The 56,848-nt window shown below is 37.1% G+C and carries 67 protein-coding genes, 2 tRNA genes, 1 other RNA gene and 1 pseudogene (2 of these 71 only partly in view); 16 read left to right on the top strand and 55 right to left on the bottom strand.

Annotated features, from left to right (window positions below; translation table 11 throughout):
* From PT287_RS08340 to PT287_RS08210, 27 genes are all read right to left on the bottom strand, one after another.
* Positions 1-1,069, bottom strand: partial view of a phage portal protein gene (locus tag PT287_RS08340; protein ID WP_277134153.1) — the 5' portion only. It extends 164 nt beyond the left edge of the window; the window shows 1,069 of its 1,233 coding nt (coding positions 1-1,069); the start codon lies at positions 1,067-1,069; its stop codon lies beyond the left edge, outside the window.
* Positions 1,060-2,307: a PBSX family phage terminase large subunit gene (locus PT287_RS08335; RefSeq protein WP_277134152.1), complete on the bottom strand. Its 1,248-nt coding sequence runs from the start codon at positions 2,305-2,307 to the stop codon at positions 1,060-1,062. The genes PT287_RS08340 and PT287_RS08335 overlap by 10 nt, the downstream gene beginning before the upstream one ends.
* A complete protein-coding gene (locus PT287_RS08330; protein ID WP_277134150.1) occupies positions 2,300-2,734 on the bottom strand; it encodes a terminase small subunit in 435 nt (144 codons plus the stop codon). The genes PT287_RS08335 and PT287_RS08330 overlap by 8 nt, the downstream gene beginning before the upstream one ends.
* Positions 2,735-2,858: 124 nt before the next feature.
* Entirely contained in the window at positions 2,859-3,464 is a 606-nt protein-coding gene (locus PT287_RS08325) for a hypothetical protein (RefSeq protein WP_277134148.1), read from the bottom strand.
* A gap of 76 nt (positions 3,465-3,540) precedes the next feature.
* Complete coding sequence (locus tag PT287_RS08320) at positions 3,541-3,801, bottom strand: hypothetical protein (RefSeq protein ID WP_277134146.1); 261 nt, start codon at positions 3,799-3,801, stop codon at positions 3,541-3,543.
* A gap of 47 nt (positions 3,802-3,848) precedes the next feature.
* Positions 3,849-4,412, bottom strand: a complete 564-nt coding sequence (locus tag PT287_RS08315) for a hypothetical protein (protein WP_277134144.1) — start codon at positions 4,410-4,412, stop codon at positions 3,849-3,851.
* 141 nt (positions 4,413-4,553) lie between these two features.
* Complete coding sequence (locus PT287_RS08310) at positions 4,554-5,000, bottom strand: hypothetical protein (protein ID WP_277134142.1); 447 nt, start codon at positions 4,998-5,000, stop codon at positions 4,554-4,556.
* Positions 5,001-5,027: 27 nt separating this feature from the next.
* A complete protein-coding gene (locus PT287_RS08305; RefSeq protein WP_277134140.1) occupies positions 5,028-5,957 on the bottom strand; it encodes a hypothetical protein in 930 nt (309 codons plus the stop codon).
* Positions 5,958-6,329: 372 nt separating this feature from the next.
* A complete protein-coding gene (locus PT287_RS08300; RefSeq protein WP_277134138.1) occupies positions 6,330-6,827 on the bottom strand; it encodes an ArpU family phage packaging/lysis transcriptional regulator in 498 nt (165 codons plus the stop codon).
* Positions 6,828-6,843: 16 nt separating this feature from the next.
* Positions 6,844-7,341, bottom strand: a complete 498-nt coding sequence (locus PT287_RS08295; protein WP_277134136.1) for a hypothetical protein — start codon at positions 7,339-7,341, stop codon at positions 6,844-6,846.
* A 158-nt stretch (positions 7,342-7,499) separates the two neighbouring features.
* Positions 7,500-7,715 (bottom strand): hypothetical protein, encoded by a 216-nt coding sequence (locus tag PT287_RS08290; protein ID WP_277134135.1) that lies wholly within the window; start codon positions 7,713-7,715, stop codon positions 7,500-7,502.
* Positions 7,705-8,085, bottom strand: coding sequence for a VRR-NUC domain-containing protein (locus PT287_RS08285; RefSeq protein WP_277134133.1), 381 nt, complete (start codon positions 8,083-8,085; stop codon positions 7,705-7,707). Before PT287_RS08285 ends, PT287_RS08290 begins: the two co-directional genes overlap by 11 nt.
* The gene (locus PT287_RS08280; RefSeq protein WP_277134131.1) at positions 8,078-8,482 is read right to left on the bottom strand and encodes a hypothetical protein; all 405 of its coding nucleotides are present in this window, start codon (positions 8,480-8,482) and stop codon (positions 8,078-8,080) included. Before PT287_RS08280 ends, PT287_RS08285 begins: the two co-directional genes overlap by 8 nt.
* Positions 8,472-8,720 carry a hypothetical protein gene (locus tag PT287_RS08275; protein ID WP_277134129.1) on the bottom strand — a complete coding sequence of 83 codons (249 nt, stop codon included), beginning with the start codon at positions 8,718-8,720 and terminating at the stop codon, positions 8,472-8,474. The genes PT287_RS08280 and PT287_RS08275 overlap by 11 nt, the downstream gene beginning before the upstream one ends.
* Before the next feature lie 11 nt (positions 8,721-8,731).
* Entirely contained in the window at positions 8,732-8,890 is a 159-nt protein-coding gene (locus tag PT287_RS08270) for a hypothetical protein (RefSeq protein ID WP_277134127.1), read from the bottom strand.
* Between the two features lie 365 nt (positions 8,891-9,255).
* Entirely contained in the window at positions 9,256-11,613 is a 2,358-nt protein-coding gene (locus PT287_RS08265) for a phage/plasmid primase, P4 family (RefSeq protein WP_277134125.1), read from the bottom strand.
* Positions 11,614-11,616: 3 nt separating this feature from the next.
* The gene (locus PT287_RS08260; protein ID WP_277134124.1) at positions 11,617-12,153 is read right to left on the bottom strand and encodes a DUF669 domain-containing protein; all 537 of its coding nucleotides are present in this window, start codon (positions 12,151-12,153) and stop codon (positions 11,617-11,619) included.
* A 10-nt stretch (positions 12,154-12,163) separates the two neighbouring features.
* The gene (locus PT287_RS08255; RefSeq protein ID WP_277134122.1) at positions 12,164-13,510 is read right to left on the bottom strand and encodes a DEAD/DEAH box helicase family protein; all 1,347 of its coding nucleotides are present in this window, start codon (positions 13,508-13,510) and stop codon (positions 12,164-12,166) included.
* Complete coding sequence (locus PT287_RS08250; protein ID WP_277134120.1) at positions 13,503-14,165, bottom strand: AAA family ATPase; 663 nt, start codon at positions 14,163-14,165, stop codon at positions 13,503-13,505. Before PT287_RS08250 ends, PT287_RS08255 begins: the two co-directional genes overlap by 8 nt.
* Positions 14,152-14,424, bottom strand: a complete 273-nt coding sequence (locus tag PT287_RS08245; RefSeq protein WP_277134118.1) for a hypothetical protein — start codon at positions 14,422-14,424, stop codon at positions 14,152-14,154. The genes PT287_RS08250 and PT287_RS08245 overlap by 14 nt, the downstream gene beginning before the upstream one ends.
* Positions 14,424-14,771, bottom strand: a complete 348-nt coding sequence (locus tag PT287_RS08240) for a hypothetical protein (protein WP_277134116.1) — start codon at positions 14,769-14,771, stop codon at positions 14,424-14,426. Before PT287_RS08240 ends, PT287_RS08245 begins: the two co-directional genes overlap by 1 nt.
* A 134-nt stretch (positions 14,772-14,905) precedes the next feature.
* A complete protein-coding gene (locus tag PT287_RS08235) occupies positions 14,906-15,133 on the bottom strand; it encodes a hypothetical protein (RefSeq protein WP_277134114.1) in 228 nt (75 codons plus the stop codon).
* 16 nt (positions 15,134-15,149) lie between these two features.
* Complete coding sequence (locus PT287_RS08230) at positions 15,150-15,449, bottom strand: DUF771 domain-containing protein (protein WP_277134112.1); 300 nt, start codon at positions 15,447-15,449, stop codon at positions 15,150-15,152.
* A gap of 17 nt (positions 15,450-15,466) precedes the next feature.
* The gene (locus PT287_RS08225) at positions 15,467-15,643 is read right to left on the bottom strand and encodes a hypothetical protein (protein WP_277134110.1); all 177 of its coding nucleotides are present in this window, start codon (positions 15,641-15,643) and stop codon (positions 15,467-15,469) included.
* Complete coding sequence (locus PT287_RS08220) at positions 15,636-15,779, bottom strand: hypothetical protein (protein WP_277134108.1); 144 nt, start codon at positions 15,777-15,779, stop codon at positions 15,636-15,638. The genes PT287_RS08225 and PT287_RS08220 overlap by 8 nt, the downstream gene beginning before the upstream one ends.
* 2 nt (positions 15,780-15,781) lie before the next feature.
* Positions 15,782-16,507, bottom strand: a complete 726-nt coding sequence (locus PT287_RS08215) for a phage antirepressor KilAC domain-containing protein (RefSeq protein WP_277134106.1) — start codon at positions 16,505-16,507, stop codon at positions 15,782-15,784.
* Between the two features lie 15 nt (positions 16,508-16,522).
* On the bottom strand, positions 16,523-16,732 hold the full coding sequence (locus tag PT287_RS08210; RefSeq protein WP_277134104.1) for a hypothetical protein: 210 nt from the start codon (positions 16,730-16,732) through the stop codon (positions 16,523-16,525).
* Positions 16,733-17,491: 759 nt separating this feature from the next.
* On the opposite strand from PT287_RS08210, the gene PT287_RS08205 reads away from it, so the two are divergent.
* Positions 17,492-17,833 (top strand): helix-turn-helix transcriptional regulator, encoded by a 342-nt coding sequence (locus tag PT287_RS08205; protein ID WP_277134102.1) that lies wholly within the window; start codon positions 17,492-17,494, stop codon positions 17,831-17,833.
* Positions 17,834-17,837: 4 nt separating this feature from the next.
* On the top strand, positions 17,838-18,245 hold the full coding sequence (locus PT287_RS08200; RefSeq protein WP_277134100.1) for a hypothetical protein: 408 nt from the start codon (positions 17,838-17,840) through the stop codon (positions 18,243-18,245).
* A gap of 44 nt (positions 18,246-18,289) precedes the next feature.
* Here the strand turns inward: PT287_RS08200 and PT287_RS08195 are convergent, their stop codons facing one another.
* On the bottom strand, positions 18,290-19,060 hold the full coding sequence (locus PT287_RS08195) for an FxLYD domain-containing protein (RefSeq protein WP_277134098.1): 771 nt from the start codon (positions 19,058-19,060) through the stop codon (positions 18,290-18,292).
* Between the two features lie 137 nt (positions 19,061-19,197).
* Between PT287_RS08195 and PT287_RS08190 the strand changes: the two genes are divergently transcribed.
* From PT287_RS08190 to PT287_RS08180, 3 genes are all read left to right on the top strand, one after another.
* Positions 19,198-19,500 carry an LITAF-like zinc ribbon domain-containing protein gene (locus PT287_RS08190; protein WP_277134097.1) on the top strand — a complete coding sequence of 101 codons (303 nt, stop codon included), beginning with the start codon at positions 19,198-19,200 and terminating at the stop codon, positions 19,498-19,500.
* Between the two features lie 322 nt (positions 19,501-19,822).
* A complete protein-coding gene (locus PT287_RS08185) occupies positions 19,823-20,797 on the top strand; it encodes an Abi family protein (RefSeq protein WP_277134094.1) in 975 nt (324 codons plus the stop codon).
* A 118-nt stretch (positions 20,798-20,915) separates the two neighbouring features.
* Positions 20,916-22,010 carry a site-specific integrase gene (locus tag PT287_RS08180; protein ID WP_277134093.1) on the top strand — a complete coding sequence of 365 codons (1,095 nt, stop codon included), beginning with the start codon at positions 20,916-20,918 and terminating at the stop codon, positions 22,008-22,010.
* A gap of 87 nt (positions 22,011-22,097) precedes the next feature.
* Here the strand turns inward: PT287_RS08180 and PT287_RS08175 are convergent.
* A tRNA-Gln gene (locus PT287_RS08175) sits at positions 22,098-22,169 on the bottom strand.
* Between the two features lie 9 nt (positions 22,170-22,178).
* Positions 22,179-22,250: transfer RNA gene (locus PT287_RS08170), tRNA-Glu, on the bottom strand.
* Between the two features lie 99 nt (positions 22,251-22,349).
* Between PT287_RS08170 and PT287_RS08165 the strand changes: the two genes are divergently transcribed.
* Complete coding sequence (locus PT287_RS08165; protein ID WP_277134091.1) at positions 22,350-23,360, top strand: serine hydrolase domain-containing protein; 1,011 nt, start codon at positions 22,350-22,352, stop codon at positions 23,358-23,360.
* Positions 23,361-23,444: 84 nt separating this feature from the next.
* Here PT287_RS08165 and PT287_RS08160 read toward each other — a convergent pair whose 3' ends face one another.
* The 5 genes from PT287_RS08160 to PT287_RS08140 form a co-directional block, all read right to left on the bottom strand.
* Positions 23,445-23,630, bottom strand: a complete 186-nt coding sequence (locus tag PT287_RS08160) for a hypothetical protein (RefSeq protein ID WP_277134089.1) — start codon at positions 23,628-23,630, stop codon at positions 23,445-23,447.
* 223 nt (positions 23,631-23,853) lie between these two features.
* Positions 23,854-25,245 (bottom strand): MFS transporter, encoded by a 1,392-nt coding sequence (locus tag PT287_RS08155; RefSeq protein WP_277134087.1) that lies wholly within the window; start codon positions 25,243-25,245, stop codon positions 23,854-23,856.
* Positions 25,246-25,347: 102 nt separating this feature from the next.
* Positions 25,348-25,878: an ECF transporter S component gene (locus tag PT287_RS08150; RefSeq protein WP_277134085.1), complete on the bottom strand. Its 531-nt coding sequence runs from the start codon at positions 25,876-25,878 to the stop codon at positions 25,348-25,350.
* A 108-nt stretch (positions 25,879-25,986) separates the two neighbouring features.
* Positions 25,987-27,330, bottom strand: a complete 1,344-nt coding sequence (locus PT287_RS08145) for a glucose-6-phosphate isomerase (RefSeq protein WP_277134083.1) — start codon at positions 27,328-27,330, stop codon at positions 25,987-25,989.
* Positions 27,331-27,412: 82 nt separating this feature from the next.
* Positions 27,413-28,036: a VanZ family protein gene (locus tag PT287_RS08140; protein ID WP_277134082.1), complete on the bottom strand. Its 624-nt coding sequence runs from the start codon at positions 28,034-28,036 to the stop codon at positions 27,413-27,415.
* A 142-nt stretch (positions 28,037-28,178) separates the two neighbouring features.
* Between PT287_RS08140 and PT287_RS08135 the strand changes: the two genes are divergently transcribed.
* Together PT287_RS08135 and PT287_RS08130 are read left to right on the top strand one after the other, a co-directional pair.
* Entirely contained in the window at positions 28,179-30,371 is a 2,193-nt protein-coding gene (locus PT287_RS08135) for an LTA synthase family protein (RefSeq protein ID WP_277134080.1), read from the top strand.
* A 38-nt stretch (positions 30,372-30,409) separates the two neighbouring features.
* Positions 30,410-31,270: an SPFH domain-containing protein gene (locus tag PT287_RS08130; RefSeq protein ID WP_277134078.1), complete on the top strand. Its 861-nt coding sequence runs from the start codon at positions 30,410-30,412 to the stop codon at positions 31,268-31,270.
* 48 nt (positions 31,271-31,318) lie between these two features.
* On the opposite strand, the gene PT287_RS08125 is transcribed toward PT287_RS08130, so the two are convergent.
* From PT287_RS08125 to PT287_RS08055, 15 genes are all read right to left on the bottom strand, one after another.
* The gene (locus PT287_RS08125) at positions 31,319-32,770 is read right to left on the bottom strand and encodes a HAMP domain-containing sensor histidine kinase (RefSeq protein ID WP_277134076.1); all 1,452 of its coding nucleotides are present in this window, start codon (positions 32,768-32,770) and stop codon (positions 31,319-31,321) included.
* Positions 32,767-33,498 (bottom strand): response regulator transcription factor, encoded by a 732-nt coding sequence (locus PT287_RS08120; protein ID WP_277134074.1) that lies wholly within the window; start codon positions 33,496-33,498, stop codon positions 32,767-32,769. Before PT287_RS08120 ends, PT287_RS08125 begins: the two co-directional genes overlap by 4 nt.
* Entirely contained in the window at positions 33,495-33,890 is a 396-nt protein-coding gene (locus tag PT287_RS08115) for a hypothetical protein (protein WP_277134072.1), read from the bottom strand. Before PT287_RS08115 ends, PT287_RS08120 begins: the two co-directional genes overlap by 4 nt.
* 27 nt (positions 33,891-33,917) lie before the next feature.
* Complete coding sequence (manA, locus tag PT287_RS08110) at positions 33,918-34,886, bottom strand: mannose-6-phosphate isomerase, class I (protein ID WP_277134070.1); 969 nt, start codon at positions 34,884-34,886, stop codon at positions 33,918-33,920.
* 782 nt (positions 34,887-35,668) lie between these two features.
* Positions 35,669-36,036: a transfer-messenger RNA gene (gene ssrA, locus PT287_RS08105) on the bottom strand.
* A 59-nt stretch (positions 36,037-36,095) separates the two neighbouring features.
* Complete coding sequence (locus tag PT287_RS08100) at positions 36,096-37,280, bottom strand: acetate kinase (protein ID WP_277134068.1); 1,185 nt, start codon at positions 37,278-37,280, stop codon at positions 36,096-36,098.
* A gap of 42 nt (positions 37,281-37,322) precedes the next feature.
* Entirely contained in the window at positions 37,323-38,327 is a 1,005-nt protein-coding gene (locus PT287_RS08095; protein WP_277134067.1) for a class I SAM-dependent methyltransferase, read from the bottom strand.
* Between the two features lie 60 nt (positions 38,328-38,387).
* Complete coding sequence (locus tag PT287_RS08090; RefSeq protein WP_277134065.1) at positions 38,388-38,546, bottom strand: hypothetical protein; 159 nt, start codon at positions 38,544-38,546, stop codon at positions 38,388-38,390.
* Positions 38,512-39,015 (bottom strand): ComGF family competence protein, encoded by a 504-nt coding sequence (locus tag PT287_RS08085; protein ID WP_277134063.1) that lies wholly within the window; start codon positions 39,013-39,015, stop codon positions 38,512-38,514. The genes PT287_RS08090 and PT287_RS08085 overlap by 35 nt, the downstream gene beginning before the upstream one ends.
* Complete coding sequence (locus PT287_RS08080; protein WP_277134061.1) at positions 38,999-39,277, bottom strand: hypothetical protein; 279 nt, start codon at positions 39,275-39,277, stop codon at positions 38,999-39,001. Before PT287_RS08080 ends, PT287_RS08085 begins: the two co-directional genes overlap by 17 nt.
* Entirely contained in the window at positions 39,267-39,704 is a 438-nt protein-coding gene (locus PT287_RS08075) for a prepilin-type N-terminal cleavage/methylation domain-containing protein (RefSeq protein ID WP_277134060.1), read from the bottom strand. The genes PT287_RS08080 and PT287_RS08075 overlap by 11 nt, the downstream gene beginning before the upstream one ends.
* Positions 39,679-40,026, bottom strand: coding sequence for a competence type IV pilus major pilin ComGC (gene comGC, locus PT287_RS08070; protein WP_277134058.1), 348 nt, complete (start codon positions 40,024-40,026; stop codon positions 39,679-39,681). Before comGC ends, PT287_RS08075 begins: the two co-directional genes overlap by 26 nt.
* A gap of 10 nt (positions 40,027-40,036) precedes the next feature.
* Positions 40,037-41,029 carry a type II secretion system F family protein gene (locus PT287_RS08065; RefSeq protein ID WP_277134178.1) on the bottom strand — a complete coding sequence of 331 codons (993 nt, stop codon included), beginning with the start codon at positions 41,027-41,029 and terminating at the stop codon, positions 40,037-40,039.
* Positions 41,007-41,981 (bottom strand): competence type IV pilus ATPase ComGA, encoded by a 975-nt coding sequence (gene comGA, locus PT287_RS08060; RefSeq protein WP_277134056.1) that lies wholly within the window; start codon positions 41,979-41,981, stop codon positions 41,007-41,009. The genes PT287_RS08065 and comGA overlap by 23 nt, the downstream gene beginning before the upstream one ends.
* Before the next feature lie 115 nt (positions 41,982-42,096).
* Entirely contained in the window at positions 42,097-42,825 is a 729-nt protein-coding gene (locus tag PT287_RS08055) for a YebC/PmpR family DNA-binding transcriptional regulator (protein WP_277134054.1), read from the bottom strand.
* Between the two features lie 216 nt (positions 42,826-43,041).
* Here PT287_RS08055 and PT287_RS08050 point away from each other — a divergent pair, with 216 nt between their 5' ends.
* The 4 genes from PT287_RS08050 (at position 43,042) to PT287_RS08035 (ending at position 49,159) form a co-directional block, all read left to right on the top strand.
* A complete protein-coding gene (locus tag PT287_RS08050) occupies positions 43,042-44,694 on the top strand; it encodes an amino acid permease (protein WP_277134052.1) in 1,653 nt (550 codons plus the stop codon).
* A 126-nt stretch (positions 44,695-44,820) separates the two neighbouring features.
* Positions 44,821-45,633 carry a Cof-type HAD-IIB family hydrolase gene (locus PT287_RS08045; RefSeq protein ID WP_277134050.1) on the top strand — a complete coding sequence of 271 codons (813 nt, stop codon included), beginning with the start codon at positions 44,821-44,823 and terminating at the stop codon, positions 45,631-45,633.
* 28 nt (positions 45,634-45,661) lie between these two features.
* Entirely contained in the window at positions 45,662-46,363 is a 702-nt protein-coding gene (locus tag PT287_RS08040) for an ABC transporter ATP-binding protein (protein WP_277134049.1), read from the top strand.
* 15 nt (positions 46,364-46,378) lie between these two features.
* Positions 46,379-49,159, top strand: a complete 2,781-nt coding sequence (locus tag PT287_RS08035) for an FtsX-like permease family protein (RefSeq protein ID WP_277134047.1) — start codon at positions 46,379-46,381, stop codon at positions 49,157-49,159.
* A gap of 40 nt (positions 49,160-49,199) precedes the next feature.
* Here the strand turns inward: PT287_RS08035 and PT287_RS08030 are convergent, their stop codons facing one another.
* Positions 49,200-49,754 (bottom strand): GrpB family protein, encoded by a 555-nt coding sequence (locus PT287_RS08030; RefSeq protein ID WP_277134045.1) that lies wholly within the window; start codon positions 49,752-49,754, stop codon positions 49,200-49,202.
* Positions 49,755-49,936: 182 nt separating this feature from the next.
* On the opposite strand from PT287_RS08030, the gene PT287_RS08025 reads away from it, so the two are divergent.
* Genes PT287_RS08025 through PT287_RS08010 form a run of 4 tightly spaced genes read left to right on the top strand, consistent with a single transcriptional unit; the run spans position 49,937 to position 52,602 of the window.
* Positions 49,937-50,701, top strand: coding sequence for an ABC transporter ATP-binding protein (locus tag PT287_RS08025; RefSeq protein ID WP_277134044.1), 765 nt, complete (start codon positions 49,937-49,939; stop codon positions 50,699-50,701).
* A gap of 1 nt (position 50,702) precedes the next feature.
* Positions 50,703-51,434 (top strand): ABC transporter permease, encoded by a 732-nt coding sequence (locus PT287_RS08020; protein ID WP_277134042.1) that lies wholly within the window; start codon positions 50,703-50,705, stop codon positions 51,432-51,434.
* Positions 51,434-52,153 carry an antibiotic transporter permease gene (locus PT287_RS08015; RefSeq protein ID WP_277134040.1) on the top strand — a complete coding sequence of 240 codons (720 nt, stop codon included), beginning with the start codon at positions 51,434-51,436 and terminating at the stop codon, positions 52,151-52,153. The genes PT287_RS08020 and PT287_RS08015 overlap by 1 nt, the downstream gene beginning before the upstream one ends.
* 2 nt (positions 52,154-52,155) lie before the next feature.
* Positions 52,156-52,602: a GNAT family N-acetyltransferase gene (locus tag PT287_RS08010; protein ID WP_277134039.1), complete on the top strand. Its 447-nt coding sequence runs from the start codon at positions 52,156-52,158 to the stop codon at positions 52,600-52,602.
* Positions 52,603-52,843: 241 nt separating this feature from the next.
* On the opposite strand, the gene PT287_RS08005 is transcribed toward PT287_RS08010, so the two are convergent.
* The 4 genes and pseudogenes from PT287_RS08005 to PT287_RS07990 all read right to left on the bottom strand — a co-directional run.
* A complete protein-coding gene (locus PT287_RS08005) occupies positions 52,844-53,647 on the bottom strand; it encodes an ABC transporter ATP-binding protein (RefSeq protein ID WP_277134038.1) in 804 nt (267 codons plus the stop codon).
* The gene (locus tag PT287_RS08000; RefSeq protein ID WP_277134036.1) at positions 53,625-54,542 is read right to left on the bottom strand and encodes an ABC transporter permease; all 918 of its coding nucleotides are present in this window, start codon (positions 54,540-54,542) and stop codon (positions 53,625-53,627) included. Before PT287_RS08000 ends, PT287_RS08005 begins: the two co-directional genes overlap by 23 nt.
* Before the next feature lie 27 nt (positions 54,543-54,569).
* Positions 54,570-55,538 (bottom strand): annotated as a pseudogene (locus PT287_RS07995) (ABC transporter substrate-binding protein).
* Between the two features lie 787 nt (positions 55,539-56,325).
* On the bottom strand, positions 56,326-56,848 hold the 3' portion of the coding sequence (locus tag PT287_RS07990) for a lysophospholipid acyltransferase family protein (protein ID WP_277134035.1). Its footprint extends 338 nt past the window's final position; 523 of the gene's 861 nt are visible here — the last part of the coding sequence; its start codon lies off the right edge, out of view; its stop codon occupies positions 56,326-56,328.

The raw sequence follows: 56,848 nt of genomic DNA, 5'->3' as shown, positions 1-56,848 counted from the left end.
TGGTGTAATTTGCCAGCTGAGCAATTGTTTGCGCTTGTGTTAAATCATCTTCAACCTGTGTTCTCGTCCATGTCTGCGTGATTTTGCGCCCTTCTGAATTAGATAACTGCAAATAGTTCATGATTGCCCTGACTAATTCGTTAATTGCATCCCGGAAGTGTGTCTCAGTGTTTGCTGCCTTCATCTCCAAGTGTGAATACAGCATCTTAATTGCTACACCCGAAGCATTAGTTGATTCAAACTTACTAGGGTCAACACCCTGGCCATATAGAAAAATGTCTTCACGTGTAATCTTCAGTGCATCATCTCTTGCCTCTGTTGGTATGTCAATCGTTAACTTATCAACGCCAGATTTGTCGCCAGTTCCGATATTTTCTAACTTGATAGCTTTATTAGTCTTCATAGTACTTGTAAGCTTATCTAGTGGTTCTTCACCATAGTTAGTCAGTACCAGAATAACTTCTTGCACATCATCTAAGTCATTGATAAAGCCGTTATAAATATCGTCATAGGCATCAATCAGGCCTTTATATTTTAAAAGGTCTGGCTGCTCAAACTTATTTTTAGGAAACGCAATAAACGGAACACGACCCAAGTCATGCTTATACACATTACTTTGACCAGTTTCATAGCCAGCTGTCATGTCATAGCTAGTAAAGCAGTTATATGGCTCCAATTCATACTTATCAGTACCATTCGTTTGTTTAAAAGCTTGGCACTCTTTATCTGTCCAATATTCATGAACATTAAAATATTCACCTTTTTCTTCATCAAACTGTCGGTAACTGCGAAGAACTGCCAGTAATTTACGATTAAGCTCAGTTGACCAAATTGGCGTTATCTGACTTGGCTCAATCACGCCATATCTGAAATTACCGTCTTCATCAAGCCAATAATGTGGCCAAGCTATTCCTGCATTTGCTGCATCAATTACTAACTGATTGAGCGTCAAATTGAAGTTATCGCCCTGAGTCTTGTAATAACGTAACGATTTTTCATAATTGTTAGTAAAATTCGCTATTTCTTTTGATTTAGCTTTTAGCAATTCCTGCATCGCTTTTATTTCCATGGCACGAAACCTCCCTTCACCATTTGTCTACGCATTCCATACCTAACTGCATCAATTGTATGGTCATCGCCATCAGGGTAATTTTCAATCAAGTTACCCATGCCATCACGTTCGTATTCATAGCCCTTAAATTCTCTAGCAGCATTCGGACAAGTAACTGGATCAATCACAATCTCACTCAGTCCTTGCAACCATTTATAAGTAAACTCACGGCTGCCTTTGCCTTTCGGCGCACCAACAACGTTAAGCCCTAACCGACGCAATTCAGCAATCGTATTCGGCTCTGCGGCATCAGCTGAAATTAATCCATGACCAACTCCAGTCTGCTTAATCCTTTCAGTAGCTTCATTGTTCATTAACCTACGCTGATAGATTTCATTAAAAATAAATATCCTGCGCCTGTTTGGCTCATAAGCAATATCAACATAAGCAGTCGGATCATTGGTAAAACCGAAGTCCATGCCGTGATAAATACTTTCAAAATTATTACGCTCTTGCTGAGTAATCTTACGAATAGTGAGATTATCAAAGACTTCTGCACCGGTACCTGTAACTTCACCCAAGTACTCATGCTGGTAGGCTTTAAGATTGTCGTGCTTTAACTGTTCCGCATCAGCAATAAACTCTTTACCAAGCCATTCTTGCGGGACTGAGCGGTAATCAGACGAATGTACTAATGTATCTTTTCGTAAACTTTGCTGTTCTGTTGCTTCGTTGACCCAATTACGCTGACTAGCTGGTGGGTTATAGCTGCTAAACGTAACAATACCGCTGCCACCTCTGTTAAGTGACTGATTAATGTTACGTATTTCTTCCATGCCCTTGAAGTCCGATATTTCTTCAAAGTGCTTAAATTTGGTATAGCCATGTCTAAACTTCTGCGACTTAATCTTCTGCGGTTTGTCGGCACCTTTGAATCTAATCTGCTGTCCTGTTGGCAAGTAAGTTAACTGCATTGGACTGGTTGAGCTTGCCCAGTAATCAGCAACGCCTAGCTTGTCAATCGCCCACAGATATTGGTCAAATACCGAATCACGTAGCGTTGCAGCAACCTTACGAATAACCACTGCATTGGCTTCTGAGTCTTGCATCATGCCCAGGATAATTACGAGCGAAACAAAAGAGGACTTAGTGCTTCCACGTCCTCCTTTTAGCCAATAATTAGCATAGTGATGGTGCTTTACATCTTGATAGACACTAAAAAAGGATGGTGCAATCAAGCTAGATAATCTAACCATCTTCTTCACTATCCTTTGGAATATCATCAATAATCTGTACTGGACTCGCAATTCTAGCATTCACATCATGCTTCTCTGTCCACATTGCTGACCGCTTGCCGAGCAATTCAGCTGCTTTAATTCTATCCCTGGCACCGACTTTAACATCTTTGTAAATGCCGTTAGCAGTTGCTACATCTTCTGTTTGCTCGCCTCGCATAACAGATGACAAATACTCAAGTATCTCTTGCTGATCAGCAACTTTGCTATCAGATATTTCCTTCATTCGTTTCTCTAAGTAATTAGCAATTTCAACTTTTTTCAGGTTTTCTTGTCCAATTGAGTAAGCTGTCCGTTTCGAATAACCCGCTTTAATAGCGGCTTCCGTAGCATTACCAGATTTAATGTATTCATTTGCAAACTTTTGTTGTTTTACTGTTAAACTCAAGCATTATCACCTTCTTTCTGCATAAAAAAAGACGGATATCGTGTCCGCCTTGTATTATTTTCCTAAGTGCTTAATTATTAAAATTAATATTATTACAATAACAATTAATGGTAATAAAAGTGAATCAAGTATTCCTAACATGACGTAATTCTTCCTCTATTTCAGATAAATAACCATTTATTTCATCCTTAATATCATTCCAATCATTAAATTTTAATTTCAAGATTACTTGTGGCGAAACATTATAACCAGAAAAATCAGATTTTAGACTACTAATTATTTCAGAAAAATATGCCATTTCCATTAATCCACTATCATCTTCAGATTGGTTATGTGTGTAAATGTAATGCATCATTAGCGAAGCAATTTCAATTGTTTTACTTGACCCATATAAAATTGTGTTTTTTATTAAGTCATTTATATTATCTTCATCTTTTATAAACTCTGTAAAGCTATCTATATTAAGTATAGCGTCTGTCCACTGAGAAAAAGTTTTTTCTAGTTTAGTCCCACTAATATCCCTAAAATAAGATTCTATTTGTAATTGATGTGAGCTTTTAAATTCATTGCTTTGCTCTATGTTTTTTGCCATAATCTTGGGAATTTGCTTTATCAAATAATATCCTAAAATAATTAGAACTATTGCAATAACCGCTATCCAATATGGCATGCTTTTGATTGGAATAACCTTTAAAATTAAATTGCTTAAAAAATCAATTAATCCATTCATATTTCATTCACCTCACTGCAATAATACAAAAATCTAGCTAATAAAGCTAGATTTTTTGAGATGAATAAAATTAGTTTTAAGCAGGTTCATACGTCTTTTCAAATATGTCGGGTTTGCATGGATAAAATTCGCCGTTCACGCCTTTAATAATATAGTCTCCTACATTAGCATTCATCATACCTTCAAGTGTTTCAATCTTTAGCACTGGATGATTATGATCTTTATAACTGACTCTCACTGGGTCAAGCCCTAGTTCATCACTTAAAGCCAATATTGATTTGTCTGTGTCTAAAAATCGAATTGCATCAACTACTACTGGTTTCTTTCTGTATTTCATATTAATTACCTCCAAACAAAAAGACGGCTGATTAAAGTCGTCTATGATTATTTATTGACTTTCTTTTTCTCATATATATAAATAACTACAAGTATAACCAATGGAATAGCAATGATTATCCAAAAGCTTTGTACTCTATATTGAGGCATAAAATTACGCAATTCCATACAGAACTGTGAAAATGTATAAAAAACAACTACAAGACTTATATATATTTTATATTCATCATTATTTGAAAATATAAAACTTAACGCAGACATTATTGCCGACAATAATGAGCAAAATAAAGAAACAAACTTAATATCGGATAAAGGATATAAAAGTACAATTGCAGATGCCAAATTTACAATAATCGCTGTAAATCCAAAATATATAATTATTCTTAGTTCAGAAGCATAAGGACTTTTACTTATAATTTTTTTTGCTCTTTTTGCTGATTTATTACCTGATGTTTTTAACTTAGGATTAAATAGTAACTTTAGTATCGCTGAATTTATAGATGTCTGTTCATCTAAGGAATTTTTTAATGCAATGAAAAAAGACACAATAATACCTATAGTTGTAAAATATCCTATCCATTCTCTTATTAAAAGAAATAAATCATGATTCATTATTATAAATATATTCTCCATTAACAAATTTATATATTACTAATTAAGCTAATGTAAATACAAATAAGCTATACTCTATTAAATTATTTTTCCAGCTGAACTACATTAAACTTTAATAAGTAACTACCTTAATAAATTAAGTTACATTTTTTCTAACGCTTTAAGTAGTATACGAAGTATTTTAAATTGTTCTGCTAAAGAAAAACACAGGAATCCACCTAAGAAAGAAATAATTGTTTTTCCCAGCATGCTATTATCAGTAGCTTGAAACAATACTAGTGCAAGCAAGGCTAGAATCGAGGTAACAAAGAAGCCAAACATTGTTATTAGCAATCTATCTAACAATTTCTTGTCGGTACCTAACTCTTTAAGACTTTTCATTAACTTAGAATCTGGGAGAGCTGGTATAAGAGAAAAACTAGCAAACAAAAAACTCGTCGCTATTGATGCCATTGATAAAATTCCTGAAATAACATCTGTATAATTATTAATTTTTTTAGGAGTTATTTGACATGCAAACAGAATAATTACAATTAACAGACCAAATAAAATTGATCCTTTATTTCTTTTTATTCTTGATTTCCACATTAGTTTGCCCTCCTAACTTTTATAAAATCATTTATATTTAGAGCAAAGCGTATAATTTTGATGATATGCTAGTTCTAAAAAATCAAACATATTCTTTTCAGTTATTAAATTATCAAATTCGATTTGACCATGATAAACCAACTTATGTTGAATTAAATCTAATGGTTCAAATACACCATCATTATCTATGCCATCAATATTTAGTTTTTCAATACCTAATTTCTCACTGTTAGTAAACAAGAATTTGGCTTTATTGACCATACTTCTCACATCCATTTTACTATTATTTTTAGATTGTAAAACTGTAGTGACAGAAGTTGCCCCTATATCACTAGCATACTTGATATCTTTTAATTCATCACGATCAGTATTTTCTATTTCGGAGAAATTATTTACTTGAGCAATTTTAAAAGAAAAAGAAGACATTAATTTTAATTTGTCTAATTTTTCTATTGCATCTTCTTCTAATATAACTGCAAATGTAATTCCCCTTACTTTACAGAATCTTAACAGAAATGATTTAAATAAAGCTTGATTAAGTCCGCCTGAAGTTCGAGAAAAAGCACAAATATGTGTATTCACGTCATATAAAAATTGTGTATCGATGACCCTTCCCTGATTATCTTTAATATCTAACTCATGGTTTCTCTCTTCAATATTTTTATCCAAATCTCCTATTTTTATTGGACTAGTAGGATCTAATCTACTTATAGATATTAACCAGGCAAATTTTTGATTATCAGTTTCATCAACATACGCCTTATTCATAGCACAAATATAATAGTCATTATCTCGTATAGCTACAGTTTGAATTTTTTCAGATTGCTTAGACTGTAAATATAAATAAGTTTCCTTAAGTTTGTCATCAATTTTTTGAATGATATTTTCTTTACCTTCAATATGATAAAAATTTACAGTTTTAGGCTTTGTGTGCTTTTTTATTTCTACTTCTGCCAATTAAACTTGCCTCCTAAATATATATATAAACTTACAGATATTATAAACCAAAAGAGATTAAGCAGGCACTTAATCTTCTTTGTAAGTTTATTTATATATTTAGGATAATTTAGTTTACCGTCATCACGGACGATAGCGGTTATAGGAATCGAACCTATATAAGAGACCGTCACCGCTAACCAATATACAGGAGGAAATGCTCCGTTAAAACTGGTGTCGAAAAATTTTAGAGATTGAAAGGTTTCGAACCGCTCTCAGCTAAATATAATTCTGTCAATGAAGCTATGAAGTCTTACGATGAGGCTTCTAATATTACAAAGCGGGTTCTTGGACCTACTGTCTAATCTTTCGACAATACTAATATAGCACCTGTTAACCCCGACCTGACCCCGATTCTGCACCGATATTGCACCGATTTATAATTTTCAGGTCTGGTATATCTACATCATAAATAACCTTCCAAGTTTCAATCGTATCGGCAAATTGACAACAGGCATAACGCTTTAAATCACCATAACGAGAATCACTATATTTTACCTTGTCAGCCACTTGCCAATCTTTTAGTTCATCTATATATAATGCTTTTAAAATCGTTCTGAAGGGCTGATTTTGACTATCTGAGCAATGATCTATTGCTTGATAAACAGCTCTACATTTATCCTGCATATCAAAAATTTGAGCCATTCTTATTTCAGCACTATTTCGACCATGAACTGCTATACCTGTTGGATTAAGCTGTGGACTTTTCAAGTCAGTACGATGTAACCCAGCCTTAATTAAATAATTAGGGAAAGTATACTTAAAAAAGATACGTACTCGATTGGCTGTTTCTTTTTGATTAATATTCAAGCCTAAATCTAAATTCTCCACATGCTCAATCCTTTCGTCACTTTACAAAAATTTCTGTATCATTGCCGTTTATCATGTACTTGCCACCGATTGGAATATCACACCAGTGGAATTTCTTAACCATAATTTCGCCATGTGTCCTGCGTTTAGCAGATTCAGTTGAACGTGCTTTGATTCCCCAATAGGCAAGATTCGACAGACTAGATAAATAGACGCTTTGATATTGGCAAATAAATGGCTGTTTAAGCTTCAAATGATAGTGGTCAATTATCAGATTAACTGTCTGTCGTGCATGTCCAGTTATGCTTGCTGTTTCGCCAATCGAATAGCCATCTTTAATCAACTGAACAATCTGATCGTCATAATAATGCGGTTTATATTTATACGGGCAGACTTTTCTAGGATTGCGTTGCTTACGAACTTTAACACCTGTCACGCGATGCAATTCAATCATTAACGGCTCACTATCAGGAATAGCCAAGGTGCCGTATTTAGCTTCAATTTTATGAATTAGGTCATAAGGTATCGCAGTCATAATTAGTCACCGAAATAATATTGGAAGCATTGACTAACACTGGACCGAGAGCCTGGTCGGTTAGCCTAATAAATTTATTCGGTAATCACGAATAAATATTATCCATTGTTTCCTTAACGTGATAAGATGTCCTACCGTCATTCAAGCGGACTATTGAATTAGTTTTCGTTAGAGTCACCTCCAGTTAAAGAACGACCACACATCGGACAAAATTTAAATGGAAAATTAAAGATATAAACCGTATTTTTCTTATGTGCATAAACTGTTCCTTTAGTTCCATCAATTACTAATTTAACGTTTTGCTGTCTACCGCTAATAGTTGGCTCAGCCATTATATTTTTATTACCTTGGCAATATTTACACTTAGTATCCATAACCAATCAAATCTCCTTTCACGATTGCAATTGCTTCTTCAGGACTGCGAGCAATACCATGACAAATTCCGCGGTCAGTAAGCATTTTATGAAATCTAATTTGATCAGGTCTAGGCTTGCCCATTGCATTTTTAACTTCAATGAAAAACGGTTTATTCAAATTGTCATACCCGAATAAATCAGGAAATCCTTTTGGCAGTCCGGTATCAAACCAACGCCCATTCTTCATTAAAACCTTGCCAACATTTGCACGGAAAGTAAGAAACCCACAGAACGAAAACAACTTACGAATATTGTTCTGTATGTCATGTTCTGTCGTTGCTTTAGTGATAATGCCTTGCTCATAAGCCTGCTTAATAACATCAATCATCAGCTGGCACCTTCTCGCAATCTTGTAGACCATATTTTTCGATTTCAGAATCGGTGAATTTAAATGAGTCATTAGGTATACATTCGATATTCGTAATAATCATTGTAGAATCATTGCATTGACCTATTTGATACCAAGAACTTGGGTAAGTATGCGGTACTTTTACATACCATTTCTTTTCAGGTACAGATTTGAACTGCTTCCATAACCAATCAACACCGCCCATTGCTTCAATATAATATTTAAAATCATCATCTAATTGATCACTAACAATGTTATCTAAAGTACGGTAACTTATTGGCTCAGGTTTTTCACTAGGTCCAAAATATGGATATTCATTTTTAAAATATAAACAAACGCCATTCCTACTAAATATTCTTTTTTCTTCAGTCATCATTATCGTCCTCATCACTAACTATTTCTAACTTAGTTTGTCCGTCAGCTTCTTCTGAATCATTGATTAATTCCTGTTGTCTAGCTTCAAGGTTGACTTTCAGGCCCATACCTTGTGCTATTTCATTTAATTCATCTAATGAAATCTCCTTAGCCGAAGCAGTAAGCGAAATCGTTACTGTTCCGTCCTTAGTTTTAAAGTCCTTAATATCGCCATTAAATTCCATTGTTTTACCGTTCATGTTATTAATCCTTATCTATAATCGATTGAAATAATTACTTGTTCTTTCTTATCATTAAAATTAGTTTTCTTTGTGAATTTAACATTTCTAATTGCCAACCCCTTATCTGTCTCTAATTCTTCAATAGACAGCAGCTGCTTAAGCATTGTTCCAAATCTAGTTAATGCCATTAGTCGATCTCCTTAATTTAAAAAATGCCGTTTTTTTGATTTAACAGAGCGATTTTAGGTGTCTTAATTTAAAAATCGCCCGTTTTTTGATTTAAGAAATGTGTGCATAGTTGTGAAGGGTTGGTGTAGGGTAGCAAAAACCCTACACGCCTTACAGCCACAAGAAATTACGCTCCATTTTGTGTAGGGTTTTGCCATTTTTCCCTTCTTTTATATATATTTTTATTTATTTTTTATTTTTAGTATTAATAGAAAAAAGTATACATACCCTACACACATATTTATAAAACCGCATGATTATTGGCTTTAGCTGATGTAGGGTTTACTCTCAACCATACACAAACCATGCACCAACCCTACACACATTAATAAATTGTTCCTTGCATTGTCTTTTTGTTCCATACAAATCTTGAATCTTGCTTTAATCTGATACCTAAATATTCCATACCAGTTCTTTTTCTACTTTTCTGGAATCTATTACTCATCTCTCTACCGAATTTCGTATTGCTCATTCTTGAGTAATTATTCGTACCTTTGGCCCACTCAACATAGGCTTCAAATAGTGTCGTTGATTTTTCGTGATAATCGTCGTTAGTTTCGCATTGCTCCTGGATAAATGCTGCTAAGACATCCATCTCACTGCGATATTCTGCTGAAGCGTCAATCACAGCCTGCGGTTGTTTTAATCCTCCAACTAAATAGAGAATTGTCCCTTCAACCATCCAGTTCAAAATCCCCCGGCTCTCTGCTCTCAACTTACTTTCAAGGTTCGGGTCGACCTGATTTTTTGGCACTGTATAATCAAATGGAATTAACGCAAGCCGGCGCCAGATACCCATATCAGTACCACGAATAATCGGCTTATGATTCGTGGCCATCCAAATCGTGAACTTGGGTTTGAATTCGAACACATCACCGAAGTTAAATCTGGCAGTAATCGTGTCACCACCAGTCATTTGCTTAACTAGCCCCTCATTTAAGCGATTGCCCTCGTTAGCTTCGGAAGTGATAACCATTCTGGCAGTTTGCAGCCTAGCCAATTCTGGCGTTGGTCCTGAATTAATCTGTTTACTCATAATTGCTGATACATCCATCGTTTTGACATAGCTGCCCAAAATGTATTGGATTGTATTCAGAAACACTGATTTACCGTTGCGCCCATTACCAAATAGAATGAACATAATTTGCTCCCTGGTAGTTCCGATTAACGAATACCCCAGGGCTTTTTGTACGTAATACATCAGAGCCTTGTCGCCTTGGAATATCTGGTCTAAAAAATCAATCCATTCAGGGCAGTCGATGTTGTCCGTAAACTCAACACTGGTGATATGGCTGAACATTAATTCGGGCTGATGGTCATGCAATTTGCCGTCCCGTAGATCAACATAACCTGACGGTGTATTCAGATAATAATCATCATGGTCCCAGTCTTCATGAGTAACAGTTAAGCGATGCTTGAGCATGGTTGTTAAATCACTATGGCCTTTACTAAGCCGTTCATGATGCTTGAATTTTTGCCATTCACGCAAGATTGATTTTTGGACTTTGTCATCAGTGCCAGCTGGAATCTGTGGTCGTTCCTTTTTCAGTGAGTCGACTGCCACATCAATTGCCTTGCCTAACATACCCGAACTATCTGATCGCCAAACATTGTTATCGTAGTAGAACCATTTTTTATCACCAGTTAAGTAGCGGAAACGGTCGTGACCATACATATCGATAAAACGGTCGGCCATGCCCATATCGTCAAGGCTGCGTTGCTGTTTTGGTTTAACTGATTTTTTGTTCCAGGCAAACCGTGAGTCGTTAGTGTTAACCGTTTCTGAGCCACCATAAACATTTGTACAATCATCAATTGCTTTCTGCAGCGTAATTGCACCATAGGTACTAGCACCAGTTTTACGATCCCATTTATCTCTAATTAATGAGCTGTTTCGGAAAATGGTATCCATTTTCTTAAAATCACGGCCTGTCCAGAAGGCTAAATCATTGGCGAATGCCATGTCAGCTTCGGAATGAGATAGATAGAACTTATCCCAGCCGCCATTCATAAAAAGTGTAAATCGTTCGCCAGAACGGCTATTTGATTCAGCCTTAGAAATAATCTCGCTGACTGATAAATCGACTGAGCCGCTGGAATTAGTAAGCTGTGGACTTACTTTATCTAGACCAAAAATCGTTTCATACAGTACCTGCATGTCTTTATCAGATAGAGTCTGAATAATCGGATTAGGCTTACCAATCGTATTGCCAGTAAGCGCGAAGAATCGTCCTGATTGGTACATTTCAAAGTGACCCTTGCGCCGATGTTTACCCGGAATTTCACCTTTAAAAATAGCATGAATACCCTTGCCAGATTGGCTGACTTCCATGTAAGTATCATGAGTTAGTTTCTGAAACTTAACAATCAGATTATTTTCATCACGATTGCCTTGTTCCCAGGTTTCTAAATCGTCCTCAATATCATCAATGTCTAAGCCCACATAGCCACCAGTAAAGTAGAATGCTAGACCTTTGGCTCTGGAAATATTAGATAACGATTGATAAGCAGTTTCAAAATCTGACCAGGTTGTTGGATCATTTGATTTACCGTTAGCGCCATCAAACGGATTAATCGGTATCTTGGTATTTTTATGACGGGCTTCCACATAACGTAATTCGAAGTCGCCCCACTGTTTTAAGTCCCGAAGTTCTTTCGGGATATTTGCGTAATTAAATTCCATAGGCTAAAACGGTAAGTTATTATCATCAATGTCAACTGTGTCACCACTACTTGCAAATGGATCCTTAGGTGCGCCCTTTAGCGGAAACTTAGTCGGCTGCCAAGAATTAGTAAACGTACTATTTTGCTTACTCTTGGTACCTTGATATTCATGGTCACCCAGATTGATGTAAATACGAACTGTTTTACCAACTAACATTTGCATGAAATCATCTTCGGATTTAATTTCAGTACCGTCTGGAATGTCATAAGCCTTAGCAATATTTTGTAAGTCACTTTGTTTAAATTGACCTGAGTCATTGCCGTTTTCGTCCTTAGCAGTCCAAACGTTAGCCCAGTAATGTCGCCCATGACCTTTGCCATTGGTATCTGGTAGTGCCTTATCAAGGTCCTTTCTAACGATAAAATTAAACCTCATACACTGATAACCACTTTTTGAAGCGTCCATCTTTACTTCATACGTCATCATTTCGTAATTCCCTTTAGGGAATAAGTTATTAGTATCTTCTGCTTTTTTATGATCTACGTTTAAAAATGACATAATAATCTCCTTATTTTAATAATCCTTTTTGCTTGGCAATATGCCAGAGCCAACCTGCTTTATAACCCTTAGCTTTGCGATATTCTTTCAATTCTTCCATCGTGTTAAGTTCACTGACTTTCTTAGTCAGAATATAATTAACCTTAAAGGCTTCCTCTCGTTTAATCCGTTCCAGCTTTTCTTGTTTTTCGATTTCAATCTTCCTGGCCCGTTCAATTTCTTCAGAAAAATCATAATCGCAGTACGGACATCTGACTGAACCAGCCTTAATGACTGCATAGCATTGTGGACATTCCTTAATCATGACTGTGTTTTCCTGCATCTGCCGTTTACTATGCCCTTGCAAGCTCCACTCCCGGTCATCGTCTGGTAAACCAAACTCCGCGAAATTACTTACTTGGTCAATAATTACAGCCTTTTTATTCGGCTGATACCGCATCGCTCGCATTGATTGCTGCAAATACAACACCAGCGATTTTGTCGGCCTCAGCATCACTACACAGCTGCAATCTGGAACATCAAAACCTTCAGAAACTAAATCAACATTGCATAACACCTTGATTTTTCCAGTCTTAAAGTCAGCCATGATCTGCTCTCTCTTAATTGTGGGTGTCTTAGAATCAACGTGAATTGCTGAAATACCAGCCTTGTTAAATTCTTCAGCCACTTGTTTTGAAAAATTAATGCTGAAACTATAAACAATCGTTTTTCTATCCTGGGCAAATTTCTGCCAGGATTTAACAATGTCACCATGAATGACTGACTTTTCAAATTTCTCAACCGATTTACTGGTATAGTCGCCTGTTGAGCCAATCTTTAATTTATCCAAATTACCTAACGGCTTGCCATACATCACATACGGTGCTAAGTGCTTGTGTTTAATTAGCCAGTCAACTGACGGACCTTCAACCGTATCTGAATAAATATCATTGAAGCCTTGTCCAGATAATCGCCACGGTGTTGCCGTGAAGCCCAATCTTGGCACCTTAGAGAAGTAATCAAAGATTGCTTGATAACTCTTAGCCCGACTATGATGGCCCTCGTCAACGATAATCAGCGTCGGTCTTAGCAGTATTTTTAAACGGTTCTTTATTCGCATAACTGTATCAATCGTGCAATGTGATATATCAACACCCTGTTTTATGAAGGTTTGCTTAATCTGCTGGACTAACTCTTTTCGATGAACGAAGAATAGCACCTGTCCGCCTTTTTTAACGGTCAGCCTAGCGATTTCAGCAATTACGATAGATTTACCAGAACCAGGCGGTGAAACAATCAGCACGCCATTATTGCCCTTTGCCAGCGAGTTACGAGTATCGATTATCAGTTGTGATTGATAATCGTACGGCTTAACCATTGAAAAACTCTTCTGCCTTACAACCGGGGCGATTGTCCAAGCGGTTCTTGGCATAGGTGCCAGGATCTGACTGCATAATCAAACCTCGTTCACCTGTTTTCGGTTTCTGCGTCATTCTAGCAACCACATCACAGTTACCCATTAAGAAATCTCTCGGATCAGGTCTAAAATCAGGCGCATATTGCTCGAATTCTTGACCGTTAGTATCAGTTACCTTGTCACGCTTTTCCCAAGCGGTAACTAAGATATTTAAATCCCAGGTAAACACCTTAGAAATAAATCTGATAGTGTAATTGTTAATCTCACCATAGTCAGACATCTTATTGTCTAGTCCGTTCTTAGTTTCCCTAGCTTTCTCGGCAAACCATAATTTCTGAAAATTGGACATGTTGTCAATAATCAAATTGTCATATTTGCTTGGGTCAAACTCGCTAACAAAATCCTGCAGGTCCTCAATTGGCTTATCTGGGTCAATGACCCAAATGTCTTTCTTACCCTGCCAGAACTTAATCCGGTAAAATGATTGGTCTAGCGATAACATGTAAGTCTTGCCCTCCATAAAGCTGCTAAGAGTCGTTTTGCCAACACCTGGTATGCCATACACTAGATACCGATATTTCTTCGTTTTCTGCTTTTCCCAATTAATCGTCGGCATCGTCTGGCACCTCCTGTCCCATCGCTAACTGCGTAACTTCCTTGATTGCTTGCTCAAACATTGCCTTCACGACATTCTGCCTGAATGCTTCACTAGGTGATGCCGTGAAATTGCCATCAAGACTTGGCTTTTGCTTTTCCAGCCAACGTTTAGCTAAAGCATAGGTTTTGTTTTTCTTTAAAGCTTCAGTTACTAATTCATCTTTCCAATATTCAATTGAAGTTTCAGTGGTGTCCAGCCATTCTTTAAAATCAGTCATCACAAATCCCCCATGTACGTAACTTCAAACATTGATTCTGCTTGGTCCTTATACCAATCTTCATCGTCATCTTCCATTAACATGTCGCTCAGTAATTCCTTAGGGTCATTTTCATAACCTGCTTGAGCCATAAATTCTTTGGTTGTATCAGTTTTCATTGCAATGTAAAGTTGATCAACCAAGAATTCTTGAAAGGTTTCATAATCGCATTGCTCGCCGACAGTACAAAGCTTGTCGTTCCAATCAGTAACTTCATAAATGTTCTGTCCAGCATTTCGTGCCGTCATTTCATCTTCTCGTAGCCATCTTGCAGCTAATCGCTGACCTGCTGCATCTTTTACTTCCATGTGCTATAATTCTCCTGAATAGTTTCTGCAATCACTGGTACTGATTGCAGATTTATATCCGTCAAAGCAGTTACTAGCGATAATTAGGTTCTCGTAGTACTGCTTTTTTGCTAGCCTTTCTTTTAGTTTCTTCATCATTTTTCGTCACGCTTTAAAAAGTAAACCGCACTGATAAACAAACCAATTGCAACAACCAGCAAAATTGCACCCACATCTTCTAAGAAGCGTGTAAAATTCGTTAGCCATAATCTGTTCGCGTCGTAGAAAGCAAACTCGATAATGCCCATTATCAGTAATGCCATCAGTGCTTTAACTGCATCTTCTTTATCCTGCTTTACTTTAGGATTTTGGTTAAAATTCATAATTGTTACCTCTTTTCTAATTGGCATTCCAGTCAATTTCCTTTCTGTGTTCTTCCATCCATTTCGCCGCTGACTTTTCAAAAATGGTAAATCCATGACCAGGTCCAGGATGAATATCCTGGCACCAATCAGGCTCAAACTTGTACAAGATATTCGCTTTAACCCAATCCTTGCCATGCGGCTTACAGTATTTCTTGGCAAATTCATCAATACCGATTGTTCTGCCAGTTAATGAATCTTCAGGAACCAGATGGAATTCTTTAGCAAATTCGATAAATTCTGCCTTGCGTTCTTCTTTAGTCACTGGGATTTGCATGTTGCTTCACTTCCTTTCTAATCTTCAACATCGAATTTGTCTTTAATCATAAAATCACTAATTTCTTTAGAGGTTAGTGATTTCTTAATTGGATGATATAGCCTATCAATTATTGAACTCACTACACGCCAATCTTGTTCAGAAAGTCCACTTAATGCTTCAGCAATTTGTTGTACTTTTTCTTTTTTAATCATTATCTTTCCTTTCTTCAACAAGTCTATTGGCAAAACTAACTAAATCATTGTATGAAGTCCAAAACTCTTTACGCTCTGACTTAGTCATTCTGTCTAATGTTCCATCTGTTAAAACTTCGCCTAAGCACTTACTCATATCTACACCAGCTCCAACTGTTCACTACCCAACAACTTATTGATGAAGTATTTTTGCCCTTCACCAGTAACCATTGTTGTGTATGTAACATATGTACTACCATCAGGATTACTCGAAGCTTTTTCTCTAACCTTGAACCAACCATGATCAATTGCCCGTTGTGTCGGTGTATTCCACAATCTGCCGCGCTTCTTTATCAGATAGCCATGCTCTCTTAGCCAGGCAAACAGTCTATTCTGTCCAATATTTACGCCATTACCGCGTAAGATTTTAGCTAACTGACCAATTAAAATAGTCGCTTTACTTGTTGATACGGCGTCAGCAAAAATTGCCTTAGGCTTCATCTTTTCGTTTTCAATTCGAAGATGATTATTTTCATCTTGCAGGATTGCATACCCACGTTTGACGATTTCGGCTGGGTCGTTCCACTTCTTCTCAACTTCAATTAGGTATTTGCGATACTGCTTTCCCTTTTCCGTTCGGCTTAATAAACAAAGTTGTTTGGCCATGTCAATTGTTAAGGCATAATCTTGTAACTTACGTTTAGCGCCATTATTAACAACCGTATCTATAAATACGCTTGTAAAATCTACGTCTTCTTCAAAATCTTTGAAGTTTTGAGATACCCATAAACTAAATCGAGCTTTGATTTCCAATCCTTTATGCAAGTCCCTGGCACTAACTAATTGTTGGTCTCCTTCAACCTGTACTTTTATTAATTCCTGCATTATATTTCCTTCTTTCTAAATCTCTATTCCTAATAAATCAGCTGCAGCATGTCTAATTTCATTAGCACGCTTAGTATTTTCGCCAGCAATTGCTCTACTAAATTGAAATTCATTAGTATCGCAATATTTAGCTACTTTTCGTTGGGTAAGATGCCGATGACGGATTGCATCTTGAAATTTTTCTTTAATTTCTTCAGAACTTTTAATTAAAGCTTCTTCAACCATTTCTTTCACTTCCTTTCATTTCATCAAGTTCTTGACTACTAATTATTTCTTCGGTTATAATAAAAGCGCTTCAACATATGACACATAAAGATGTTGGCATATTCCGTAAGGAGGTGATAACATCTTGTCAGAGTTTTTGGAGTAATGTGTATTTCTGTAGATTGAAAAATATGAGCTAACAAAAGACTTGTTATTGAGAGGATTGAAGCCAACTGGTTATTGTCTGATTGAATTGATTTAGCATTTTTAGTAATTAGTGAAAATAAATTAAAGACTATCTTGCCCAATCTAGTATGTTATGTATTTTTTTCTGCGTCTTGGCCGACAAGGTTAAAAGTACATAATCGCTAGCTTGAGATAACCCTTGAAAAATCTTTAAGGAGTTTTCCATGTAAGTAAATTGATGCTGATGCACTGCTGGAACAATAACCAGTCAAATGGGGCGGGCTCTGCAACCTAGAAATTTAAAAAATATTGGAATCTTATCCCTTAGCAAGGGGATATTTTTTTGCCCTCCTTTCAGTATTTTTAATCAAGTTCTTGACTATTTTTAGACTAAGGTCTAATATGTAGTCATGACAAATAAGCAAAGAAACAGTGCTATATCAATCTTCACTCGCCAAAGTTACTGAATTGATAGGCTAGTTTTTTCTTGCTCAATTACTTGATGACTTAATAATACCACCATAGTCTAAAAATGCAACAATAAAATTTTACTTTGGTCTAATTATTTTAGTCAATAGTCGGAGGAATACTATTGTGGCACTACTTGACACTGTAAAAATAATGGCAAAAAAACATGGTTACAGTCTTACAGAATTAAATGAAAAGGCTGGCCTTGGCAAAAATACAATCTATAGTTGGAAAACAAAAACACCTTCTACAGAAAATCTGCAAAAGGTTGCTAAAGTTCTTCACACGTCCACAGACTACCTACTAGGCAATACTGATGACCCCTCGCCTGTTTCTAAGGATCATCATGCTGTAGACATCGAAAATGATGAATTACTATCATATCGTGGTCGTCCTATTCCAGAAGATTATCTAAATATCATTAAAAATTTAATGGACTCGGATATTCAGCACGGCAGAAAGAGGTAGATAAGTGAATGATTTAATACAATATTTACTAAATTTTGCCCTTGATCAAGGCTTCGGCGTCGCTCAACTCTGTGAAGACGAGGACTATAGGTCTTTAGCTGATAAATCTAAACAGCTGATTATCATTAATATAAATTGGAGAAATAAAACTGAACTACCTTTTATTATTGGACATGAAATCGGACATTTAATAGATGGTGATTATGGCTTATCACATTATTGTGGTACTACTCTTACATCTAAAGAGCGTCACGCTGATCTCTATTCGCTTAATTTGATTTTTGATTACGCTACTAGACAATACGATTGCTATGAAGAACCTAGCCAATTTATGCAGGCTTATGGTATTCCTACTAGAATGTACGATGCTGTGGTTGATTTATTTCGGAATAATGATGATCTATTGTTTTAGAAAGCAAAAAAATACAGATCAATAGTGATCTGTATTGAAATCTTTTATTCTACGAAGTCTTTAACTATTTTATATTTACTAAAATCTTTCTCAGTTTCAAATTCTAATTGATTAGTTTGTTTCTTACTCCAATTGTCGATACTAATTGGTTGAGTATCCACTACAACTCCTTCATTGTTTAGCAGTTTAACATTAATTGAAAAAGTCTTAAAACTATAATCAGTAGTGTTCTTTACATTTGCATCGTAAGTTTTTAAGCCATCTTCGTTTTTAGACAATTTAAACTTAATATGCTTAATTAATGTAGAAATTTGTTGATCCCTTTTAGTTTTATTTTCAACACTAGATCCATTTCGTGTAATTTCAGTCCAATAACTATCATATTTAGAATCAAAAGATAATTTATGAATTTTATTGATTTTAATTAAAACATCTGTACGCTTATTGTAACTATTGCTCCATTTTACAGGAAAACTTGAATCACTATAACTACTAATTGCAGCTTTTTGCTGATGCAAAGCATTTATATACTCCAAAGCTTCTTCATGCAAATTGTCATTCTTAAACTTCTTGTTTTTATAATCTTCAACTGAATCCAACTCTTCATTAACCATTTTGGTATATTCAGATCGTTTTATGTTGGAAGTATCTTTGATTGTATCTGTATAGTTCCACCTATTTTGTAAGCCTTGTTCTAATGCAGAAATAAAATCTGAATCATAATATTTAACAGCTTTTTTCTTACTACTACAGCCTGCAACAACCAGCATCATTGGTATAAGAAGCATAATAGCAAAGTATTTAATTTTTTTCATTTCTATCTCCTTAATATAAATATTGCGCTTTCATTAATTAATTGTATTAAATTAAGAATAAAAATAAAAGACCAATTTGTCCATAATGCCAGTGACGATAAACCTAGGACAAAATATTTTATAAGGAGCAATATATTATGGGACTGATAAAGCCAAGTAAAGATGGGAAGCCTAGTTTTTTAGAAAATTTAGTAACGGCAAGTGAAGCTATAGATGAACTTCATTCAGCATTTCAGAAAAAAATTCGTTGCCCTAAATGTAGGTCTACAAATGTATCTGCTTTAGGTCAACATAAAAAAAGCTTTTCTGTTGGTAAGGCAGCAGCCGGTACTGCTCTTACTGGAGGAATTGGTGTATTAGCTGGCTTTGCTGGTAAAAAAACTAAAAAGGTAGACATGATTTGTATGGATTGTGGTCACCAGTTTCGTTATAAAAAATAAAACAAAAAAATCGATTAATAGTCCGTCTGGAAAACATAACTATTAATCGATTGGATAAAGTATTTTTAATTTTTTTGAGCATATTGTTTTTTATTTCATTTTTAACATTTACACAAGATATTGTATTTAATAATTTAAGTTTATTGATTTATCAATATTTAAGTTTGTCAACCTATACTATATCTTGTGATTGAATTTTTAAGTTAACCTGCTATAATACAAGCATAGATCAAGTTTGGAGGGCCTTAGGGTTCCGAACTAGCATAACCTCATGTTTGCATTATTGTATAACGTGAGGTTTTTGTTTTTTTAAGAGGAAAGTATGACAAATAATAAGCCATTTAAAACATTTAGACAGCAAATGAAAATTCTTAGAAATCGCGGATTAACTGTCGAATCTAACGATAAAAGAGCTTTAGAAGAGCATGGATATTATTCAATTATTAATGGCTATAAACAATTATTCTTGCAAAAAGATTCAACTGGAAAACCTGTCGAACCGGAGAAATATATTCCAAATGCTACCTTTAAGGAAATCAAAAGTTTATATGATTTTGACAGAGAGTTGAGACAAATTTTATATACACCATTAATGGAATACGAAAGCAATTTAGGCTCAGAAATATCTTATAGATTTTCTGAAAAGTATCCTGAAGAACATTCATATTTAGCGATGGATAACTTTTCTAGAAATAGTAGTGATGTTGTCAGTGTTGTTCAAACGATTAGTAATCTCTCTAATAAAATCAAACAAAATGCTAAAGAAAATAATGCAATTAAGCATTATATAAATAAGCATGGTCATGTTCCTTTATGGGTATTGGTTAACTTTTTAACTTTTGGAGATTTAAATTACTTGTATCAAAATTGTGAAGAAGATATCAAAGCAACGATTGCAAAAGATTTTATGACTAAACACAAAAGATATTACAATTTGCCATCCTATCCTATTCATGTTAAATCAATTGAATCAATAAATACTTTGGTAAACTTCTTTAGAAATTCTGTAGCACATGGTGAAATTACTTATAGAAAGACGATAAATCGTGGGATTACTTTTTCGTATATAAAGCAAGATTTGAGTATTAATCAATATCCACTTCCTAATAGCAGCCAATGTGGTGTGTTTGAACTAGTTGCATCTTTAAAATTGGTTTTAAACAAAAAGCAATATACCACTTTAAAGAAAAACATTCAAAGTCTATTTTCTAAATATCAAGACAAATTTCATTCTGTTAGTTTTACTGCTATCTTAAATGACATGCACTTCCCAGAAAATTACAATAATATTCTCTAAATTAACAAAAAAATCGATTAAGAACTCAGCTACCAAACATTGTTCTTAATCGATTATCGAAATCATGCGCTATTAGTGCGCTCAAAAATATTCTAGCACAATCGGAGGTGCTTTTAAAATGGCAGTAAGAAAACGTGGCAAATCATGGTCAGCCAGAATTAGCTGGCGTGATGCCAACGGTAAACTTCATCAAATGGAAAAAGGTGGCTTCAAAACTAAAGTCGAAGCTGAGCAGTATTCCATTAAACAGCAATATCTTCACACACAAGGTGTGGACATTGAAAACGACCCAGCTTTTGCTGATTACTTTCATGAGTGGTGGACTACTTTTAAGAAGCCACATATTAGACATGAAACGCAAAAACGCTATGTAACCAACGATAAAATTATTCACGAATATTTTAAAGACACCAAAATCAAAAAAATCAAACGAATTCACTGGCAACAATTTATCAATGATGTTTGTAAGACACATTCGACCACAACAGTAAGGCTGCTCAATCGTCAATTTAGAGCCTGTGTGAAGAATGCAATTGCCGATGGCATAATTACACTAGACTTTACTCAAGGCGTCAATATCAATGGAAATGACGCGAATACGCGCAAGCCTGTCTTCTTATCCTATGCCGAAGCGCAAAAGTTATTAAAGACTGCTCTGGACGATAGAGACCCTGCTGTCCCTTCTACTTATATTATCATTGCAATTATTCTAACTGGTGCACGTGTTGGCGAAATCAGTGGCCTTAAATGGCATAATCTAAATGCCAAAAAACATACTATTGCAATTCATCACTCATATAATAGTGACATCAAAGAATTGGGCCCCACTAAAAATATTTCTTCGTACCGTACAGTCAGAATTAATTCCAAATTGATTGAATTGTTGCAAGAAATTAAAACAGATAATCAAGATGGCTATATTTTTAAAGAAGCCACAACTAGCTTGCCTCCTGCCAATCGAACGATCAATAACAAATTGCAAGTAATTATGAAGCATGCTAACTTAACTAAAAAAGATTTTACAATCCATAGTTTACGTCACGTCCATGTTGCCATTCTGCATCATAAAAACGTAGATTGGATGGCTATCTCAAAAAGATTAGGTCACAAAAATTTATCAATGACTTTAAATGTTTATGCCTATTACATTGATGAAGATAAAAGAAAAAGTGACAAAGAAATAGAAAAAAAGCTAGATGATTTATTCATCTAACTTTTTATTTTTACAGTTGCCTGATGGGCAAATGATGGGCAAATCAGCTTTTCGACCTCTTAAAGCCTTGCTGTTAAGCCATTCTTATTGGGATATCCGGGCTCGAACCGAAACATGCAGGAACCAGAAACCTGTGCCTTACCATTTGGCTATATCCCATTGATAAAATCACCCGTACGAGAATTGAACTCGTAACTCCACCTTGAGAGGGTGGCGTCTTAACCATTTGACCAACGGGCAAAATCAACAATAATTATTATGCTTGTAAAAGTTGTTCTTGTCAAGAGATTTTTAGTTATAATAATTAATAAGATAAATTTTTTAAAAGGATAGACATTCATGATTGATTACTCAACCACCCAAAACCTTATAGAATCAATGGTTTCCGAACGGATCGTGCCAGGCGTTAATTACGTCTTAATTAAAAATAAACAAACTTTCACTTCAACAGTGGGCTTTGCCACGATTTATCCGCAAGTTAGCCAGCTTAGTCCGTTCGCGGAGTATGATTTGGCCAGTTTGACCAAAGTAATTGCTACTGAAAATATTTTACTAAAATTATACGCTGAAGGCAAACTTAACTTTTCTGAACCACTACACGATTTTATTCCCGAGTTTAGCGACCGGCGCGTGCGGCTATTTCATCTTCTCACCCATACTAGCGGCATTCGCGGCTGGATTAATCACCGTGATGAATTAAATCACGATGAACTCATCGATGCAATTGTCCATTTGCCTGTTACCGATGAATTTGAGCACAAAATGCGCTATGCGGACACTAACTTCATTTTATTGGGGCTGGTAATTAAGCAAATTTACGGCAAACCTGTCCAAGAAGTCGCGACTAAAGAAGTTTTTGCACCCGCTGGACTTACAGCAACAACTTTTAAGCCCGTTATTGCTGATTGCGTTCCAACTGCCCTGTTTAATGGAAATGTCCTTCAGGGCGTCCCTCACGACCCCAAAGCGCGGCAGTTAGGCAGCGACTGCGGCTCTGCTGGATTATTTTCCTCGATGGAAGACCTAATTAAAATTAGCAAAGGCTACCTTGGTCTTGACCCTAACATTTTGCCGTTCGACCAAGATGTTGTCAGTCAACTTTTTGAAAATAAAAATCCGGCAGGATTAAAACCGCGATCTTGGGGCTGGGACTTACGATTTGATCCCGAAAATCATTACCCGTTAATCCTCCATACCGGCTACACAGGAACCTTAATCTTACTTGACCGCGTTAAAAAATCCGGCCTAATTTTACTAACTAATCGCGTACATCCAACTGGTCACAATCAAATTTTTCTAACAATGCGAGAAAAAATAATCCGCAGCTTTTTAACTGAAAACGATAAATAAAAATAAATCATTGATTACTTTAACTCATTATGCTTAAAAGTATCAAAAAAGCAGCCATAATAGCGACTGCTTTTTATGATATTATTATTTTGAACAATCTTTTTTATCAGGAATAAAGTGCCAGATTAGGTCAACAACAGCATCAAACAGCATGCCGCCAGCCATCCAGTACATTGCCCACATCATCCCATTCGGGGTAAAAGTATAATATGCTGCAAGGCCAAATACGATTACATTAATAATTTTGATAACTAGATTATCACACATCATGTTAAAAACTCCTTTTACTTAACCAACTAGTTCAATTATACCCATTTTTGCCTTAATTGAAAGCGGTTTTCATGTTGTTTAATTATGATTTGATAATTAAATATAATCTAACGCTGATAATTAGCATTGTTATCAAATGTTTACAGCTGTAAGCATACACTAAAATATTTTATTTTCCCCAAAAATCATCAATATCAAGCCATCTAATTCCTTTAATCGTTATTTAATTAATATTTTGTTGTTCTAGCTTAAACATTCTGAGGTAGCTGAATAGAATAATAATACTTGCAATAATCAATACAATAAATGCAATTTGACTACCCTTAGCCGTCATCAGTGCATAATTACCCGGTTTCTTCTGCCAAGCAGAAATAATCGTTGCCATGACAGTTGTCCCAAGTGATCCAGCATACTGTTGACCTGTCTGAAAGACCGCAGTTGCATCAGTATGCAGCTCGTCCGGCTGCAATTTAGAAGCTTCCGCCATCGTATTATTAAAGGCTAACTGCCGACCAATAATCATGATGCCGTAGAAAATAACAATCATCATTGTCGAAATTTTCAAACTAAACATGGCAAACAGAACACAAGCTATCATGCACAAGATAGCTCCAGTTAAGAGCGGCAGTTTAGCACCCTTTTGGTCATAAATATGACCAAACCATGGATTGAGCACGCCACTTAAGATACATCCCGGCAGTAAAATCAGGCCACCAATTAATGAACTTGAATGATTAACAATCTGAACATAATTTGGTAGTGCAAAGCTAGTTCCAATGTTAATAAACTGTAATAATAAATAAGAAATTAATGCACAAATAAATGCCTTGTTTTTAAAAACTGCTAGATTAAGCAGCCGCTTTTGACTATTCTTAACTGATTTAATAAACAGCCAAACCAAAACAGCAAATGCCAACATTCCCAGCCAAAACCAAATATTAGTCAATCCTTGACCAATTTGATTAAAAGTTAAACTAAAAATAATCATCGCTGCAGCAATAATAATGTAACTGCGCCAATCAAATTGCGGGTGCTTTTTCTCATGATATTGTTCAACCACAAACAAGCCTAAAATTAAAATTATTAAGCCAATTATTGCCGCAATCACAAAGATTAACGGCCAGCCACAGAAATAAACGATAGTTCCACCAAAAGTTGGTCCAAGAGACGGGGCTAAGATAACTACTAGGCCTGTAATCCCCATATAAAAGCCCCATTTATTTTGCGGAATCAATTCAACTACCAAATTAAACATTAATGGTATTGACAGTCCAGCTCCCAGTGATGAAATCAGTCGTCCAGTGAGCAGCACCCAAAAGTTAGTGGCTGCTCCTGCAACAAATGACCCTACGATAAAGCTAATCGCTGCTGTTAAAAACAATTGTTTAGCTGAGAAACGGTCATTTAAATACGAACTTGAAACCATAATGATCGCAATCGCCAACAAATAGCCAGTGGTAGTCCACTGCACTAAACCTAAGCCAATATGAAATTGCTTCATCATTGTTGGAAAAGTTACGTTTAAACTCGTTTCTGTCAAAATTGAGACAAAAGCCATTAATGCACAACTAATAATCGCCCCAACATGCTTTGGTGTCACTACATTTTTCTCCATTAAAACATCTCCTTATCATAAAAAGGGCAAAAGCATCTCTATGCTTTTGCCCTTTCTCTAACTGCTTAAAAAGCAATTATATTAAACAACCAAATTATTAAACTACAATCGCCAATATCTTAGTAAAACTTTTTGTAAAGCTGGTAACAAGATAAGAGCGACAATAGCACCGGCTATTCCTTGAATGGTATCAGTCAAGATTCCTAAAACGCCTGCTGCTTTCGAATACAAAATCCAGTTGGTCAAATAATATCCACCAACTATTATAGCCACGCCAACCACGAGTGCCAAAATATATTGGAACCACTTGCGACTATTCCGTGCTGCTTTTCTTACTAACAAGCCCACAAGCAGTCCCTCTAGCCCGTGAATAATAAATGAAAAGAACATGAACTGTGCGTATCCTGAAAGTAAATCGAGTAAAAATCCGGACAAACCACCGACTAATAATCCCGCAACTGGTCCTAACGCAATCGCTGCTAAGAAAATTCCGGTATCACAAAAATTGATATTACCATGAGTTGCTGGAATTGGAATAATTAATATTCGGCTTAGAACAACGTTCAAGGCAGTCAACAATGCTAAAAAGACCAATTGCCCAAGTGTTAATTTACTTTTACTATTATCTGCCATAATTAAGTACTCCAAAACAATTACAGTTCATTATTCAAAAAATGATTAATCATTTTAATATTTATTTAATTAAAAACCAATTATAGTTAAAAGTAAAGTCTGTTTAATTTATTTATTGAAGCGTGCAGTCAAGTCATCGTGCAATTCTTCATAGCCTGGCTTATTAAGCAAACCAAACATGTTGCGTTTATATTCCTCAACACCTGGTTGGTTAAACGGATTAATGCCATTTAGGTAACCAGAAATTGCAATTGCTAATTCAAAGAAGTAAATTAAATAGCCAAGTGTATGTTCTGTTTGATCAGGAATATTAACTGTCATTACCGGCACACCACCATCAGTATGAGCCAAAACAACGCCTTCATAAGCACGTTCGTTAACATAATTCAAGCTCTTACCAGCTAAAAAGTTAAGTTGGTCCAAGTTACGGTCATCAGAAGGAATTTCAACATCATTAGTTGGATTTTCAACACGAATAACTGTTTCAAATAAGTTACGCAAGCCTTCTTGAATGTATTGTCCTAATGAGTGCAAATCAGTTGAAAAGTTAGCACTTGATGGCCAAATTCCTTTATTATTCTTACCTTCTGATTCACCCATTAATTGCTTGCACCATTCACCGAACATTCTTAGAGTTGGTTCATAATTTTCAACAATTTCAGTAGTGTAACCTTTTCTGTACAAAATGTTACGCAAAGCGGCATATTGATATGGAGTAGCCTTAGTTACATCAGTATCTTGGTAATCACTGCGAGCATCAGCTGCCCCCTGCATCAATTGGTCAATATCTGCACCAGATGCCGCAATTGGCAATAAACCAACGGCTGACAAGACGCTGTAACGGCCACCAATATCATCAGGTACAACAAATTCTTCGTAACCTTCTGCGTCAGCTTCGGTCTTTAATGCACCCTTAGCACGATCAGTTGTTGCATAAATCCGTTTTTGGGCTTCTTCTTTACCATATTTCTTAATTAATTTGTCTTTAAAAATTCTAAAGGCAACTGCAGCTTCAGTGGTTGTTCCTGATTTAGAAATAACGTTAATACTAAAGTCCTTATCACCAAGCCAAACCATTAAGTCATGCAAGTATGATCCTGAAAGTGAATTACCACAGAAAACAATGGTTGGATACTTGTCTTTACCTTTGCCGTAAAATGCGCCGTTTAAGAACTCAACAGCAGCTTGAGCACCAAGATAAGAGCCACCAATTCCAATACAAATCAAAACATCAGAATCGCCCTGAATCTTCTTAGCCGCCTTCTTAATCCGGCTAAATTCATCCTTATCATAATCAACAGGCAAATCAATCCAGCCCAAGAAATCATTTCCTGCACCGGTGCCATCCTTTAATTCTTGAGCAGCAGCATTAACCAATGCTTGCATCTCACTAAGTTCATTTTCATGAACAAATGGCGTCAATTTAGTGCTGTCAAATTTAATTAAACTCATAAGTACGCTTCCTTAACTAAACAAAATATTCATTTCACAAGAATATTCTATCAATCTTATTTTGTAAATTCCAGTGATTTCTTTAATGTTTTACAAACTTATTACGCACAGACTTGAACACCCAGTAAAGTAAATATCCGATAGCAGCGCCGCAACTATTAAAAAAGACGTCGTCAATATCACTGACACCAGTTTCAAGCAAAAATTGCATCCCCTCAATCAAGATTGAAAAAAGCATTCCGGCCACAAGCACCCTTTTGAAAGTCTGCTTTTTTGAAAAAACAAGCGGCGTTAGAAAGCCAAAAGGCACAAAGCACAACACATTACCAAACGAATTATAGAAAAAGTCGAGTCGACTCTGAGCATACAATAATTTCCATGTTTCTTTTAAAAATACCAAGTTGATTTCGGTTAATGGTCGATTAAAATAAAAGGTCAGCTGCCACGGAAAATACGTGTTACGAAAAGTTGTGAGCATTAACACTAAAATAAGATAAAATGCAAATACCCACACACCAGCCTCGGACTTGATTGAGCGTCTGCGCCTGATTGCCATTAACCAAAATAAGCGGATGACGGCAAATAATAAAAAATATAAAATAGTTTTATCAATTGCCAGCATTGTCAACTTAATCAACGCAAAATGGTTGATTTTGGTGGCGAAGTTTTGCGCAATTATGTTATATAGCGGTCCTAAAAAAATCATGCTTAATCAATTCCTAAAAATAGAGTTTATCTAAATTATACTCATTTTTGCGTATACAAATCTTAAAAAAAGACTAATAATCGCTAAAAGATTGTCTCACGCTTATTAATCCTTTAAAATCATTGTTAAAGGAGCGTTTGTTTTGAAAAAAAAGAATCTAGCAAACTTCATGCAATCCCGAACAGGCTTTTTTGTTCTGCTCGTCTTGCTATTTGTCCTAAAGTACATCTTTGCGGCATACCATGACTTCAATTTGGGAATATCTGACCCCTACCAGCACATCATCATGTGGCTTAGCCCACTAGGCACAGCAATTTTGCTCTTGAGCGTCGGTTTTTATTTTCCTAAACCGATTGTTTCCTATTGTGTCATGCTATTAATGGACTTTGCTAATACTTGTCTATTATTTGCTAATATCCTCTATTACCGAGAATTTTCTGATTTTATTACGGTTAAAACTATTGCCAATGCCGGCAAGGTAGCGCCTGGCTTAGGTAAAAGTGCCGTTTCATTATTACAGCCAACGGATATTCTGCTGTGGCTGGACTTAATTCTAGTTATTGCCCTTTTAATAACGCATAAATTAAAAATCGATCAAAAGTCTTATGGACTCCTAACGCCGTTTACCATTACTTCATTCGGCTTTTTTGTTTTGACATTAAATATTTTTCTGGCCGAATCATCCAGACCGCGCCTCTTAAGAAACACCTTTGATCGCGCCTACGTTGTGAAATATCTGGGGCTTGACACTTACACTATTTATGACGGCATTAAAAACGAACAAACGGAGCAGGTCAACCGTAATGCTAACGCCGCCGATTTAAATAAAATTCTTAATTTTACCATGAAAAACAAGACACCTGCTAATGCCAGTTATTTTGGTAAAGAAAAAGGTAAAAACGTTATCGTAATTCACCTGGAAAGCTTCCAACAATTTTTAATTGGGTTAAAGGTTAACGGCAAGGAAGTTACCCCGTTCCTTAATTCAATTTATCATAACAAGCACACCATCAGCTTTGATAATTTCTACCATCAGGTGGGCATTGGTCGCACTAGTGATGCAGAAAACATGCTGGAAACTAGTACTTATGGCATTTCTGACGGGTCACTTTTTACGGCTCTTGGTGGTTCAAACACCTTTCAGGCTGCACCGCAAATTTTGCGCAAACACGGCAACTATACTTCTGCCGTCTTTCACGGTAACGTCGGTACTTTTTGGAATCGTGATGACGTCTATAAGAACCTAGGCTATAATTATTTCTTCGACCAGAATTATTTCAGTAGTAATAAGGATGATAAAAAAGAATACGGTGTTAAAGATAAGCTGCTTTTTGCTGAAAGTATCAAATATTTAGAGCGAATGCAACAGCCTTTCTACACCAAGTTCATCACTGTAACCAACCACACGCCGTTTTCAATGGATGAGCAGGACCTCGATCCCAAGTTTCAAACAACTGACACCAGCGATAAGACCATTAACAATTATTTTGAAACGGCTCATTATTTAGATGAGTCGGTACGAGAATTTTTTGCTTATCTGAAAAAATCCGGCTTGGCTAAGAACACGATGGTAGTTATTTACGGCGACCATTACGGCTTAACCAACTCTGAGAACCAAACTTTAGCACCGATTGTCGGCGAAAGCTCTGATACTTGGAGCAGTTACAATGATGCGCAGATGCAGCGTGTGCCCTTTATGATTAATGCACCTAATTTAAAGGGCAAAATTAACCACGAAGTTGCAGGTGAAATCGATGTCTTGCCAACTTTGATGCACCTTCTAGGAATCAGCAACAAGCACTACGTGCAATTCGGTAGCGACCTTTTGTCACGACATTACAAGCCTTGGATTGTCTTTCGTAACGGTACTATTATCAGTAAAAAATACGTGATTATTGGTGCCAAGGGTAAAAAGGGCCTTGTTTATGACCGCAAAACTGGCAAGCAAATCATCAACTTTACCAAGCAGGAAAAAGTTGAAATTGCTAGACTTGCCAAAAAGGCTAAACAGTCCCTAAAATATTCAGATTTGCTAAATAACCATAATTTATTGCGCTTCTATACCCCACAAGGTTTCAAGCCAGTTAATCCCAACCAGTTTGATTATCTAACCAATTTTCAACAAATGGAAAAAATCGAAAATAAGTTAAAGAACAAGTCAACGGCGCTAATTAACTTGCACCACAGCTCAACAACCAAACTTTACAAAACCGATGCTCCAGAACTCAAAGGGCATGAAGACGAAATCACTACCATTCCGGAATCCGTCCGCGGTAACCACCTTACTGAAAAGAAAAACAAATCTAGTAAAAACAAGAAAAAAGCATATAATTAATAATTATCGCTATTTAGTTAAGAAAGGAAAAGTTCAAAATGAAATTGATAATTATTATTATCTTACTAATTGTGTTTTTTATTGCGGGCTGCCGAGTTGTTCCGCAAAATAATGAGGGTTTAATTGAAACTTTAGGCAAGTATTCTAAAACAGTTAAAGCAGGGTTTGTTTTCATTATTCCCTTTATCCAAAAGATGCGGCGCGTTTCTTTGGCGATGTTCCCCGCTGAAATTTCCAAATATTCGATCATTACTAAAGACAATGCCGAAATTACAACAAGCTTAACCTTAAACTATCTGGTAACTGATTCTTACAAGTACTTCTATAACAACACTGACTCAGTTAAGTCCATGGTTGAATTAATCCGCGGACACTTGCGTGACATTATCGGACGGATGGACTTAAACGAGGCTCTAGGTTCAACAAGTAAAATTAATACTCAATTAGCAGAGGCAATCGGCGACTTAACGGATATTTACGGTATTCGCGTTGTCCGAGTCAATATTGATGAATTGTTGCCAAGTCCTGAAATTCAAAAAGCCATGGACAAACAACTAACAGCTGACCGTGAAAAAATTGCCGCAATTGAAAAGGCTGAGGGGGAAGCTAAAAATATTGAATTAACAACTAAAGCCAAAAATGATGCCTTAATTGCAACGGCTAAGGCTAATGCGCAGGCAATTAAAACTAAAGCTGACGCTGAAGCATATCGAATTACTCAGCTGCAAACTAGTTTGGCAGACGCTAGCGAGGGCTACTTTAAAAATCAAAGCCTAGACAGTTTTAATAAGTTGGCTGCTGGTCCAGATAATTTAATTGTCGTCAACAAGGACGAAATAACCAATTTGGGTAATTTACCAGCTGCTGCTAAAGTTTGGCATCAGGCCGAAGAAAAATAACTATAACAAGAAAGAGAACTTTATTTTGAAGTTCTCTTTTTGCATCTATTATTCAGTTAAATATTGTTCATAACCTTGATCATAAATTTTAATCGTAAATTGTGCTCCCTGTCCCATTTCGGAAGTTACTGAAACTTTGCCGCCATGCTGTTTAACAAGAGAAGAAACAATTGCTAGTCCTAAACCTGATTCACCTGTTCCCAATCGAGCACGTGACGGATCAGCTTTAAAGAAGCGCTCAAAGATATACTTCATTTGTTCCTTGTTCATCCCAATCCCGTCATCCTTGACTGTGATTTCCGTTCCGTGAATAATTCTGCGACCACTAAGCAAAATATGACCATTAGTAGTAAACTGAATCGCATTCTGCACCAAGTTGACAATAATTTGTGTTAATCGGTCACGATCAGCATAAATCGGCAGTTCAGACGGTACCTCTATCTCGAGCTGATCGTTAACTTTATCAGCATTCTGCTTTAGTTGAATGATCACATCTTCTAAAACCTTGCTGGCATTAAATTGCGTCTTACTTAAATTAATTTGATTATTGCGAATCTTTTCGTAATCCAAATTTTCGTTAACTAAGCGAATTAGGCGCTTTGTTTCCCGACGCATTAAGTCAATTGACTTTGGTTTGGATTCTTCTGGGATGGCATTATACTGCAATCCTTCCAAAATGCCATTAATTGTCGTTAGCGGCGTGCGCATTTCATGGGCTGCATCAGCCATAAATTGGTCGCGTCTCTTTTCCTGTGATTTGACTTCTTGATTATATTCTTTTAATGCTTGTACCATCTTATTAAAGCTAGCAGCTAATTGATCAATCTCATCATTGCCCTTCTGCTCAATCTGCACGTCAAAATTGCCAGAGCGCACTTTTTTGATTGCTCGTGAAAGACGATTAATCTTATTAGTTGAATAATAACTCAAAATAGTGCTCATGATTAACCCAACAAATAAGGCAATAATTAAAGCATTAATTAAATTACGCTTGGCTGTGTCAATTGGCCGTTCAACATCTTTAACAAGCGACCCTAGCCAAATTGCCCCAACAATCTTATGTCCACTCATCCACGGAACAATTACACCCGTATACGCATTTTTCGTATGACACAAATACGATTTTTCTTCATTATTATTTCTAATGTGAATTTCTTCACCGTGACTTAACACGGCAAAAACATTACCTTTTAAGCGGAGTAAATGACGACTTTTAGGATAAATTTGCATCCCCTGATTATTGAAAATATGCAGGTGAAGATCATCACCGCGCAACACAAACTGTAATTGATCCAAAAATTCCGAGTTAAGCATGATGGTCCCATTTTTTTGATCATTAGCAGCTAAGTCCCCTAATGATGAAGCATAATCGTCCATGCGCCGGTAATTTTGCTCATAAGATTGGGCTGTCACTGATTTAATCTCAGCATAGCCAATGATTGATACCGTTGTCACAATGATTAGCAAAAAACTAAGTAAGTGTTGATAGATTAGTTTCATTTCTTACCCTGCTCATCATCAAACTTATAGCCAACACCCCACACAGTTTGAATTACATCAGCACCAACCTTTTCCAATTTTTGCCGTAATTTCTTAATATGGGCATCGACAGTTCGCTCTTCGCCAAAATAGTCGTAGCCCCAGACGGCTTCAAGCAACTGCCCACGTGAGAAAACTTGCCTGGGCTTTTGCGCCATTGTATAAAGCAAGTCAAATTCCTTGGGCGTTATATTGGCCACCTTTTTGTTATCAAACAAAACTTCACGCCGTGCTTTAGAAATTTTGACGTGCTTGGTGTTAACATCATAATCACTAGTCTGCTTGGCTAATTTAGGATGACTTTGATTATCTTCAATCATAATCCGGCGGTGCAATGCCTTAATCCGCGCAATTAACGCTAGTGGGCTAAAGGGCTTGGAAACATAATCATCGGCGCCAACACCTAATCCCAAAATCTGATCGGCTTCACTATCACGCGCCGTTAACATAATAATCGGTACTGTCGGCGAAAGCGCGCGTACCTCCTTAGCAACCTGGATACCATCCTTTTTAGGTAAATTAAGATCCAAAGTAATCAAGTCGTATTCATCAATGTGTTCTTTGAACATTTCGACAGCCTGCACACCATCGACGGCAACATCTTCTGTCCAGCCTTCTTTAGCAAAAAACATCCCCATCATTTCAGCGACAGAACTATCATCTTCAACCATCAAAATTTTTAATTTCATTTTCGATCCCTAAATCCTTTAGTTCTTTCGTGCTTGACTTTATCCGGATCAACATAATCTGGTGGCAACTCATTGCGTTTAATTAAAAACCGTTTCAAACTTTTTTCGGTCGCAACAATTGGAAACAAAATAAAGAAGTAAAACGTCAATAACCAGATTAAAAAATACCGATCCCATTTTAACAGGTGAATGCCAATTCCAATTAGTAGTTGCAGTAAGCCAAAAAAGGCAAAATATATACTCGCTTTTTTCTGAGCAAAAGCAAAGCTACTTCGATTGACCTGTGCTAAGTATGACAAATAACCATATAGTGGATTAGCCTTTTTGGCTGGCTTAATTAACCAGATAAGTCCGACGACAAGCAAAATTGCGCCGCAAGCAATATAAATCATACTTCTTAATTTCCTTTTTAATGAATTTTAATTCTGCTTAGTAGGAGCAGACATTACTATTTTCATTTTACCAATGAACGAGAAGTCTTTCATCCGATTAGGAATAATGAAATTAGTACCAACCTTTAGCTTATAAGTCTGATCGCCAACTTGCAGTTGACCCTCTCCTTCAATAACAGAAACTAATAGGTAAGGGTGACCGTTTAAGCTAGTTTGCCACTGACCATCTAAATCAATTTGCCATAAATAAAAATGTGGTGACAGCGGTGGCTCAACTAAAATCTTAATAGTAGCTCCTTGCTCATTAGTTACTTTAATATCAATTGCCGGGTCAACATGTGGCACTGTGGTAACATCAATCGACTTCTGCGTGTGCAATTCACGCTGTTTGCCCGTCTTCTCATTAACTCGGTCATAATCACACAACCGGTAGGTAACATCACTGGACTGCTGGGTTTCAATTACCATAATTCCTTTAGTTAAAGCGTGAATCGTTCCCGCTGGAACATAGAAAAAATCGCCTGCCTTGACCGGCACCTTACGCAAAAGCTTGTCCCATCGCCCCCGATGAATCATATCAGCTAATTCATCACGCGTCTTGGCAGTATGCCCATAGATTAAATATGAATCTGGATCAGCCTGTAAAACGTACCAGCTCTCGGTTTTACCACTGTCATTCTCCACTTTTCTAGCATATTCATCATCAGGATGAACCTGCACTGATAAATTATCATTAGCATCTAGGAATTTGACTAATAACGGAAATTCTTTTTCCTTAGGATTGCCAAATAAGTCCGGATGTTCATGATAGACTTGCCGCAACGTTTGCCCCTTTAATGGACCTTGATTAACGAGCGACGCGTCATCTTTGTATCCAGAAATAATCCATGCTTCGCCTACTTTGCCAGCTGGAATATCATAATTAAAAATTGTTTGTAGTTTTCTCCCACCCCAGATTTTTGGTCTGAAATACGGTGTTAAAAATATTGGTTCCACTCTAATCACCTCATATTAAGTTTAAACTTTTATCGGATAAAAAAGGAATATTTTTATTAAATCTTTATTATGTGACTTATTATATAGATTTTCATACGTAAATGTAAACCTCCACCCAAATTAGCGGGCGGTGTTTTTAAGTAGTAGCTATATTTTAGGCTTAAATAAAATATTTAGCATGATTATATAAGTGTTAGCTTTAAAATATTTATAATATTTAAAATTATATTTCGGTAGATTGAAGTTGAACACTTACATGGTCAGACATTGACTTTAAGAATAAAACCGTTCATGTCATTAAAACTTTAGCACTTGGTATGAATAACAAGCAAATAATGCAAACGCCTAAAAGTCACATCTCTATTAGGTATCAAACGCTTAGTGATTATATGATATCAGTTTTCAAGCAATACCGAAAAAATGACATAATTATTTGTCCAATTATCTTCCATGGTGAAGGTAACAAATATGTTAGTTTAACTAAACCTCAGAGATGGCTAGATTCAATTTATAAGTATAATTCACAAATTACAAAACATATTACAGTTCATGGTTTCAGACACATATATGCTACTTATATGAAAGGCCAAATAGCCACAGATGTTCAAACTACTATGGGACACTTAAATATTCAAATGACTGAACACTATATCAACTCTACTAAAGACGGTCAAGAACGCTTACGAAATTATTTAAATGGATTAGGTATTTAAAATGTTTATTGTATCAAGTGCAAGCAAAAAGCCTATCAAATATTGATTTAATAGGCTTTATAGCTTTATTAGTGGAGATGAGGGGAATTGAACCCCTGTCCAAACGCATTCCGTCACTGACCTCTACGATCATAGTTATATTACTTGAACTTCACTAGTCCAAAACGCCATATAACAGGGCTAGGATGGACTAGCTAACCTGCTTAGGACTCTTTTTAACTATTCAGATGAGGTAGTTAAACGTAACTCACTAATTTGATACCTACTACTAGACGTGAGTAATCTAATATTAGGCAAGGCATAAGCGCTAAATTAAGCAGCTAATGCGTAAGAATTTTCTTTATTTGCAGTTAAAGTTCTGTGACGTTTTAATGTAGACGTGACCTACAAATCGCAGTCAATGCGAATCTACGCCTGTCGAATCCCAAAACATCCCCTTGAGACTCTCTAATTATAGCATAATTCACATCAACAAACGATTAAAAAGTTCAATTAATTAGTTCAAGTGAGCTAAACGAACAACATCACGTTCAATCATCAATTCCTCATCAGTTGGGATAATCATTGCCTTAACCTTTGAACCGTCTTTAGAAATGAACTTCTCGCCGTTAGACTTGTTAGCTTCAAAGTCTGGGTCCAAACCGATAAATTCAAAAGCCTTCATGACATTTTCACGAACGCTGCTGTCGTGTTCACCAACACCGGCAGTGAAGACAATCGCATCAACGCCACCCATTTCAGCAACGTAAGAACCAACGTATTGAATTACACGGTCAACAAAAATTTCACGAGCTAAGTTAGCCTTCTTGTCAGCATTATCTTCCAAATCACGCATATCTGAAGAAATTTCAGAAATACCAAGTAATCCTGACTTATCATTCAAAATACTAATCATTTGGTTAATATCAATGTTGTCTTTATTCATAATATATTGCAAAACTGAAGGATCAACATCACCTGAACGAGTACCCATTGTGATACCTGCAAGTGGTGTAAAGCCCATTGAAGTGTCGTAAGACTTGCCGTTCTTAACAGCAGTAATTGATGCACCTGAACCCAAGTGGCAAACTACCATCTTCAAATCCTTGGCATCTTTACCAAGCATTTCAGCAGCACGGCCAACAATGTAACGAACTGAAGTACCGTGAGCACCATACTTACGTACACCATATTCTTGATAATATTTATAAGGAATTGAGTACATGTAGTGTACCGGATCCAAAGTTTGGTGGAATGAAGTATCAAAGACAGCAACTTCTGGTACTTCTGGAAGCAACTTCATAAATGCTTCAATTCCCTTACCTTCAGCTGGGTTATGCAATGGTGCATATTCCTTCAAGTCATAAATTGCTTGTAATTTGTCCTTGTCAACGATTACTGAATCTGAGAATTCTTCCCCACCAGCAACAACACGGTGACCAACACCAACAATTTCACTTAAATCAGAAATAACTTTGTATTCTTCCAATGCTTTAAGCAACAAGTTAACGGCTGTTTCTTGATCTGGAATAGCTACTTCTTCCTTATGCTTTTCACCGTTGGCTAATTTGATTTCAAATGATGAACCGTCAATACCAACACGGTCAGCAAGACCTTCTGCTAATACCTTTTCTTCTGGTAAAGCAAATAACTTGTACTTAAAAGAAGAACTACCTGAGTTGATTGCTAAAACTTTTTTCATAAATAAAATTCCTCCATACATGTAACTTTGTATTTTCACAAATTAATGAATGTTATTAGTATACCACTCATTTAGCTTAACATTAAGCTTAATTAGCTCCTCTTGCTTCTTAATTGAGTCTAACTTTGTGAGCAAAACCTCGCTACTACTAATACCAGTGCCGTGATTTTGAAATACCAAGACTGATTTTTGGTTAAATTTATTCTGAAACATGTTGTCCGGCAACTCAACAATCGCCCGCAAGAAGACCTTTTCAGCAAGCCACGGCATAAAGTCAGCCCCAACTTTACCAGAAAGAATTGATTTGGGCACAACCAAAAAGGCGTAGCCTCCAGGCTGCAGATTTTTAATAATTTGTTCAATAAACAAAAGATGTGCGAATGAGTGCCCTTTTTCAGCTTTTGTTGCAAAATTAGTTGCATTATCATCAATTGGATAATAACCAATTGGCAAATCACTAACTACTGCTTCTGGACTTTCAAGCAGCCAAGGACTAAGAGCATCCTGGCAATACAAATCAATCTTGATTCCATTTAAATGAGCACCAACGTCGGCAAAGTTTAGCACTTCCTCGTCATTATCAATTCCAGCTAACTCATAATTCAGCTTAGAATGATTAGCCATTTTCAACTGGTTAACGACTTCATAAAGCAAACTGCCAGTACCAACGGCTGGATCAACAATCGTCAAGTCCTTATCTGTCGGCAATAACTTCTTCATCAGCATCGCAATAATTGTGGCAATTGCTGGTGGTGTCGGCATCTGATTGACATCTAATTCGTCTTCATTAATTGCTTTGAGGACTAGATAAGTAAAAACTTGTACCTTATCCTTCTGCGCTAAATGGTCATAATCCAATGCGGCATATTTTTGACTTAACTTAGCAACCGTGTCCTTATCTGGGGCACCCATTTCGACTTTAATCTTACCTGTTTCAAGATTATCAAAGGTCTCAGTTAAAGCCTCACCAAAAGTAACATTTAAGCTGTCCTGCAGACATTTAACACAGTCCAAAAATTTATTAAAAAGTTCTTCAATTTTATCCATGCTTAATTCCCCTTATCTCCTTACCATTTTAATAGAAAGAAGGTTATCGGTGCAAGCAAATCAATTGTTGACTAGATACTCAATTAATAGCAGGTCACTTTCCATACTGAAACGGTAAACTTCCTGATAAAATTGCAGGAATAACAGACAAGTGATTAACACCAAGACGCTGCTAAGTAACGCACTAGCTTTTACTTTTTGCTTTTTTAGCTTGTTCATTTTTCGCCTTCTTTTCCGGCTGTTTAGCTAATTTAAAATATAATTCGGACTGGCGGCCATCATCTTCCGTCACAGCAATCATTAGTTGCTGTGAATGAGTCACAAACTTCGCCTTACTAATATTCAATAACAGTGGCATATGTCCTCCTTCAATAGTTGTTGCCCGAATCATATTTTTATAAAAAGTTAACCAATAAATATTTTCATTATTATCTTGGTCTATTTTTACGATTTTTGCCTTTTTTGCCGTGGAAGCAGTGACATCAACATAGGCCAATTTCGTATGACTATCATGTAAAAAGCGGTTGAATTGCACATAAGAAAAAACCACATCGTCGGTATGATGTTCAGCTTTATTGGCCAAGGTCATGCTCTTTAGCAAATTTTGCAACATTAAAACAACCAACAAAGTTATAAAAACGGCAAACATGGCTTCGGCCAACATAAAGCCCTTATTCCTTAATTTCATAAGTTTTCTTGTCTGTTGTATCATAGACACTTTTTGCTCCTGCAGGTTGATAAACGCGATCATGAACGGTGATTTTATCTAAGTTGCTTTCTTTCAAGGCATGCCAAGCATAAGTTCGATCTGTCTTTAACTCGATTTGATGCTCATTCACCATACTGCTGCCAACAATTAATGCAATGAGAGTAACACCCATCACTGCTAAAACAAGTGCTACCATACTTTCTGCCAGTAAAAAGCCCTTTAACCGAAATCTATTCTTCAATTGCCCGCCCCCAAAGCATTTGTAACTTTATTTTTTGTGAATGCCGACCATCATCAATAGTAATGGTTTTGGGCGCCAGTATTCCATTATTTGTAATCAACGTTGTCTTCTTAAAACCGTAGATAGTAATTGTTGAAGCGATTTGGATATTTTGAGAAAAGTTATCACCTTTAAAAGTAAGTATCTTTGTGTCTGGCTGATATACTATTGTAACTGACTCATGTTTAATCGTACTGTACCGCGCCGCTTGCTCAATGGAACTTTTAACTTCTTTAGTAGTATTATTGAGAACTATCTGCTGGCGATATGCGGAAATTTCAACAGTTCCAAGCATCACTAAGCTGAGTGCAATCACTAAGCACACAACCATTTCAACTAATGTAAAGCCAGAAAATTTAACTTTAATTGCCTTTTTCAACCACACCATTATTTACCGTATAATTCTTGGATTTATCAAGTTGATTTTTGGTCAAATAACCATCTTCGAACATGTTTTGGAAAGTAATATCTTTACCTTTGCGGTCCTTGTCCTCTTCATATAGATCGGCCTGAGTTTGCAAAGTTGTCTTAAAGGCATCTTCAGTACGATCAGCAGCACTTTGTTTTTGCTTAGTCAAGTTAGGTGCAATAATCAAAAGCAGCAACACAATAATGGCAATGACTACCACCATTTCAATCAACGTAAAGCCTTGTGCCTTACGACTTTTAGCTAAAATCTTTAATAAATATTGTTTAAACTTTTTCTTCATTATAATCTCCTTAAATCTGCTGCATCATGGCATACATTGGCAGCAGCAACTTTAAATACATCCCAATAATGCACAATCCAATCAAAATAAAGCAAACTGGTTGAACATTAACGATTAATTTTTCAATTTTACTAGTTAAATCCGTAAATAATGTTTGTCCGAGTAGTAAACAGCGATTACCTAAATCGCCCTTAGTTGATCCCGTCTCAAGCAAAATTACTAATTCATCTGGCAAAAATAATTCCTGCTTAATAATCTCCTGCAAACTCTTGCCCTTAGCTAACTGCCGATTTACCTTAGCACCAAGATACTGCTGTAGCGACCCTTTTTCCTGATTAGCCGCATATTCACACATCTTTTGCAAGGAAAACCCGCTCGCAACCAATAAGCCAATATCATAAACTAAAAGATATTTGACATACACTTTGACTGTTACACCAATGACTGGGTAATGCGCCAATTTTTTTAGTGAACGGTAATCTTGCTTACGCAAAAGATTTAGAACTTGTGTGAAATAATAGAGAAATAGCAAGCCTAGACCTAGTATGCCTACCAACAAGACATCACCCGTGTGCTCGTTAGAAGACGAAAATTGACTTGACACAAAGGTCTGCATAAAGACAAGTAATGCAACCATCATTACGACTAACACCACTGGGTATGACATTTCAGTTTTCAACTTCTTAACTTGTTCATTTTTCAGGCGATTTAATGTAGCTAGCTGCGACAAACAATCAAGCAGATTTCCCTGCTGCATTGCTAATTCGACTTGTGTCGCAACTGTTTTACTAAAACCCACTTGCCACATTTCCTGACCTAAATCGGAGCCCAAAGTCATTCTTTGGCTTAAACCTGCTAGCAGCCTTCTACGTTTTGGCCATAATATCGGCATTAATTCCAAACTGGTACTAAGAGAAAAGCCATTAGCCAGGCTATTTTGTAAATAGTCAAAAAAGGCTAGCTGCTCTTGTCCTGTCAACTTACCCTTCTTGAAATTGCTCATAGATTGGTGCACTAATTTCACCTCGCTGTTTCAATTCTGCTAAATTCTCCGGCCACTTAACAAAATTCCCTCGTTGAGTTTGTCCAATACTATCCTGCAAATCTTGTCCGCTGACAATATCGAGTAGGCACGAAAAGCCATTGGCAGTTGGCAAGAGTCGCTGGTAAGATACAGCTGTTAAACAGTTGCTTAGCTCATTTTGATTAATCTGCAAGCTCTCTAATCGCGAAATTGTCTGCAGTGTACTCTTAGCATGGACAGTTGCTAGCACGAGATGCCCACTTAGTGCGGCATCAACTGCTAATCTTGCCGTTTGAGCATTTCGAATTTCGCCAATAATTAAAATATCGGGACGGTGGCGCAAAGCTGCTTCTAGCAAGCGCGCATAACTAATTTCAGCTTCATCATTAACCTGAGTTTGTAGAAATGATGCTTGATGAATTTCAACTGGATCCTCAATTGTCATCACCATTTTCCCTTGCCCAACGGCTTGCGCCAACTTATACATCGTCGTAGTTTTGCCAGAGCCAGTAGGGCCACTTGTGACAATTAAGCCGCGCCGTTTAGCCAACTGCGTTAATTTTTCAATTTGCTCAGGTAAAAAATACTGGCCTGACTGTACTTGATAAATAATGCGCAGCACCAAGGACTCACAACCGGTAAAGTCACCAATACTTGATAAACGCAGATAATACTTTTCCTGATCATAATCATACGTTAGTGCTCCAACTTGCGGCCTACGGTGCTCCGCAATATCCATTTGTGCACCATACTTGAGAAAGTTAATAATTTCTTTTCCTTCATTTAACGTAAACGCCGCTTTTTGACTAATCCCCACAATTGTTCGCAAGTTGACCACCATTTGCTCACCATGTACCAAGAAGAACATGTCGCTAGCGTGTTCAGCAATTGCTTCTTCAATCAACGAATTGACTGTTTCCTTAATCCGCATAAAAAACCTCCTTTGCTTGCACTCTACAAGTACATACGCAAAAGAGGTGAAAAATTTTTTGTAAATAAAAAATCACTCAAAAAATTGAGTGATTAATCGTTATTTTATATTAAACCTAGTCTTCATCAGCAGCGGCAGTGTAAACATTTTGCACATCGTCATCGTCTTCTAAGGCGTCAACAAGGTTAGCAAATTGTTCCTTCTTATCTTCTGGTACTGGTGTAGTGTTCTCAGGAATCATCGTTAATTCAGCATTGGCAAGCTTGTAGCCAGCCTTTTCTAAAGCATCACGAACTTGTGCCAATTGCTTAGGATCAGTATAAATCTCGTAAACTTCATCGCTTGTTTGCAAATCATCGCCACCGGCATCCATTACGTCAAGTAACATTTGGTCTTCATCGGCATCGGTTGTTGTCCGGTCAATTGCAATGTAACCCTTACGGTCAAACATGTAAGCAACTGAACCAGTAGCACCAAGTGAACCACCATTACGCGTAAAAGCAACACGAACTGAAGAAGCAGTCCGGTTCTTATTATCAGTCAAAGCTTCAACAAAGACAGCAACACCACCTGGTGCGTAGCCTTCGTAAGTAATCTCATCGTAATGCTCATCTGAATTTCCTTCAGCCTTCTTGAGTGCGCGGTCAATGTTAGTCTTAGGCATGTTGTTAGCACGAGCTTTATCCATTACCATCCGCAAGTTAGGATTCCCTGAGGGGTCAGGACCACCATTCTTTGCAGCCATATATATCTCACGAGATAGTTTTTGGAAAATTTTACCTCTCTTAGCGTCTTGCGCATTCTTGCGGCCTTGAATATTGTGCCATTTTGAATGTCCTGACATAAGAATCCTTCTTTCTTTATTTGTAGTTATTAACGATAATAATCTTAACTCACAGCAGCACAAAATTCAATACTAGCAGCAACTTCAGCCAAAATTATTCTCAAATTAAATCATTTTAAGATTATTCTAACTAAATATCTTTATTTTGGGTCTAGTCAGACACTGTAATAATGGTAAAATAGAACACGTTAATTATTTTTAAAGGAGATAATCTCAGTGGATGAAATAGGTTCAAACAAGAAATATATTTCGTGGCCGGTGTTAACTCTGATGGCTTTTTGTACTGTTATCGGCTTAGACGATATCATGTACAACTTTCAAAATCAGGGAATGCCTGTTGTCACTTCATGGATTATCATGTGTATTTTTTACGTGATTCCATATTCTTTAATGGTTGGTCAATTAGGATCAGTCTTTAATAAGGAAGGTGGCGGGCTATCATCATGGGTCCGCGGAACAGACGGCGAATTTTTAGGCTACTTTACCGCTTGGACATACTGGGCAGCCTCAATTCCTTATGCAGTTGATTCAGCTAACACAATTATCGTTGATATTGGCTGGGCCGTTACTGGCTCCGGCAAGTTTCAGGACCAAATTTCAAACAAGAACTTTGCTTTGATGACTTTTGCCATGTTCATTATCTTCATTATTGTTGAACACTACTTCTCAAGATCAATGGAAGTATTATCAACAATTGGCGGTGGCATGATGCTGATTATGACCTTTATGTTTGTCTTTTTAGCCTTTGTTGGACTAAGCAAATCCGGTGGTCACATGGCAACTACCAACTTCTCTTGGCACTCACTCATTCCTAAGTTTGACATGCATTACTGGACTACCATTGCCATGCTAATCTATGCCCTCAATGGTTGTGAATTAGTTGCGCCATACGTTACTAAAATGAAGAAGCCGAAATCCGACTTTCCGAAAGCAATGATTGCCCTAGCAATCATGACCATCTTTTTAACCGTCTTTGGTTCATTTGCTCTTGGTATTTACTTCAATGCCAATCATATTCCAAATGACTTGAAGATGAACGGTGAATATTACGTCTTCGACATGGTTGGTAGGCAATATGGTCTTGGTAAGGGGCTACTCTATCTGTGGTCTTGGACATCCGTCTTTTATAACGCTGCTCTTTTAGCCGTTTTACTAGATGCCATGACCAGAATGTTGATTTCTGATACCGGTGACAAGTACATGCCAAAGTTCTTACGTAAAAAGAACAAAAATGGGTTACCAATCAACGGCTATATCTTAACTGTTGCCCTGTCAGCTTTCATCATGTTACTTGGTATTTTCTTACCTAACATGAATGACATTTTTAACTGGTTATTAAACCTCAACGGGATCATCTCACCAGGTGTTACTTGCTGGATTTTCTATTCCTTCATGCGAATTAGAAAGAACTCCAAGAAGTTTTCGTCTGACTATGTCTTTATCAAAAACGATAAATTGGCTTATCTTGCAGGGTTCTTCCTATTAATAGTTACGGCTGTCGCAACTGTTTTAGGAATTGCCCCGCTGGATGTTAAACAGTTCAGCAGTTACTGGTGGTATGAATTAATCATTAATATTGTCGCAATTGTTGTCTTAATCGGTCTAGGCGTGATTTTGCCAAGTATCAGACGACGTGAGGAAGAATATGGCATTGCCTTCAGTCGCAATCAATGGATTACAATGTTTGTCCTGATTATCGGCTCAATTGTTCTTGACCTCTACCTTGGTGGCCACAACATTGGCATGATTAATTTGGGTCAATTGAAATTAGGCTTGAATATTATCATTATCGTTATTGAAGCCATCTTAGCAGTCCTATTTTGCTGGTTAGTTGGCAGAAAAAAGCCAAACAATGCCAAGATTAATTAAATATTTTAAAAGCAACCTCATACTGAATGTGGGGCTGTTTTTATTTGTAAAAGAATGATCAATATCAATTAAAACATTATTGCAACTACTATATAATAACTTTAAGACATAGTTAAGGAGAAGAACATGAAAGAGATTCCTTTTAAGGCCGTTGCCGTTGACATGGACGGCACCTTTGTAAATGATGAAAAGACATTTGACCACCAACGTTTTGATAAAATCCTAACCGAATTGCGCAAGCATCATATCCACTTCATCGCTTCCAGCGGGCGACCATTATCGCGCCTGCAAAAAGACTTTTATGGCTTTTTAGACCGGATAGATATTGTCGCTGACAATGGCTCCATTTTAACGCAGGACAACAATATTATTTTACGGCACGTTTTTACTTATCAAACGGGTATTAAATTAATCAGTTTTATCCAAAAAAATTACCCGACAACTGAAATTACTGCTAGTGGACTAGAGCGTTCCTATCTTAGTAAACAAGCTTCCGCAAAATTTAAAAGTTCAATGCACTTTTTCTATCCTAATGTCATTGAAGTCGCGGACTTAACCGACTTGCCAACTAGCGACAATCTGACTAAACTAACCCTTAACTGCGATGCAAACTTAGCCAGTGAACTTGAAGCAAGGTTTAACCAAAACAGCAGCGAGCGAATCCACTGCACAACAAGTGGTTTCGATAATATTGACGTAATGCCTAATGGCGTTAACAAAGGACAGGGCATCAAATACTTTCTGCGTTATTTCAACGTTAAACCAGAAGAACTAATTGCCTTTGGTGACGGTATGAATGACAAAGAGATGATTGAACTCGCCGGCTTTAGTTATGCGATGAAGAACGGCAATCCTAAACTAAAGGAAATTGCCAAGTACGAAGCACCAAGCAATAATGACATGGGTGTATTGCAGGTTCTAGAAGAATATTTAAAATAAATTTTATTCTTTCAGGGAGTGAATTTACATGAGCTACATTGAGGTAAGACATAATTTTAAAAAATATCAAACTGGTGACACAGAAGTATTGGCCAATAATGATGTTAGTTTTTCTGTTGAAAAGGGTGAACTCGCGATTATTCTGGGAGCATCTGGTGCCGGCAAGTCCACTATTCTTAATATTTTGGGTGGGATGGATACCAACACTAGCGGCGACGTCATCATTGATGGTCAGAATATCGCCAAGTATAACAAACGGCAATTAACCACGTACCGCAGAAATGACATTGGCTTTGTTTTTCAATTTTATAACTTAATTCAAAATCTGACGGCTAAAGAAAATGTAGAACTTGCTTCAGAAATCGTTAAGGACGCATTAGATCCGGTACAAACATTGATTGATGTTGGCTTGCAAAAGCGCATCAATAACTTTCCAGCTGAACTATCTGGCGGTGAGCAGCAACGCGTGGCAATTGCCCGTGCAATCGCTAAGAACCCCAAAATTTTGCTCTGTGACGAGCCAACTGGTGCTCTAGATTATGAAACTGGGAAGAGTGTCTTACAAATTATTGCTAATATGAGCCGGGAAAAAGGCGCAACGGTGATTATTGTTACGCACAACAGCACCATTGCGCCAATTGCTGACCGTGTGATTCACTTTCACGATGGCCAAGTTACACAAATTGAACAAAATCCCAACCCTGAAGCAATCGCCAATGTTAAATGGTAAAGAAGGCGCATCACGATGAATAAAGTGGTTTGGCAAGATTTTTGGCAGTCAATTAAGCATACTAAAGGACAATTTTTATCGATTTTTGGCTTAATGATGATTGGTGCTTTCGCTCTCGTAGGCTTGATGGTCACAGGACCAGACATGCGCGACACAGGAAATCATTATGCTCAAACGCTCAAGACACCGGATTTAACAGTTATCAGCAATTATGGCTTAGATAAACAGGATACTAAGAAAATCCGGCACGCTGCTGGGAGCCAAACTGTCGAATTTGGCTACATGACAGACGCTGTGTTAAAAAATAGCCATGAAAGCTGGCGCCTTTTTTCAAAACCGCAAAAGATTGGTCGCTACGAACTGCGCTCTGGTCGTTTGCCACGAGCCAAGGATGAAATTGCCGTTGCTGCGCATTTTCAAAAACGATACAAATTAGGTCAGACAATTGCTTTTACCGAAAAGAAGAGTCTCTTAGGTACAAAAATGTTGCGGCGGCACCAATTTAAGATTGTGGGATTTATTCGCTCCAGCCAAATATTATCTAATATCAATCTTGGTCAAAGCAATAGTGGCACGGGCGAATTAAAGGGATACGCCGTTGTTCTGCCCGCCGATTTTGACCAGAGTATCTACACAACGGCTAATCTAACTTATCGCAATCTGCGCGGAATTGATTCTTATGGCAAGCTTTATGCCGCTCGACTTAACGACCACAAGCGCACACTTGAACACACTCTAAAGACTGAAGCTCCTAAACGCAAACGGAGAATTGTTGCCGCAACTCAGCAAAAATTAAAGGCGCAAACAACTAAAATCACAGCTACTAAAAGCAAAATTCAAACTGAACAGCAAAATTTAATTACTGCGAAACAGGATCTACAGCTGCAGCAAACGCAGCTTACAGCTCAGGCCAGCCAAATTAACAATCTTGCACCCGCTCAGCAAGCGCAATTAACTGCAGCTAAGCAGGAATTAACGGCTAAGACGCAACTATTACAGAAAAAAGAACAGCAGTTAACTCACGCTGCTGCCCAAGCAAAAATCAAACTGGCGGCTGGCGAGCACCAAATTAGGCAATCACAAAAATTGCTTGATAAATTGCCAGCACCTACCTATCGCGTTTATAATCGTCGCGAAATACCTGGTGGCGAAGGCGACCTTGTATACAGCACGGTGGCACAAGTCGTTGAGGACCTTGCCAAAGTCTTTCCTATTTTCCTGTATTTTGTTGCCGCACTAGTCACCTTCACAACGATGAACCGGTTCATTGATGAGGAACGAATCAACTCTGGCACTATGAAGGCCCTCGGCTATGACGATTATGTCATCATTAATAAGTTCATTCTGTATGGCTTTCTTGCGGGAACGCTCGGGACAATTGCTGGTGTCTATTTGGGACACACATTAATGCCCCAAATTGTTTACCATGCTTATTATCAGTCACTAACCTTGCCGCCAATTGAAGAACATTTTCACTGGCAAATCAGTCTAATTGCGCTCCTTCTTGCTTGGGTCAGTTCGGTTTTACCAGCATACTTAACCGCTAGAAATGAATTTAAGGAAAAACCCGCAGCACTCTTGTTGCCCAAGCCACCATCTGCGGGTTCCAAAATTTTATTAGAAAAAATCCCGTTCATTTGGCAGCATCTCAATTTCACCCATAAAGTCACTGCGCGCAACATTTTTCGGTATAAAAAGCGCATGCTTATGACCATCTTTGGTGTTTGTGGCTCTGCTACTCTACTCTTTACTGGTTTTGCCGTAAAAAACTCAATCAGCAACATGAATGACCGCCAATTCAATGACCTCATCCACTACAACTTGATTGTTGCTCAACAATCGCCGATTTCCGCTAGTGAAAAGACAACATTAAATCGCCAGCTCAAAGATACTAGCGTCAAACAAGAAATGCCAATCTATTATCAGTCCTTGACCAAAATTGCTGGCAAAAATGGGGACACACAAGACATCACAATGATTGTGCCACAAGACAAGAAACAATTTCACCAGTATCTGTATTTAGACCAGCGCCAAACTAAACGACCAATCTCATTGACTAATCAAGGAATCGTGATTTCGGAGCGACTTGCTAATTTATTAGGAGTTAAAGCTGGCAAGCACATTACTCTAACCGACCAAGATAATCACCAGCGCACAATGAAAGTCGCCGCAATTACAGAAATGTACATGGGGCACTTTGCATTGATGACGCCGGCGGTTTACCAAAGTATCTTTGGCAGGCGATTTAAGCCTAATGCCAACCTTGTCATTCTCAAAAATGGCTCACGTCAAAATACTCGCACTATGGCTGCTAAGTTTATGAAATTAAATGGTGTGAGCGGCGTCGTTCAAAATACCGCAATCAGTCAGGAACTTGATGTCGTCGTCCAATCGCTAAATATGATTATGCTTGTCTTGATAATTGTAGCGGGATTGCTCGCAATCGTAATCTTGTACAATTTAACTAATATCAATATCGCCGAACGGATTCGTGAGCTTTCAACTATTAAGGTCCTTGGCTTTTATGATAATGAAGTAACAATGTACATTTATCGCGAGACAATATTGCTGACTTGTATCGGAATTTTGGTCGGCTACTTGACAGGCGACTTGCTTTACCAATACATTCTCTATGTTGTGCCGCCAGCAAATGTCATGTTTAACCCAGCATTGTCTGCCGATAGTTTTCTTTGGCCGTTAGGCGTTGTCGGGGTAATTACGATTGCACTCGGCTTTATTGTTAATCATAAATTAAAAAATCTTGACATGTTGGCAGCTCTAAAGTCTGTTGATTAAACCAAAAGAAGGATTTCCTAAATAAGAAATTCTTCTTTTTTTATGAATCTTGATCAATGTGCCGTTTAATCTCTGCTATTACGGGACCCTTGGCATCAGCATATTCTTGAACAGTCGTCCAAGACTTTTGAGCTAATTTTTGTTTAGTCTGCTGATACTTTAATCGATCAGCGGGATTATTGCGCAGCCAATCGCGAAAAGCTAATAAATCATGTGCTTCTTTACTATCTGGTCCGTATACATGCACGTGAAACTGCTCATTTTGATCAATTAACATCCTGTGCTCTTCTTGCTCTGGCTCGCGAATCCGTAAAAATAAACCTACCTGCTCTAATTGAGGCAAATAAGCCGATTCATCCGCAGGTTCTGGAACAATCAACAAAATATCAATAATTGGTTTAGCAGCAAGCCCAATAATCGAAGTTGAACCAACGTGTTCAACTTTTAAAGCTGTTTTGCCAAGCATTTGTTTAATCATCTTTTGTTCCCACGCAAACTTCTGCGGCCAAGTAGAATCATCATCAACTAATTTAATTGGCTGATTTGTTTTCACTTTACCAATCGTTACGTGCTGTAAATACTTAAATGATGTCATCTCATCCTCCTTATTTATTAAAAAGATCTAGCACAAAAATAAAACTATGTTATAATTTTTCTCATAGACTTAATGTTACATCAATTTGTTCTTCAAATTAACCTGTAATCATCCGATCGATAATCACACCTTCCTTTTTAGTGATTGATCAAATTACAACTTAATTGACGGAGAATAATTTTTTGGAAAATATATTATCAGTTAAACACTTAAAAAAGATTTATCAAAACGGACAACAGTCATTTGACGCACTTGTTGACGTTTCTTTTACAATTGCTAAAGGCGAAATTGTTTCGCTCTTAGGACCTAATGGTGCTGGCAAAACCACCACCGTATCAATTATTGGTGGCTATTTAATTCCTACTTCTGGGCAAGTATTTGTTAATGGCCAAGAAATTACTACTGCAAAAAGACGACCACGAATGGGCGTTTCTTTTGGTGGCGAATTGGGCTTTTATCGCAACGCAACTGCTAGGCAAAACCTTGCTTTCTTTGCCGACTTAGCCAAAATTCCTTATCGCCAGCAAAAAGATGAAATTAAACGCGTTCTAGAAATTGTGGACTTAGAAAATGTTGCTGACAAAAAGGCTGGCACATTTTCAAAAGGGATGACACAAAGATTACATATCGCCCGAGCACTTTTAGGTCAACCTAATTTGCTCTTACTTGATGAACCAACAAGTGGGCTTGATGTTGAAATTGCCAAGAGCATTCGTGACACAATTAAATATTTGGCAAATAGCGGGATCAGTATTTTACTAACTAGCCATACAATGAGCGAGGTTGAAACCTTGGCTGACCACATTGTTTTACTCGGCGGCGGTAAAGTCTTTGCCACTGGTAGTGTTAACGATATTGTTAACTTGTCAAAAGTCAGTCACATTGACAGACCAGCAACGCTAGAAGAATCCTACTTAGCCTTAGCACCACAGTTAAGGAGGAAGTAACATGCGTTTTATTCGTTTATTCCTCTTTCACTTTAAAGATTATCTGTCTGACCAATACTTTGTTTGGTTGACACTTACCAGCACTACCGCGATTTTTTTAATGCAGTACACCATTGCCTACGCCAATCATAACTTGGATAATCCCATGTTGTGGCTGCAAAGCGGCATTTTTGGGATGTGGTCATCCTGTACAACAGTCGCTGGCTGCATCAGCTTTGAAAAATACAAGGGAACTCTACCTTATTTATTGAACAATCAATACGATGAGCGTGCATCCCTAATCACACTCCTATTACCCGCTTCTGCTTATGGCCTGTGTGCCTTTCCGCTCAGCTTTTTATTAGCCAAAATACTTGGCGTTGCTACCGGCAGCATAAATTTACAATTAATCCTGACTATTTTTCTGTTATGGCTTGGCGCAGCCATCATGGGAATGCTAATTGCCTCATTTTTAACATTAACAGCCGATGCAATGGTCTACGAAACATTAATTGGAACACCAATTGTCTTGTTAGCTGGCTTATTTGGCAATAGCAAAATTCTAGAACCTATAACTAATTTTTCACAATGGCTAATTCCAATCACTGCACCCATTGCAACGTTAACTCGACAAGTCACTTTTAACTGGTTGTCGTACGGCGTAAGTCTTTGCCTATGGCTGCTTTTAATTAATATTATTGTTCAAAGAGTTAACTTTTTGGCTAGAAAGAAAGGAGCTCTGAAGATTCTCTAATGATTGCTACCCAATTTTCTTCACTATCTTTCTTAAATAACTGGCGCACAAAACTAGTTTACTTTTTCTTAACGCCGCTCATCGACCTCCTATTGCTAGTCCTAATTACAACGCAATACACTGGGACTTTTAATTGGAGCGTTGGTATTGCATCGATTGCAATTGATGCCGCACGACTATCCTTACAAACAATGAATGAGTTACTGGTTAAAGATGCAAACTTGTGCATCGATTTTGAAATGATTACTCAGCGCCCCTTTAGCCCGCGCTATTGGCTTAGTAAAGCAATCGTAGCCTTGATCATCGGCTGTTTACTAGCGATAATTAACCTCTTTCTTGCCTTCTGCTTTGGCGCACCACTAGCGATTATCATTCGCGCTTTAACACTATTACCCTTACTTTGCATTGATGGCATTATTTTAGGTTTTACAGCTTGGACAATTTCGTGGCAGATGAATGACCCTTATTTTGCCCAAAATCTGTTTAGTTCATTAATTGAACTCGTTTCCGGCATTTTGGTAATTATCACGGCTTACCCAGCTTGGCTAGCAAAAATTGCTGTGCTATTTCCCTTTTACGGACCAGTTAACTTAATTAAAACTGGACATGGTGCCCTTACAGCAAGCTATTTTACAATTATTATTTGGTTGTTTATCGGCATCATTGCTTATCTCGCTCAACTTAAGCAAATTCGACAAACTAAGGGACATCGGTACTAACAATGATTCGACATGCAAAAATAACAGACAGTTCAGTCATTCAGAAAATAAATTGCGAGCAGCTCGGATATGACTATCCGCTAACTAAGACGCAAACCAACATGCAACATTTGCTCGCTGACCCCCACCATTTAATTTTGGTAGCAGAAGATGCTCACGCAGGTAAAATCACAGGTTATGTCCACGCAGAACTTTATCAAGAAATTTACTTTGACCTCATGCTCAACATTATGGCACTAGCTGTAAGTAGTGATGCACAACACCGCGGTATCGGCACCGCACTAATGACTGCAGTTGAAGAATATGCCAGCGAAAAGCAAATCACAGCAATTCGCTTAAATTCGAGTACTAGTCGAACTGGCGCACATCAATTTTATGCTAAAATCGGTTACTCTTTTGATAAAACTCAGAAACGCTTTTCAAAAAGATTACCAAACAAGCTCAATTGAAAACAGTATGCCATTTAAATATGTGCTAAAAGTATAAAAAAAGTATAAAACAAATAAGGACTGATTTTTATGCCAGAAAAAATTATCAAGAATCCTTTTCTGGCCTAAATTATAATAAAGCCTGAAATTAAGCAAATCCAAAAAAAGGTCTTTGACTAAAAACTGTGTTACACAGCAATTAGCAAAGGCCTTTTAGATTAAGCAAATTTTATAAATACGTTTAAAATTGATTGACAACTAATTAAGCAAGCAAGATTGCATCATCTTTTAACTCCGCGCCAACATGCTTTTGGAATAGTTCCATCAATTTGGGCACCGTCATTTTTTTCTTTTCTTCTCCAGCAAGATTTAATGCTACGCGACCTTGATGAAGCATGATAAGGCGATTACCATAACGAATGGCATCTTCCATATTATGTGTAACCATGAATGCTGTTAACTTTTGCTCACTGATTAATTTTTCAGTTAATTGCATTACCGTAATCGATGTTCGCGGATCAAGCGCTGCCGTATGTTCATCAAGTAAAATTAAATCTGGTCGTTGCAAGGTGGCCATTAATAGCGTAATTGCTTGTCTTTGGCCACCAGAGAGTAACCCGATTTCGGCATCTAAGCGATTTTCTAAATTTAAATCAAGCTGAGCAAGTTGCCGCTTGAAAAACTGCCGATCCTGTCTTTTAACACCAGCACGAAAACCGCGATGCTGACCGCGCTTCATTGCTAAAGCCAGATTTTCTTCAACCGTTAATCTAACAGCCGTTCCCATCTTAGGATCCTGAAAAACGCGACTGATATTCTTGGCACGTTTAGTAACGGGTAGCTTACTAATGTCGGTACCATTTAAAATAATTTGCCCTTCTTGAATGGGTAAAGTTCCCGCAATGCTATTGAGCAAAGTTGATTTTCCCGCACCATTACTGCCGATAATTGTTACAAAATCGCCGGCTTCTAATTCAAGGTTAACTCCACGCAATACGTGATTTTCGTTGACAGTCCCTCGTTCAAAAGTTTGGTGTAAATTTTTAATTTTCAGTACTTGAGCCACTTTTATTCTCCCCTTTATTTTTGCGCGATAATTTAAAATTAGGTAAAGCCAAACAAACAATTAACACTAAAGCTGAAGCGAGTTTAGCATCTGAAGGTTCAACGTTCATCTGGAAAACTAAGGCTAAAATCAAGCGATAAATAATTGCCCCAATGACTAATGTCAGCATTCTCCCCCCAATTGCCAAATTACGAATTAATACTTCAGCAATAATGATTGAAGCTAGTCCAACAACAAGTGTACCAACTCCAGAATTGAGGTCAGCAAAGCCATTGTTTTGAGCTAACAGTGCGCCTGAAAGAGCAATGCAGCCATTAGAAATCATGTAGCCCCAGATTTTCATATTTTGTGTCTTAATGCCGTTAGCAGCACTCATTTCAGTATTGTCGCCAGTTGCCCGCATCGCCAAGCCGATTTCAGTTCTAAAAAATATCACTAGCAGTCCAATTACTAATAACGAGATAATTAGCCCCGTAACAATGACGGCGTTGTTGTGAGACAGGCCCAAGTTTTGTGCCATAGTGAAAATAGTTGCCTTGCCCAGAAGCGAAACATTGGCAGCGTTGAGCATTACTCGTGAAGTTATCGAGTATAAACCAGTCATCGTGACAATCCCTGCTAATAGTGCCGGAATCTTTAACTTGGTATTTAAAATACCAGTGACTAGACCAGCAACCATGCCACCGCCAAAAGCAGCAAGTGTTGCTAAAATTGGGTTAACACCGTTAATTAAGCACATTGTGGTAATTGCACCACCTAAAGGAAAACTGCCTTCAGCAGTCATATCTGCTAAGTCAAGAATCCTGAAGGTCAGGTAAACCCCAATTGCCATCAAGGACCAAAGCAATCCTTGCGAAGTTGCCGAAAGAAATAAATCCCAAAAAGTATTCATCATATTTGCTTATCCACTTGCCTTTCTATACTATTTAGGTGCCTTAATCGACTTGGGATCAATTCCTAGGGCCTTAGCCATCTTCTTATTAACCACTAATTTTAAATTGGTAGCTTTTTCAACAGGCATATCTTGAGGTTTTGCCTTGTCTGACAAAATCTTAGCTGCCATTTTACCTGTTTGTCTTCCTAGAGATTCATAATCGATTCCAATTGAAGCAAGACCACCATTTTTAACCTGCTCAGTTGCACCAGCTACTAACGGGATTTTCTTTTCTTTTACGACCTTACCAATCAGTGAAGCTGCAGAAGCAAAAGTATTATCAGTTGGAACATATATTCCTTGAACTTTATCAGCCAAAGTTTCTGTTACTTGTTGCACATCGTTAGTTGTATTTGCTGTTTTAACTATGACCTTAACCCCGGCCTTCTTTAATGCGGCGATTGCCAAATCAGCTTGGATTTTTGAATTAGCTTCGCCGGCATTGTACATAATACCAATGGCCTTTGCTTTAGGAACAATTGACAACAATAATTTGATTTGCTTATCAATTGAAACCATATCGGTGGTTCCCGTAACATTTTTGCCCGGTTTATCATTTTAATTGACTAACTTCGCAGCTTTTAAATCAGTTACAGCCGTAACAACAATCGGAACATCTTGAGTTGTATTAGCTAAGCTTTGAGCAGCTGGCGTAGCAATGCCCAATAAGAGATCAGATTTTTCATTAACCAACTTGTCACTCATACTCTTTAAATTATCTTGACTATTTTGTGCGTTTTGGTAATCAATTTTCAGATTTTTACCTTCAACATAGCCACCATCTTTTAAGCCCTCTTTAAAACCCTTGTATGCTTCATCAAGCGATGGGTGTTGAACAACTTGCAAAATACCAACGTGTTTAACCGCTGCACTTTTACCAGTCTTATTACTGCTGCAGCCACCTAAAAGCAATAAACTTGCCAAACTAATTCCGGTAATTATTTTTTTAATATGCATTATTTTTCCTCCATCATGTTTCGAAATATTTCAATAAAAAAATACCCACTTAATTCCTAAGTGGATATTTAAAAAATTCATTTTAAATTTAATGTTGCAATTAGCCACTTAGAAATCATGTGACTAATTGCAAACAAACTGCTTTAGCCATCATAGATAGATTCAAACTTACGTTTCGCTTGAATCCAACTAGATGAATCCAAACGTTATCTAAAGAAGCTAAAGAAGCTACGAGTATTCAAATGTAATTTTAGACAATTTCTACTAATCATCAGAATTACCTCCAACTCTCAATGAGAAAATTATAAGATATTTTTTAAATTAAGTCAACAACAAATGAGAGTGATTTGTTACTTCAGATTGTTAAGGTCTTGCCTGCAATCTTTATGATAGATAATTAATGTAATTAAAAATAGTATCTTGGGCAATTAACCTAATATCATAAAATGCAATGTGTAATAGGAAAAACAGAATTGAAACATGATAGAGGTTAGTCAATGAAATTAACAAAATAATCATCATTGCCTCTAAAAAAGCAACAAAGACAATTATTGTAAATTGTGATCTGAACAAAGCTGTATTTTTTATCTTCAATAAATTGAACACCATTTAGTAACATAGATCTCACATCAATAGCAAAAGTCATATCATGGCTCCAGTTATATAAATTATTGGAATTATGATTGTTTAAACAGTAAGCAGAGTGTAAGCAAAAAGCCCAGTTATAGTTAACTAACTGAGCTTTTTGGCTTAACTTAATGGCATTTATTTATATAGTCATATACTTTTATCTCTTAAGCCAGCCAGCAATATCCCATGGAGTAAAGGTATAGTCAAGCTTTCGCTGATAAGCACGTTCGTAAGCGGCAACTTTTTGCTGGTAATCTTGCTTCATCATACGTTTGGAATCGCTATTTGCATCAAGACTAGTATCAGGATAAATTAGCGGTAAAACGTGAACAATATATTTAGTCTGCTGAAAATGTGGTTGGGCTTTTTCTAACTTAGGTAGTGTTTGAATCTCAATAAAGGTTGAAATAATGGGAACATTTTGTTTAGCAGCGAAGTAGTAAGCTCCACGCTGCAATTTACGTGGTTTACGGTAATTCCACCACATCTCTTGTTCAGGATAAATTAAAACCCACTGATTTTTTTCTAGAGCACTGTGCAAATGCTGCGGGAAGTCATTACTAATGTAACTAGCTCTTTTAATTAGTGGAATTGTACCCACGTAATTCATCAAATAACGCAAAATGCCGGGTAATTTTAAGTTAGTATCCTCGATAGCGATTGCTAACTGGTGGTGGGTC

Origin of the sequence: Lactobacillus sp. ESL0679 (assembly GCF_029433515.1) — a bacterium.
Taxonomy (GTDB): Bacteria; Bacillota; Bacilli; order Lactobacillales; family Lactobacillaceae; genus Lactobacillus.
The sequence above is the reverse complement of the archived record's forward strand: the minus strand, read 5'-3'. Positions and strand labels throughout refer to the sequence as shown.

What these genes read in the sequence shown, in the direction of transcription:
- PT287_RS08335 (WP_277134152.1), bottom strand. Translation starts at nt 2,307, where the DNA reads ATGGTTAGATTATCTAGCTTGATTGCACCATCCTTTTTTAGTGTCTAT.
- PT287_RS08325 (WP_277134148.1), bottom strand. Translation starts at nt 3,464, where the DNA reads ATGAATGGATTAATTGATTTTTTAAGCAATTTAATTTTAAAGGTTATT.
- PT287_RS08320 (WP_277134146.1), bottom strand. Translation starts at nt 3,801, where the DNA reads ATGAAATACAGAAAGAAACCAGTAGTAGTTGATGCAATTCGATTTTTA.
- PT287_RS08315 (WP_277134144.1), bottom strand. Translation starts at nt 4,412, where the DNA reads ATGAATCATGATTTATTTCTTTTAATAAGAGAATGGATAGGATATTTT.
- PT287_RS08310 (WP_277134142.1), bottom strand. Translation starts at nt 5,000, where the DNA reads ATGTGGAAATCAAGAATAAAAAGAAATAAAGGATCAATTTTATTTGGT.
- PT287_RS08295 (WP_277134136.1), bottom strand. Translation starts at nt 7,341, where the DNA reads ATGACTGCGATACCTTATGACCTAATTCATAAAATTGAAGCTAAATAC.
- PT287_RS08290 (WP_277134135.1), bottom strand. Translation starts at nt 7,715, where the DNA reads ATGGATACTAAGTGTAAATATTGCCAAGGTAATAAAAATATAATGGCT.
- PT287_RS08285 (WP_277134133.1), bottom strand. Translation starts at nt 8,085, where the DNA reads ATGATTGATGTTATTAAGCAGGCTTATGAGCAAGGCATTATCACTAAA.
- PT287_RS08280 (WP_277134131.1), bottom strand. Translation starts at nt 8,482, where the DNA reads ATGATGACTGAAGAAAAAAGAATATTTAGTAGGAATGGCGTTTGTTTA.
- PT287_RS08275 (WP_277134129.1), bottom strand. Translation starts at nt 8,720, where the DNA reads ATGAACGGTAAAACAATGGAATTTAATGGCGATATTAAGGACTTTAAA.
- PT287_RS08270 (WP_277134127.1), bottom strand. Translation starts at nt 8,890, where the DNA reads ATGGCATTAACTAGATTTGGAACAATGCTTAAGCAGCTGCTGTCTATT.
- PT287_RS08265 (WP_277134125.1), bottom strand. Translation starts at nt 11,613, where the DNA reads ATGGAATTTAATTACGCAAATATCCCGAAAGAACTTCGGGACTTAAAA.
- PT287_RS08260 (WP_277134124.1), bottom strand. Translation starts at nt 12,153, where the DNA reads ATGTCATTTTTAAACGTAGATCATAAAAAAGCAGAAGATACTAATAAC.
- PT287_RS08255 (WP_277134122.1), bottom strand. Translation starts at nt 13,510, where the DNA reads ATGGTTAAGCCGTACGATTATCAATCACAACTGATAATCGATACTCGT.
- PT287_RS08250 (WP_277134120.1), bottom strand. Translation starts at nt 14,165, where the DNA reads ATGCCGACGATTAATTGGGAAAAGCAGAAAACGAAGAAATATCGGTAT.
- PT287_RS08245 (WP_277134118.1), bottom strand. Translation starts at nt 14,424, where the DNA reads ATGACTGATTTTAAAGAATGGCTGGACACCACTGAAACTTCAATTGAA.
- PT287_RS08240 (WP_277134116.1), bottom strand. Translation starts at nt 14,771, where the DNA reads ATGGAAGTAAAAGATGCAGCAGGTCAGCGATTAGCTGCAAGATGGCTA.
- PT287_RS08235 (WP_277134114.1), bottom strand. Translation starts at nt 15,133, where the DNA reads ATGAATTTTAACCAAAATCCTAAAGTAAAGCAGGATAAAGAAGATGCA.
- PT287_RS08230 (WP_277134112.1), bottom strand. Translation starts at nt 15,449, where the DNA reads ATGCAAATCCCAGTGACTAAAGAAGAACGCAAGGCAGAATTTATCGAA.
- PT287_RS08225 (WP_277134110.1), bottom strand. Translation starts at nt 15,643, where the DNA reads ATGATTAAAAAAGAAAAAGTACAACAAATTGCTGAAGCATTAAGTGGA.
- PT287_RS08220 (WP_277134108.1), bottom strand. Translation starts at nt 15,779, where the DNA reads ATGAGTAAGTGCTTAGGCGAAGTTTTAACAGATGGAACATTAGACAGA.
- PT287_RS08215 (WP_277134106.1), bottom strand. Translation starts at nt 16,507, where the DNA reads ATGCAGGAATTAATAAAAGTACAGGTTGAAGGAGACCAACAATTAGTT.
- PT287_RS08210 (WP_277134104.1), bottom strand. Translation starts at nt 16,732, where the DNA reads ATGGTTGAAGAAGCTTTAATTAAAAGTTCTGAAGAAATTAAAGAAAAA.
- PT287_RS08195 (WP_277134098.1), bottom strand. Translation starts at nt 19,060, where the DNA reads ATGAAAAAAATTAAATACTTTGCTATTATGCTTCTTATACCAATGATG.
- PT287_RS08190 (WP_277134097.1), top strand. Translation starts at nt 19,198, where the DNA reads ATGGGACTGATAAAGCCAAGTAAAGATGGGAAGCCTAGTTTTTTAGAA.
- PT287_RS08185 (WP_277134094.1), top strand. Translation starts at nt 19,823, where the DNA reads ATGACAAATAATAAGCCATTTAAAACATTTAGACAGCAAATGAAAATT.
- PT287_RS08180 (WP_277134093.1), top strand. Translation starts at nt 20,916, where the DNA reads ATGGCAGTAAGAAAACGTGGCAAATCATGGTCAGCCAGAATTAGCTGG.
- PT287_RS08165 (WP_277134091.1), top strand. Translation starts at nt 22,350, where the DNA reads ATGATTGATTACTCAACCACCCAAAACCTTATAGAATCAATGGTTTCC.
- PT287_RS08160 (WP_277134089.1), bottom strand. Translation starts at nt 23,630, where the DNA reads ATGATGTGTGATAATCTAGTTATCAAAATTATTAATGTAATCGTATTT.
- PT287_RS08155 (WP_277134087.1), bottom strand. Translation starts at nt 25,245, where the DNA reads ATGGAGAAAAATGTAGTGACACCAAAGCATGTTGGGGCGATTATTAGT.
- PT287_RS08150 (WP_277134085.1), bottom strand. Translation starts at nt 25,878, where the DNA reads ATGGCAGATAATAGTAAAAGTAAATTAACACTTGGGCAATTGGTCTTT.
- PT287_RS08145 (WP_277134083.1), bottom strand. Translation starts at nt 27,330, where the DNA reads ATGAGTTTAATTAAATTTGACAGCACTAAATTGACGCCATTTGTTCAT.
- PT287_RS08140 (WP_277134082.1), bottom strand. Translation starts at nt 28,036, where the DNA reads ATGATTTTTTTAGGACCGCTATATAACATAATTGCGCAAAACTTCGCC.
- PT287_RS08130 (WP_277134078.1), top strand. Translation starts at nt 30,410, where the DNA reads ATGAAATTGATAATTATTATTATCTTACTAATTGTGTTTTTTATTGCG.
- PT287_RS08125 (WP_277134076.1), bottom strand. Translation starts at nt 32,770, where the DNA reads ATGAAACTAATCTATCAACACTTACTTAGTTTTTTGCTAATCATTGTG.
- PT287_RS08120 (WP_277134074.1), bottom strand. Translation starts at nt 33,498, where the DNA reads ATGAAATTAAAAATTTTGATGGTTGAAGATGATAGTTCTGTCGCTGAA.
- PT287_RS08115 (WP_277134072.1), bottom strand. Translation starts at nt 33,890, where the DNA reads ATGATTTATATTGCTTGCGGCGCAATTTTGCTTGTCGTCGGACTTATC.
- PT287_RS08100 (WP_277134068.1), bottom strand. Translation starts at nt 37,280, where the DNA reads ATGAAAAAAGTTTTAGCAATCAACTCAGGTAGTTCTTCTTTTAAGTAC.
- PT287_RS08095 (WP_277134067.1), bottom strand. Translation starts at nt 38,327, where the DNA reads ATGGATAAAATTGAAGAACTTTTTAATAAATTTTTGGACTGTGTTAAA.
- PT287_RS08090 (WP_277134065.1), bottom strand. Translation starts at nt 38,546, where the DNA reads ATGAACAAGCTAAAAAAGCAAAAAGTAAAAGCTAGTGCGTTACTTAGC.
- PT287_RS08085 (WP_277134063.1), bottom strand. Translation starts at nt 39,015, where the DNA reads ATGAAATTAAGGAATAAGGGCTTTATGTTGGCCGAAGCCATGTTTGCC.
- PT287_RS08075 (WP_277134060.1), bottom strand. Translation starts at nt 39,704, where the DNA reads ATGGTGTGGTTGAAAAAGGCAATTAAAGTTAAATTTTCTGGCTTTACA.
- comGC (WP_277134058.1), bottom strand. Translation starts at nt 40,026, where the DNA reads ATGAAGAAAAAGTTTAAACAATATTTATTAAAGATTTTAGCTAAAAGT.
- PT287_RS08065 (WP_277134178.1), bottom strand. Translation starts at nt 41,029, where the DNA reads ATGAGCAATTTCAAGAAGGGTAAGTTGACAGGACAAGAGCAGCTAGCC.
- comGA (WP_277134056.1), bottom strand. Translation starts at nt 41,981, where the DNA reads ATGCGGATTAAGGAAACAGTCAATTCGTTGATTGAAGAAGCAATTGCT.
- PT287_RS08055 (WP_277134054.1), bottom strand. Translation starts at nt 42,825, where the DNA reads ATGTCAGGACATTCAAAATGGCACAATATTCAAGGCCGCAAGAATGCG.
- PT287_RS08045 (WP_277134050.1), top strand. Translation starts at nt 44,821, where the DNA reads ATGAAAGAGATTCCTTTTAAGGCCGTTGCCGTTGACATGGACGGCACC.
- PT287_RS08040 (WP_277134049.1), top strand. Translation starts at nt 45,662, where the DNA reads ATGAGCTACATTGAGGTAAGACATAATTTTAAAAAATATCAAACTGGT.
- PT287_RS08035 (WP_277134047.1), top strand. Translation starts at nt 46,379, where the DNA reads ATGAATAAAGTGGTTTGGCAAGATTTTTGGCAGTCAATTAAGCATACT.
- PT287_RS08030 (WP_277134045.1), bottom strand. Translation starts at nt 49,754, where the DNA reads ATGACATCATTTAAGTATTTACAGCACGTAACGATTGGTAAAGTGAAA.
- PT287_RS08020 (WP_277134042.1), top strand. Translation starts at nt 50,703, where the DNA reads ATGCGTTTTATTCGTTTATTCCTCTTTCACTTTAAAGATTATCTGTCT.
- PT287_RS08015 (WP_277134040.1), top strand. Translation starts at nt 51,434, where the DNA reads ATGATTGCTACCCAATTTTCTTCACTATCTTTCTTAAATAACTGGCGC.
- PT287_RS08010 (WP_277134039.1), top strand. Translation starts at nt 52,156, where the DNA reads ATGATTCGACATGCAAAAATAACAGACAGTTCAGTCATTCAGAAAATA.
- PT287_RS08000 (WP_277134036.1), bottom strand. Translation starts at nt 54,542, where the DNA reads ATGATGAATACTTTTTGGGATTTATTTCTTTCGGCAACTTCGCAAGGA.